Annotated in this window: 34 protein-coding genes and 3 pseudogenes; 17 read left to right on the top strand and 20 right to left on the bottom strand. The window is 63.9% G+C overall.

Annotation, left to right across the window (positions count from 1 at the left end):
• Positions 1–174, top strand: a pseudogene (locus BLR85_RS28560) (IS630-like element ISSpo6 family transposase); the annotation flags it as partial.
• 75 nt (positions 175–249) lie between these two features.
• Positions 250–2,175: pseudogene (locus BLR85_RS29920) on the top strand (DUF3604 domain-containing protein).
• 104 nt (positions 2,176–2,279) lie between these two features.
• Here BLR85_RS29920 and BLR85_RS17705 read toward each other — a convergent pair.
• The 13 genes from BLR85_RS17705 to phnC all read right to left on the bottom strand — a co-directional run bounded on the left by BLR85_RS17705 (position 2,280) and on the right by phnC (position 20,605).
• Positions 2,280–2,582, bottom strand: a complete 303-nt coding sequence (locus BLR85_RS17705; RefSeq protein WP_093159561.1) for an FtsB family cell division protein — start codon at positions 2,580–2,582, stop codon at positions 2,280–2,282.
• A gap of 181 nt (positions 2,583–2,763) precedes the next feature.
• Complete coding sequence (locus BLR85_RS17700) at positions 2,764–4,395, bottom strand: alpha-D-glucose phosphate-specific phosphoglucomutase (RefSeq protein WP_093159556.1); 1,632 nt, start codon at positions 4,393–4,395, stop codon at positions 2,764–2,766.
• Between the two features lie 3 nt (positions 4,396–4,398).
• Positions 4,399–6,342, bottom strand: a complete 1,944-nt coding sequence (gene malQ / locus BLR85_RS17695; RefSeq protein WP_093159551.1) for a 4-alpha-glucanotransferase — start codon at positions 6,340–6,342, stop codon at positions 4,399–4,401.
• Positions 6,339–8,432, bottom strand: a complete 2,094-nt coding sequence (gene glgX, locus BLR85_RS17690; protein WP_093159546.1) for a glycogen debranching protein GlgX — start codon at positions 8,430–8,432, stop codon at positions 6,339–6,341. Before glgX ends, malQ begins: the two co-directional genes overlap by 4 nt.
• On the bottom strand, positions 8,429–9,865 hold the full coding sequence (gene glgA / locus BLR85_RS17685; RefSeq protein WP_093159542.1) for a glycogen synthase GlgA: 1,437 nt from the start codon (positions 9,863–9,865) through the stop codon (positions 8,429–8,431). The genes glgX and glgA overlap by 4 nt, the downstream gene beginning before the upstream one ends.
• On the bottom strand, positions 9,862–11,130 hold the full coding sequence (gene glgC / locus BLR85_RS17680) for a glucose-1-phosphate adenylyltransferase (RefSeq protein ID WP_093159538.1): 1,269 nt from the start codon (positions 11,128–11,130) through the stop codon (positions 9,862–9,864). The genes glgA and glgC overlap by 4 nt, the downstream gene beginning before the upstream one ends.
• 32 nt (positions 11,131–11,162) lie before the next feature.
• Entirely contained in the window at positions 11,163–13,379 is a 2,217-nt protein-coding gene (gene glgB, locus BLR85_RS17675; RefSeq protein ID WP_093159533.1) for a 1,4-alpha-glucan branching protein GlgB, read from the bottom strand.
• A 44-nt stretch (positions 13,380–13,423) separates the two neighbouring features.
• A complete protein-coding gene (locus tag BLR85_RS17670) occupies positions 13,424–15,817 on the bottom strand; it encodes a glycogen/starch/alpha-glucan phosphorylase (RefSeq protein ID WP_093159528.1) in 2,394 nt (797 codons plus the stop codon).
• Positions 15,818–16,070: 253 nt separating this feature from the next.
• Positions 16,071–16,643: an LbetaH domain-containing protein gene (locus tag BLR85_RS17665; protein WP_244520769.1), complete on the bottom strand. Its 573-nt coding sequence runs from the start codon at positions 16,641–16,643 to the stop codon at positions 16,071–16,073.
• A gap of 119 nt (positions 16,644–16,762) precedes the next feature.
• Positions 16,763–17,806 carry a phosphonate ABC transporter, permease protein PhnE gene (gene phnE, locus BLR85_RS17660; RefSeq protein ID WP_244520770.1) on the bottom strand — a complete coding sequence of 348 codons (1,044 nt, stop codon included), beginning with the start codon at positions 17,804–17,806 and terminating at the stop codon, positions 16,763–16,765.
• Positions 17,791–18,567 carry a PhnE/PtxC family ABC transporter permease gene (locus BLR85_RS29915; RefSeq protein ID WP_244520768.1) on the bottom strand — a complete coding sequence of 259 codons (777 nt, stop codon included), beginning with the start codon at positions 18,565–18,567 and terminating at the stop codon, positions 17,791–17,793. Before BLR85_RS29915 ends, phnE begins: the two co-directional genes overlap by 16 nt.
• 225 nt (positions 18,568–18,792) lie before the next feature.
• Positions 18,793–19,689, bottom strand: coding sequence for a phosphonate ABC transporter substrate-binding protein (gene phnD, locus BLR85_RS17655; RefSeq protein WP_342028794.1), 897 nt, complete (start codon positions 19,687–19,689; stop codon positions 18,793–18,795).
• A gap of 79 nt (positions 19,690–19,768) precedes the next feature.
• Complete coding sequence (gene phnC, locus BLR85_RS17650) at positions 19,769–20,605, bottom strand: phosphonate ABC transporter ATP-binding protein (protein WP_093159518.1); 837 nt, start codon at positions 20,603–20,605, stop codon at positions 19,769–19,771.
• Positions 20,606–20,915: 310 nt separating this feature from the next.
• On the opposite strand from phnC, the gene BLR85_RS17645 reads away from it, so the two are divergent.
• On the top strand, positions 20,916–21,809 hold the full coding sequence (locus BLR85_RS17645) for an aldo/keto reductase (protein WP_093159513.1): 894 nt from the start codon (positions 20,916–20,918) through the stop codon (positions 21,807–21,809).
• A 26-nt stretch (positions 21,810–21,835) separates the two neighbouring features.
• The gene (locus BLR85_RS17640; RefSeq protein ID WP_170844615.1) at positions 21,836–22,336 is read left to right on the top strand and encodes a flavin reductase family protein; all 501 of its coding nucleotides are present in this window, start codon (positions 21,836–21,838) and stop codon (positions 22,334–22,336) included.
• Between the two features lie 54 nt (positions 22,337–22,390).
• On the opposite strand, the gene BLR85_RS17635 is transcribed toward BLR85_RS17640, so the two are convergent.
• Positions 22,391–22,834 (bottom strand): YtoQ family protein, encoded by a 444-nt coding sequence (locus BLR85_RS17635; protein ID WP_093159503.1) that lies wholly within the window; start codon positions 22,832–22,834, stop codon positions 22,391–22,393.
• A 293-nt stretch (positions 22,835–23,127) separates the two neighbouring features.
• Here BLR85_RS17635 and BLR85_RS17630 point away from each other — a divergent pair, with 293 nt between their 5' ends.
• Positions 23,128–24,669 (top strand): acetolactate synthase large subunit, encoded by a 1,542-nt coding sequence (locus BLR85_RS17630; protein ID WP_093159499.1) that lies wholly within the window; start codon positions 23,128–23,130, stop codon positions 24,667–24,669.
• A gap of 92 nt (positions 24,670–24,761) precedes the next feature.
• Complete coding sequence (locus tag BLR85_RS17625; protein ID WP_093159494.1) at positions 24,762–25,880, top strand: GAF domain-containing protein; 1,119 nt, start codon at positions 24,762–24,764, stop codon at positions 25,878–25,880.
• 410 nt (positions 25,881–26,290) lie between these two features.
• On the opposite strand, the gene BLR85_RS29200 is transcribed toward BLR85_RS17625, so the two are convergent.
• The 3 genes from BLR85_RS29200 to phnF form a co-directional block, all read right to left on the bottom strand.
• A complete protein-coding gene (locus BLR85_RS29200; RefSeq protein WP_093159490.1) occupies positions 26,291–27,055 on the bottom strand; it encodes a hypothetical protein in 765 nt (254 codons plus the stop codon).
• 967 nt (positions 27,056–28,022) lie between these two features.
• Positions 28,023–29,204, bottom strand: coding sequence for an alpha-D-ribose 1-methylphosphonate 5-triphosphate diphosphatase (locus BLR85_RS17610; RefSeq protein ID WP_093159485.1), 1,182 nt, complete (start codon positions 29,202–29,204; stop codon positions 28,023–28,025).
• A gap of 135 nt (positions 29,205–29,339) precedes the next feature.
• Complete coding sequence (phnF, locus tag BLR85_RS17605; RefSeq protein WP_093159479.1) at positions 29,340–30,056, bottom strand: phosphonate metabolism transcriptional regulator PhnF; 717 nt, start codon at positions 30,054–30,056, stop codon at positions 29,340–29,342.
• Positions 30,057–30,159: 103 nt separating this feature from the next.
• Between phnF and phnG the strand changes: the two genes are divergently transcribed.
• Genes phnG through BLR85_RS17590 form a run of 3 tightly spaced genes read left to right on the top strand, consistent with a single transcriptional unit; the run spans position 30,160 to position 32,272 of the window.
• On the top strand, positions 30,160–30,609 hold the full coding sequence (gene phnG, locus BLR85_RS17600) for a phosphonate C-P lyase system protein PhnG (protein ID WP_093159475.1): 450 nt from the start codon (positions 30,160–30,162) through the stop codon (positions 30,607–30,609).
• Complete coding sequence (gene phnH, locus BLR85_RS17595; RefSeq protein ID WP_093159470.1) at positions 30,606–31,178, top strand: phosphonate C-P lyase system protein PhnH; 573 nt, start codon at positions 30,606–30,608, stop codon at positions 31,176–31,178. The genes phnG and phnH overlap by 4 nt, the downstream gene beginning before the upstream one ends.
• Positions 31,178–32,272 (top strand): carbon-phosphorus lyase complex subunit, encoded by a 1,095-nt coding sequence (locus BLR85_RS17590; protein ID WP_093159465.1) that lies wholly within the window; start codon positions 31,178–31,180, stop codon positions 32,270–32,272. The genes phnH and BLR85_RS17590 overlap by 1 nt, the downstream gene beginning before the upstream one ends.
• A gap of 38 nt (positions 32,273–32,310) precedes the next feature.
• On the opposite strand, the gene BLR85_RS29195 is transcribed toward BLR85_RS17590, so the two are convergent.
• Positions 32,311–32,451, bottom strand: coding sequence for a hypothetical protein (locus BLR85_RS29195; RefSeq protein ID WP_170844614.1), 141 nt, complete (start codon positions 32,449–32,451; stop codon positions 32,311–32,313).
• Positions 32,452–32,507: 56 nt separating this feature from the next.
• Between BLR85_RS29195 and BLR85_RS17585 the strand changes: the two are divergent.
• The 5 genes and pseudogenes from BLR85_RS17585 to BLR85_RS17565 all read left to right on the top strand — a co-directional run bounded on the left by BLR85_RS17585 (position 32,508) and on the right by BLR85_RS17565 (position 36,374).
• Positions 32,508–33,391 (top strand): annotated as a pseudogene (locus BLR85_RS17585) (alpha-D-ribose 1-methylphosphonate 5-phosphate C-P-lyase PhnJ).
• The gene (gene phnK, locus BLR85_RS17580) at positions 33,388–34,158 is read left to right on the top strand and encodes a phosphonate C-P lyase system protein PhnK (RefSeq protein ID WP_093159460.1); all 771 of its coding nucleotides are present in this window, start codon (positions 33,388–33,390) and stop codon (positions 34,156–34,158) included. The pseudogene BLR85_RS17585 and the gene phnK overlap by 4 nt, the downstream one beginning before the upstream one ends.
• A gap of 3 nt (positions 34,159–34,161) precedes the next feature.
• Positions 34,162–35,124, top strand: a complete 963-nt coding sequence (locus BLR85_RS17575; RefSeq protein WP_093159455.1) for a CorA family divalent cation transporter — start codon at positions 34,162–34,164, stop codon at positions 35,122–35,124.
• A 22-nt stretch (positions 35,125–35,146) separates the two neighbouring features.
• Positions 35,147–35,830, top strand: a complete 684-nt coding sequence (gene phnL / locus BLR85_RS17570) for a phosphonate C-P lyase system protein PhnL (protein ID WP_093159449.1) — start codon at positions 35,147–35,149, stop codon at positions 35,828–35,830.
• A gap of 58 nt (positions 35,831–35,888) precedes the next feature.
• The gene (locus BLR85_RS17565; protein ID WP_342028793.1) at positions 35,889–36,374 is read left to right on the top strand and encodes a phosphonate metabolism protein/1,5-bisphosphokinase (PRPP-forming) PhnN; all 486 of its coding nucleotides are present in this window, start codon (positions 35,889–35,891) and stop codon (positions 36,372–36,374) included.
• Here the strand turns inward: BLR85_RS17565 and BLR85_RS17560 are convergent.
• Positions 36,356–37,045, bottom strand: coding sequence for a DUF1045 domain-containing protein (locus BLR85_RS17560; RefSeq protein WP_093159439.1), 690 nt, complete (start codon positions 37,043–37,045; stop codon positions 36,356–36,358). The two genes, BLR85_RS17565 and BLR85_RS17560, sit on opposite strands and share 19 nt — an antisense overlap.
• A gap of 71 nt (positions 37,046–37,116) precedes the next feature.
• Between BLR85_RS17560 and BLR85_RS17555 the strand changes: the two genes are divergently transcribed.
• Complete coding sequence (locus BLR85_RS17555; RefSeq protein WP_093159435.1) at positions 37,117–38,256, top strand: alpha-D-ribose 1-methylphosphonate 5-triphosphate diphosphatase; 1,140 nt, start codon at positions 37,117–37,119, stop codon at positions 38,254–38,256.
• 21 nt (positions 38,257–38,277) lie between these two features.
• On the opposite strand, the gene BLR85_RS17550 is transcribed toward BLR85_RS17555, so the two are convergent.
• A complete protein-coding gene (locus tag BLR85_RS17550) occupies positions 38,278–38,703 on the bottom strand; it encodes a hypothetical protein (protein WP_244520767.1) in 426 nt (141 codons plus the stop codon).
• Positions 38,704–38,985: 282 nt separating this feature from the next.
• Here BLR85_RS17550 and BLR85_RS17545 point away from each other — a divergent pair, with 282 nt between their 5' ends.
• Both BLR85_RS17545 and BLR85_RS17540 read left to right on the top strand, forming a co-directional pair.
• Positions 38,986–40,374: a bifunctional enoyl-CoA hydratase/phosphate acetyltransferase gene (locus BLR85_RS17545; protein WP_212635101.1), complete on the top strand. Its 1,389-nt coding sequence runs from the start codon at positions 38,986–38,988 to the stop codon at positions 40,372–40,374.
• A gap of 252 nt (positions 40,375–40,626) precedes the next feature.
• On the top strand, positions 40,627–41,613 hold the full coding sequence (locus BLR85_RS17540) for an aldo/keto reductase (protein ID WP_093159425.1): 987 nt from the start codon (positions 40,627–40,629) through the stop codon (positions 41,611–41,613).
• Positions 41,614–42,036: the final 423 nt, after the last annotated feature.

Here is a 42,036-nt window from a genome sequence, read left to right as displayed (position 1 = left end):
AGCCCCGACCTCAACCCCATCGAAATGGCGTTCTCGAAGCTCAAGGCTCACCTCCGCAGGATCGGCGCTCGCACCTTCACCGAATTGTTCGGCGCCATCGCCCAGGTCTGCGATCTCTATTCTCCGCAAGAATGCTGGAGCTACTTCAAGGCTGCCGGATATGTCTCAGGTTAATGGCGGGGTGCTTTAAATTGGTCGAATTCGTCTCCCGTGTTATGGTTACGACGTGAACCTGGGAGGGAGTCTGATATGCGTTGCTTGTTCGTCACGACATCGGTGCTGTGTCTATTGGCAGGGGGGGCGATGGCTTTCGAGCCGTCGCCGGATGCTTCGAGCCTCAACAAGGCCTTTCCGGGAAAATCCTATTCGCCCTATGCCGACAGAGGGTTTCCCAGCATGCCGCTCTGGGGAGACACCCATCTGCATACCTCGACCTCCTTCGATGCCGGGGCTTTCGGCAACCGGCTTGACGCCCACGCGGCCTATCGGTTCGCCAAGGGCGAGCAGGTAACGGCCACGACGGGCATGAATGTGCGGCTGTCGCGGCCGCTCGACTGGCTGGTGGTGGCAGATCATTCCGACAATATGGGCCTGTTCGACCTGATCTATGCCCAGGACGGTTCGATCATGTCCGACAGCGAAGGTCGCCGGATCGCAACGATGGTTGCCAATGGCGGCGAAGAGGGTGTCGCCGCGGCGCTCGAGTTGATCGACGCCTATTCGCGTGGCGAGAAGATCTCGCCGGCCCTGGCGGTCGAGGCCGGCAGCAAGACCTTCCGCTCGGTTTGGCAACGCCAGATCGCGGCGGCCGAGGCTGCCAATGACCCGGGGCGGTTCACGGCCTTCATCGGCTATGAATGGACCTCCCTGATCCAAGGCGGAAACATGCACCGCGTGGTGATGTACCGCGATGGAGGCGAGAAGGCTGCCATGGTTGACCCCTTCACCACCGAAGCACCGATAGGTTCGATCAATCCACGCGACTTGTGGAAGTGGATGGCCAATTACGAGGATCTGACCCGCGGCGACGTGCTGGCGCTGGCCCATAACGGCAATCTCTCGAATGGCATCATGTTCCCTATCGACGCGCAGTTCGACGGGGCCGAGCTTGATGCCGAATATGTCGAGACCCGCGCCAAATGGGAGCCGGCCTACGAGGCGACCCAGATCAAGGGCGATGGCGAGGCCCATCCCTTCCTTTCGCCGAACGACGAGTTCGCCGATTACGAGACTTGAGACAAGGGGAACCTGAACCTCTCCGAGCTTAAGGAAGACAGCATGCTCGCCGGTGAGTATGCCCGCGAGGCGCTCAAGCGTGGCCTTCAACTGGAGGCGCGCCTCGGCACCAACCCCTATAAGTTCGGCATGATCGGCTCGACGGACAGCCACACCAGCCTGGCCACTGCGCAAGAGGACAATTTCTTCGGTAAGCATTCGGGCACCGAGCCCGGCCCGGAGCGTCCGGGCCATATCGTCGGCCAGTTCGGCGACGTGGCGATCCTTGGGTGGGAACAGGCGGCATCGGGGCTGGCGGCCGTCTGGGCGGCGGAGAACACGCGCGAGGCGATCTTCGACGCGTTCGAGCGCAAGGAGGTTTATGCCACGACCGGCTCGCGCATCGGCGTGCGCTTCTTCGGCGGCTGGGACTACACGGTCGAGGACCTGACCTCCCGCATGCCTGCCTTTGCAGGCTACGAAAGGGGGGTGCCGATGGGGGGCAACCTGCCCACCGCGCCCGAAGGAGCAAATGCGCCAACCTTCATGGTCTTTGCGCTCAAGGATCCGATCGGAGGGAATTTCGACCGCATCCAGATCGTCAAGGGCTGGATGAACGCCGATGGCGAGACCGAGGAAAAGGTGTTCGACGTGGTCTGGGCAGGCGACCGGGCCCCGGATGCGGAGGGCAAGCTGCCGCCCATCGGCTCGACCGTCGAAGTGGAGCGGGCCACCTGGACCAACACGATCGGCGCGGCGGAACTGGGTACGGTCTGGACCGATCCGGAATTTGATCCGACGCAACCGTCCTTCTACTACGCGCGGGTGATCGAGATCCCGACGCCGCGCTGGACCGCCTATGACGCCTTCCGCTTTGGCGCAGAGGTGCCCGATGAGAGCCCAATGACCACCCAGGAGCGGGCCTACACTTCGCCGATCTGGTACACGCCGCAAATGTAACGCGGCCTGGTGCTGCGCCGATTGCAGCTCCGCAAAAGGATATGGCCGTCGGCGTGCCGGCGGCCATTTGCGTTTTGCTCGGGGGGCGGCAAGGGCTGGGCGCTCTAGCGGATGACGATTTCGTCGACGCGGATCAGGCCCAGCACGTTGCGCGCACGCTCATCGAGAAGGTCCAGGTCGAGGTAATCTTCCGAGAGACGATGGGTCTTGTTCTGCATTTCGGCCACAACCATTTCGAGCTGGGCCTTTTCGGCCTCCAGCGCCCGCGTTTCCGCCTCGATTTCGATGCGGCGAAACAGGCCGAAATCCCCCTGGACGGCGGCGAAGGTGAAATACATCGCCAGCGACAGGCTGATCGTCAGGAATAGCGCAGATTTCACCGCGGGGCGCGATGTGGTGTTGCTCATAGGCCTGCCTCTTGGTCGCCTCTTGGCGGGCGACGTCGAGGCTGATTCTGTCACAGGCCAATGGATTTGTGAATCCACGAAATGCGCTCCGGGGGGCTCGGCGAATCGGAAGTGAGTCGCCTCGGCAACACCCTGCTCATGAGGCGGGCCGCCTGCCAAGGTGATCGGACCGTTGCCGATTTCAGGTGCGCACATCCGGCCCGTCGCGCCCCGTGCGCTCGGCAATCCCGGCAATTGCGTCCGCCGCGGCGATGATCTCGGCCAGCGCTTCCTGCGGATCCCGGTGCATCGCCGCCAGGTCCTCGCAGACATCCTCGAGATAGACCCTCAGCGTCGCACCCACGGTGCCGGTGCCGGAGAGGCGGAAGACCGCGCGCCCGCCGCCCTCGAAGCCGATGCGGATACCCTGATTTGCCGAATGCGAGCCATCGACCGGGTCGTCATAGGCGAACTCGTCGGCACTCGCGACCACCTTGCCGGCGAATTCCTTGCCCGGAAGTGTGTCGAACTGTGCCCGCATCGCGTCCATAAGCCCCTCTGCGGCGGCCACGTCCACGCCCTCGTAGTCGTGGCGAGAATAGTAGTTGCGGCCGAACTCGGCCCAGTGATCGTCCAGCATCTGCTGTACCGACTTGCCGTTGACGGCGAGGATGTTGAGCCAGAGCAGCACCGCCCAGAGCCCGTCCTTCTCGCGCACGTGGTCCGACCCGGTACCGGCGCTCTCTTCACCACAGAGCGTGGCGCGGCCCGCGTCCAGCAAGTTGCCGAAGAACTTCCAGCCCGTCGGCGTCTCGTAGCAATCCAGGCCCCGCTTCGCGGCAACCCGGTCCACCGCGCCAGAGGTCGGCATCGAACGTGCAACGCCCGCCAGCCCATTGGAATAGCCCGGCGCCAGATGGGCATTCGCGGCGAGAACCGCGAGCGAGTCCGAGGGTGTCACGTAAGCGCCGCGCCCGACAATCATGTTGCGGTCGCCGTCGCCGTCGGAAGCGGCGCCGAAATCGGGTGCGTCCTCGGCGAACATCGCGTCCATCAGCTCCTTGGCCCAGATCGGGTTCGGATCGGGGTGCCCGCCGCCGAAATCGGGGGAAGGGGTGCCGTTTACCACCGTGCCGCGCGGCGCGCCGAGACGGCCTTCGAGGATCTCGGTCGCATAGGGCCCGGTCACGGCATGCATCGCGTCGAAGCGGATGCGGAAGCCGTTATCTATGAGCCGCGCAATCGCATCGAAATCGAACAGCTCTTCCATCAGTTCGGCGTAATCGGCCACCGGGTCCACCACCTCGATCGCCATGTCCCCGAGCGCGGTTTCGCCAATAGTCGCGAGGTCCACGTCCCCAGCCACCATGATGTCATAGGAGGTGATCTCCTTCGTGGCGGCATAGATCCTGTCCGTCACTTCCTCCGGGGCGGGGCCGCCATTGGGAGTGTTGAACTTGACGCCGAAATCCTCCTTCGGCCCGCCCGGGTTATGAGAGGCCGACATGATGATGCCGCCATCGGTCTCGCGAATACGGATCATGTGGGAGGCCGCCGGCGTCGACAGGATGGCATCCTGCCCGACGATCACCTTGGCGCACCCTTGCGCAGCCGCCATGCGCAGGATCACCTGCGCGGCGCGGTCGTTGAAATAGCGGCCATCCCCGCCCAGAACCAGCGTCTTGCCCTCGACCCCGCCGATCCCGTTGAAGATCGACTGGATGAAGTTCTCGAGGAAATGCGGCTCCATGTAGACATTGGTTTTCTTGCGCAGGCCCGAAGTTCCGGGCTTTTGTCCCTCGATCGGCTGTGTCTGAACGGTAATGCGTTCCATGGCTCACTCCTGTCGGCCGGACTCTTTCATGATCTTCGCGGCGGCCAGAACGGCGGGGTGGCCGTCCAGCGCCTTCACGCCAACCGGCAGCCGGCGCCGCCAATTGGGATGCGTATCGACGGTACCGGGCAGGTTGGCCTGCTCCAGCACCCCCAGAATATCTTCGAGCTGAAGCGCCACCAACCGACTCTTCACCGAGCCAAGGAACCGGTGCAACGCATCCGGCCCGTCGCCATTGGTGCCGGCAAGCTTGTCGAATCCCGCGACCTCGCTGCGGCGCCATTCCAGCCCGTTCGAATACCCTTCTTCGTCAAGATAGCCGAGATCGTGGCGCACTTCGATATCCAACCCCGCGCGCCAGCCCGCCCAGGTCGGCACGTCGTGGCTGCCGAAACTGGCCAGCGCGGCCTCGGTATAATCCTCGGGCTTGCGGAACTCGGCATGCTCGGGCTGCTCGAACATGCACAGCCGGCAGCCGAGCAGGCCGGAGCGGCTCATCGCCTCCTGCAACCCGTCGGGCACATTGCCGAGATCCTCGCCGATCACCGTGGCGCCCGCGCGCGCGGCCTCGATGCGGACCACGGCCAGCATCGCCTCGCGCGGCATCACGACGTAGGTGCCCGGCGCGTCCGCGTCCGTCGGCACCCAATAGGCGCGCTCGAAGCCCAGAACATGGTCGATCCGCAAGAGCTTGGCAAAGCGCATCTGCCGGCGCAGCGTCTCGGCCAGCGGACGGAAATGCATTGCGGCCAGCGCATGCGGATTGAAGGGTGCCAGCGCCCAGCACTGCCCGTCGGGCGAGAACGCATCGGGCGGTGCCCCGAGCGAGACACCGGGCGCAAAGAGCGACCCGTCGGACCACGTCTCGGCCCCGTGCGGGTGGGTGCCGACGGCCAGGTCCAGATAGAGGCCGAAATGCATTCCCTCTGCGTCTGCCGCGTCTGAAACGGCCTGCAATTGCTGCTCCGCCGTCCATTGCAGCCAGCAGTGGAACCGGATCTCGCGCGGATGGGCCTCGCGAAAGGCGCGTGCGGCAGGCGAATGGGCGTCCTGCAGGGGCTCGTCCCAATGGCACCAATAGGGGCCGTGCAGGTCCGAGAGCGCCTGGTGGGTGGCGAAACGTTCCAGCGAGCCGCCTTCCGCCGCGATCCAGCGATCGAAACGGGCATCGCCGCCAGCCGTCTCGAACCGCGCGAAAGCGGCCTCCAGCGCCGCGCGATGCGCCGGCAGGATCTTCGCGTAGTCGATCAGCGTGCCACCTTGGGTCGGGCGGTCGTCGCCAAGCGCGATATGCATGGTCGAGAGCCGGCGCCGGTGGGCGGGCGAATAGGGGCTGAAGGCGTTCTCGTCACTGGGAAAACTCGCGTGAACCGGGTTCAGCCCGACGAAGCTTGCGCCGGCGCGGCCAAGTGCGGTGACAGCCTCGGCCAGATCCGAGTAATCGCCGAGCCCGCCCTCTTGCTCGCTGCGCAAGCCATAGAGCGGCAGGGTCACGCCCCAGTCGCGTTCCGGCAGCGGGATCGCGGCTGGGGCGACCAGCAGTGTCGTCTCCTCGCCATCCACAGAGAGCACATGGATGCCGACGGGAAGCGGCGGCACGACGATCTCGCTTCCTGCCGGCAGGACCGGGTCCGGCCCGGTGGGCAGGGCCTTCGCACTGCCATCCTCGTGCAGCAGGCGGATCGCCTCCGCCGGCTGCGCCAGCGTGTGGCGCGTCTCGCAATCGGGCTCGACGATCAGCCAGCGGGGCAGGGCGCGACGCGCGGCCTCTGCCTTCAGATCGGCCAGTGTCGCCTCGATGGCCTCGTCCGATGACACGTCGAACCCCATCGCCGAGAGCAGGGCAATATCCGTCGCGGCGCCTGTGGCGCGGCGATTGCCCTTCTGGTCCCAGTAGTCGTCATAGATCCCGGCCATATGCGCCAGTTCGCGCAGGGGTCCAATCATGCGACTTGTTCCAGTACGAAAATGGCGACGGATTGAGCTTTCACGGTGACCTCTGTCTTTCGAACCGTAATCTGGGCGCGGCCCGGCTCGGCGGTGTCAATGGACCATGCCCATCGCGACCCCTTGGGCGGATCGGGCAGGTGTACCTTGGCATCGCCGCCGGCATTGAAGACGGCAAAGATGGCATTTTCAGTGGCGGCGTAGATCGGCGTGCCGGAGGCCGTGCGCATCTCGACGCAGACCATCTTCAGCCCCGGATCGACCCAGTCAGGCGTCAGCATCGGCGTGCCATCGGCGCGCCACCAGAACAGGTCCTCGCGCCCGTCGATGCGGCGCTCGCGCGAGTGCAGGAACACCTTCTGCCGCAGGATCGGGTGCTCGCGGCGGAACCGGATCATCTCGGCCGTGAACGCCATCATGTCCATGTCGGCGTTTTCCCAGTCGATCCAGCTGGTCTCGTTATCCTGCGCATAGGCGTTGTTGTTGCCGTTCTGCGAGTTGCCCAACTCGTCGCCGGCCAGCAGCATCGGCGTACCTTGCGAGAGCATGAGGGTGGCAATCATCGCACGCTTGCGGCGGTTGCGGGCCTCGACGATCTTGGGGTCGTCCGTCGGGCCTTCCCAGCCGAAATTGTCGGAGTAATTCTCCGAATGGCCGTCGCGGTTGTCCTCGCCATTGGCAAGGTTGTGCTTGCCGTTATAGCTGACCACGTCCTGCAGCGTGAAGCCGTCATGCGCGGTAACCAGGTTCACGCTTGCCGTGGCGGGGCGGCCGGAATGGTCGAACTCGGCCGCCGAGCCGGTCAGGCGGCCGGCAATATCCGGGGCCCGGCCGGCATCGCCGCGCCAGAAGCGGCGCACGCCGTCCCGGAACCGGTCGTTCCACTCATGAAAGGGCGCGGGAAAGCCGCCGAGCCGGTAGCCGCCTGGACCGACATCCCAGGGCTCCGCGATGAGCTTGACCTGCGTCAGCACCGGGTCCTGCCGGATCGCATCGAAGAAGCTCGCGCCCGGATCGAAGCCGTAATCGGTGCGTCCCAGCGTCGAGCACAAATCGAACCGGAAGCCGTCCACATGCATCACCTGCACCCAGTAGCGCAAGCTGTCCATCACCATGCGCAGCACCATCGGGTGGTCGAGGTTCAGCGTGTTCCCGGTGCCGGTATCGTTGATGTAATAGCGCTTGTCCTGGATCAGGCGGTAATAGGAGCGGTTGTCTAGGCCGCGGAAGCTGAGCGTCGGCCCGAGCTCGTTGCCCTCGCAGGTGTGGTTGTAGACCACGTCGAGAATGACCTCGATCCCGGCATGGTGCAGCCGCGCAACCATCTGCTGAAACTCGGAAATCTTGCCTTCCGACAGGTAGCGCGGTTGGGGTGCGAAAAAGCCGAGCGTCTGGTAGCCCCAGTAATTCTCGAGGTTCTTTTCATGCAGGAACCGGTCGGTGAGGAAGGATTGCACCGGCAGAAGCTCGATCGCGGTGATGCCGAGCTTGTTGAAATAGTCCAGCATCGCATCGGTTGCCAGCCCGAGAAAACATCCCTCCGGCGCGACCTTGGGGTGCAACTGGGTGAGGCCCTTCACATGCGCCTCGTAGATGATCGTGTCCTGGATCGGTGTGCGCGGGTGGTTGTCATAGCCCCACGAAAAGGCCGTATCCTCGACCACGCAGCGCGGCATGTAGGAGGCGCTGTCGCGGGTATCGAAGCTGAGATCGCGCGCGTTGGAACCGACCTGGTAGCCCATCAGGGCGTCATGCCAGACCGGCTTGCCCGTCAGCCGCTTGGCGTAAGGGTCCAGCAGCAGCTTGTTGGGGTTGAAACGGTGGCCTTCGTCGGGACGGTAGGGGCCATGCGCGCGCAGCCCGTAATACTGACCCGGGCGCAGGCCCGAGACATAGCCGTACCAAACGTCGCCATCGCGTTCGAGCAGCCGGAGGCGTTGGGTCTCCGTCTTGCCATCCGCGGAGAAGAGGCAGACCTCCATCGCGGTCGCATGTTGAGAGAAGACGGCGAAATTCACGCCGTCACCATCGAAGGTCGCGCCGAGCGGTGCCGGGCGGCCGGCCGAAATCACGAATTCCGGGTGTCTCACGGGTTCCTCGACGCTTCCTTGAACAGCGCCGCATATTCGGCTGCCGATACATCCCAGCCGACCGGGTGCTTCATCCCGTTACGCTGAATTTGCTGGAACAGCTTTGGCTGCGCCCACAGATCGCAAAGCTCGTCGAGAGCCGCGGCCAGCGCATCGGCATTGCCCGGGGCGTGCTGAAGGCCCGTAGCGACCTTGGCCATGCGCGTCGCCACGGTCAGGGGAATGACCGTATCGGCCAGCCCGCCCGTCTGGGCGACAACGGGAACCGTGCCATAACGCAGCCCGTAGAGCTGGGTCAGTCCGCAGGGCTCGAACCGCGAGGGCACAAGGATCGCGTCGCCACCGGCAATGATGCGGTGGCTGAGCGGTTCGTCATAGCCGATGCGCACCGCGACCTGGCCGGGATATGCCGCGGCGGCTTCAAGGAATTTCCCTTCGAACCACGGGTTTCCGGAGCCGAGCAGGCAGAGGTGTCCGCCGCGCTCGATCAGGCGGGGCAGGGCATGCAGCAGCACGTCCATCCCCTTCTGGTCGGTGAGCCGCGAGACCACGACGCAGATCGGGCCACCCTCGGGATTGAGCCCCATTTCCTCGCAGAGCACCGCGCGCGCCTTGGCCTTGCCGCGCAGCACCTTGTAGGTCTCGATATGCGGATCCGTCGCCGGGTCCCAGTAATCGGTGTCGATGCCGTTGAGAATGCCGGTGAAATCCGCGCCCTTGTATTTCAGGGTGCCGTCGAACCCCATGCCGAACTCGGGTGTCTTCAACTCCTCGGCATAGGTGGGCGAGACGGTGTTGACCTTGTCGGCATAGGCAATCCCGGCCTTCAGCGCAGAGATGCGACCGTAGAACTCGAAACCGCCGGCATTGTAGCCTTCCATCGGCAGGCGCAGGCTGTGGATCATGTCCGCACCGGCCGAGCCGGTGAAGGCGATATTGTGGATCGTCATGACCGAGCCGACGGCATGGGATGCGCCGGTCCGCTGCATGTAGACGGGCGTGAAGCCGCCTTGCCAGTCATGCGCATGCACGACATCGGGCTGCCAGCCATGCAGATGGCCTTCGCTGGCCAGCCTTGCCCCGATCCAGCACAGCGCCGCGAAACGCTCCGAATTGTCCCACCAGTCATAGCCGTCGGGCGCGGCATAGGGGCCGCCGCCGCGATAGAACAGATGGGCGGCATCGAGCACGTAAAGCTCCAGATCGCCCACCGTGCCGAAGAGAACCTGCGCGGGACCCCCGAAGAGGTTCCCATCCGTCATTACCTGCCGTCCCTCGCCAAGCGCCTCCAGGATCTTCGGGTAGCCCGGAACGAGCGTGCGCATGTCCACCCCTTCAGCCTTGATGGCCAGGGGCAGGGCGCCGGCCACGTCGGCCAGGCCTCCCGTCTTGATCAGGGGAGCGATTTCCGAGGTAACGGAGAGGACTTTCATGAGAGCGCGGCTTCCCTTCTGTCGAGCATGTCCTGCGTGATCAGCGTGACCCCCTTCTCGGAGACGCGGAACCACTTGGCGTCTTCCTCCGGATCCTCGCCGACGACGAGCCCTTCGGGAATGGTCACACCACGGTCGATCACTGTCTTGATCAAACGGGCGTGCCGATTCACGGTCACATATGGCAAGACAACGGAATGGTCGAGCACCGCAAATGAGTTCGTCTTCACCATCGTGCCCAGCAGCGAATTGCGGATCTCGGTACCCGAAATGATGCAGCCGCCGGAAACCATCGAGGAGATGGCCATACCGCGACGCTTTTCTTCGTCATGGATGAATTTCGCGGGCGGCACGGATTCCGAATAGGTCCAGATCGGCCAGTCATGGTCCCACAGGTCCAGCTCGGGGGTGAAATCCGTCAGGTCGATATTGGCCTTCCAGAAGGCGTCCACCGTCCCCACGTCGCGCCAGTAGGCCTGCGCGGAGGGATCGGACTTGACGCAGCTATCGGAGAACCGGTGGGCGACGGCCTTGCCGTTCTTCACGATATGCGGGATCAGGTCATTGCCGAAATCATGGCTGGAATCGACATTCGCAGCGTCTTCCAGCAGCAATTCGCGCAGGAATTTCCAGTTGAAGACATAGATCCCCATCGAGGCGAGCGCCATGTTCGGATCGTCCGGAGTGCCCGGCGGATTGGCGGGCTTTTCCATGAATTCGATGATCCGGGAAGAGGCGTCGACATCCATTACTCCAAAAGCGGAGGCTTCTTCGCGCGGCACGGTCAGGCAGCCGATGGTCACATCTGCGCCCGTATCGACATGCTGCTGGAGCATCATCTCGTAATCCATCTTGTAGATGTGATCACCCGCCAGAACGACAATATATTCAATGTTGTAGCTATCGACGATGTCGATGTTCTGATGCACGGCGTCGGCCGTGCCGACATACCAGTTCTCGCCGCCCATCCGTTGCGAGGCAGGCAGGACGTCGAGATATTCGTTCCGTTCGGCGCGGAAGAAGCCCCAGCCGCGCTGGCAGTGGCGAATGAGCGAATGCGCCTTGTACTGGGTGGCGATTGCCATCTTCCGGATACCGGAATTCAGCGCGTTGGACAGTGCGAAGTCGATGATCCTTACCTTGCCGCCGAAATAGACCGCCGGCTTGGCCCGGCTATCGGTCAATTCCTTCAGGCGGCTTCCTCGGCCGCCGGCAAGAACGAAGGCCATCGCCCTCGAAGACAGTCTTGTGTGAGAGTTCGGCATGGGGGTGGTCCTCCTCCTTCTTGGTCCTGTCGTCAGTCCAGTTCGCGCACAAGGATGACGGTAGAGAGTGGCGGCAGGGTTACGGGCGCGGAATGGTCCTGCCCGTGCCAGGGTGTGTCCTCCGCCGTGACGCCGTTCATGTCGCCACGACCCTCCCCGCCATATTCCTTGGCATCGGTGTTGAGTGCCATGCGCCACTTGCCCTTTGCCGGCAGGCCGATGCGGTAGCCCATCCGTTCGATGGGGGTGAAGTTGCAGGCAACGACAACCTCCGGATCGTCCGGCCCGCCGCGACGGATCCAGGCAAAGACGGAGGCGTCCATGTCATTGGCTTCCAGCCACTCGAACCCGCCGGGCTCGCAATCCTTGACGTAGAGCGAGGGCGTTTCGCGGTAGAGGAAGTTGAGATCGCGCACCAGCGTCTGCACGCCCGCATGAGTGTAATACTCGGTCGCGGCCCAATCGAGCTGGTCGTTGTTGTTCCACTCTGCCCATTGGGCGATCTCGTTGCCCATGAACAGCAGCTTCTTGCCGGGATGGCCCCACATGAAGCCGTAATAGGCGCGCAGGTTGGCGAATTTCTCGCCCTCCAGCCCCGGCATCTTGTTGATCATGCTGCCCTTGCCATGAACGACCTCGTCATGGCTGATCGGCAGGATGAAATTCTCGCTGAAGGCATAGTGGATGCCAAAGGTCATCTGGTGGTGATGGTGGCGGCGATGGATCGGGTCACGCGCGATGTAGTCGAGCGTGTCGTTCATCCAGCCCATGTTCCACTTGAAGCCGAAGCCAAGCCCGCCGGCATCGACCGGTTTGGATACGCCGGGGAAGGAGGTGCTCTCCTCCGCCGCCGTCATGATGCCCGGCACTTCTCCATAGCAGATGGAGTTGGTGCGTTGCAGCAGCGAGATCGCTTCTAGGTTCTCGCGCCCGCCATCCTTGTTCGGGATCCACTGGCCGTCTTCGCGGCTGTAGTCGCGATAGAGCATCGAGGCCACGGCATCCACGCGCAGCCCGTCGACATGGTATTCCTCCAGCCAGTAGAGCGCGTTGGAGATCAGGAAATTGGCGACCTCTATGCGGCCGTAATTGTAGATCAGCGTGTTCCAGTCCTGGTGGAAGCCTTCCTTCGGATCGGCATGCTCATAGAGCGCCGTGCCGTCGAACTGGCCGAGGCCATGGACATCGGTCGGGAAGTGCCCCGGCACCCAGTCGAGCAGAATGCCAAGCCCCGCCTGGTGGGCGGCGTCGATCAGGTCGCGGAACTCATGCGGCGGCCCGAAGCGGACGGTCGGCGCGAACAGCCCGATCGGCTGGTAGCCCCAGGAGCCGTCAAAGGGGAACTCGCTCAAGGGCAGGAATTCGAGATGGGTGAAGCCCATCTCCTTGGCATAATCGACCAGTTCCACCGCCGCTTCCTTGTAGGAGAGCGGGCGGTTGCCCTCATCGGCCTTGCGCTTCCAGCTGCCCAGGTGCACCTCGTAGATCGAGATCGGCGCGTTATGCGCGTTCTTCTCGCTCCGGTGATGCATCCAGCCATCGTCGTCCCAGCCATAGCCGGTGATGTCGCGCACCACGCTCGCCGTTGCCGGCGGGTGCTCGGAGCCGAAACCGACCGGGTCCGCCTTGGCCGCCATCAACTGGCCCTGGGCGCCGATGATCTCGTATTTGTAGGGCGTGCCTTCACCGATCCCCGGCAGGAAGATCTCCCAGACACCGGTTGCCCCGCGCAACCGCATCGGGTTGCGTCGCCCGTCCCAGGAGTTGAAATCGCAGATTACCGACACGCGCTGTGCATTGGGTGCCCAGACCGCGAAATGCGTGCCCTTCACACCCTCATGTTCCTTCACATGGGCGCCGAGCACTTCCCAGATCCGCTGATGCGTTCCCTCGCCAAGCAGGTACTCGTCCATCTCGCCGATGACGGGGCCGAAGCGATAGGGATCCTCGTTCTCCCACATGTCGCCATCCGCGTTGGTCCCGCGCAGCCGGTAGGGCGCACGCGCGGGTACCATGCCGCAGAAGACGCCGGGAACCCCGTCGAAATGCCCAAGCGGGAATTCCTTGCCTTCCATCAGGACGGTCATGGAGACCGCCCCTGGGTCGAAGACCGCGACCCAGTGGGTCTCGTCCTCGGCTTCATGCAGGCCGAGGACGCCAAACGGGTCTCGGAGCGTGCCGGCTGCGATCTGCTGGGCCGTTTCCGGCGACAGCGGCATTTGCGGGTATTTGGCAGGGGTGTCGGTCATAATTGCAAGCTACTCCTATTCCCCTGTTCCGCAAGCGTGGACACTCACTCTGCGGCGAGATCGACCAGCGGCGCCGCTTCCACGTCCCAGACATCTCTCATGTAACCGCGAATGGTCCGGTCCGAGCTGAACCAGCCGGTGCGCGCGGTGTTGAGCGCGGCGACGCGAGCCCATTCCGCCTTGTCGGCGAAAGCGGCGTCCACGTCGCGTTGGGCGCGCCAGTAATCAGTGAAATCCGAGCAGACCATGAAATAGTCGTGATGCGTCAGGTTGTCGGTGATCATGTGGTAGCGGCCCGGCTCCTCGGGGCTGAAGCCACCGGAGCGGATCGTTTCGAGCGCGCGGGCGAGGCGCGGATCCGCGGCGATCGCCCTGGCGGCATGGCCGGCCTCGGCGCGGTGCGTCATCACTTCCTCGGCGGTCATGCCGAAGAGGAAGAAATTCTCGGCCCCGACCAGTTCGCGGATCTCCACGTTGGCGCCGTCCAGCGTGCCGATGGTCAGCGCGCCGTTGAGCGAGAACTTCATGTTGCCGGTGCCGGAGGCTTCCTTGCCGGCCGTCGAGATCTGCTCGGAAAGGTCCGCCGCCGGGATCAGCCGCTCGGCGAGGCTGACATTGTAGTTCGGCGGGAACACCACCTTCAGGAAGCGGCTGGTCAGCGGGTCGCTGTTCATCACCTTGGCCATGTCATTGGCAAGGTGAACCATCTCCTTGGCATAGATGTAGTTCGGGAAGGCCTTGCCGCCGAAGATCTTCACCCGCGGCGTCCAGCCCGCGTTCGGATTGTCGCGGATTTCCAGCCAGTAGGCGATGGTCTCCAGCAGGTTCATGTGCTGGCGCTTGTATTCGTGGATCCGCTTGACCTGGATGTCGAAGATCGAGTCCGGATCGACGCTGATTTCGAGCGTCTCGGCGATCCAGTTGGACAGGTCCACCTTGTTGGCGTGCTTGGCGGCGGTGAATTTCTCGATCCAGCCGGCATCCTCGGTGAAGGGCTCCAGCTTCTTGAGATCCTCGGCATGATCGACCCAGTTGTCACCGATGGAGTCGGTGATCAGCGAGGACAGGCGCGGGTTGCACGACAGCAACCAGCGGCGCGGCGTTACGCCATTGGTCTCGTTGACGATCTTCTCGGGGTGCAGCTCGTGCAGATCCTTGAAGACGGTGCTCTTCATCAGCTCGGTATGCAGCGCCGCCACGCCGTTGACCTTGTGCGCCATGATGAAACCGAGCGTGCCCATGTGAACCTTGCCATCGTGGTGGGCATTGAGGTCATGGGTGCCGGTCTCGCGACGGTGCAGGTCGTCGATGCGGTCGATCAGCTGCATGTGGCGCGGCAGCAGCCGGCCCATGCGCGCCTCGCCCCAGGTCTCCAGCGCCTCGGGCAGAAGCGTGTGGTTGGTATAGGAGATCGTGTTGCGGGCAATGCCCACGGCTTCCTCGAAGTCGATGCCACGCTCGTCGTGCAGGATGCGCACGAGCTCGGGGCCGGCAATGGCCGGGTGCGTATCGTTGATCTGGATCGCGGCTTTCTTGGGCAGCAGCCTCAGATCGTCATATTCGCTCTCGAAACGGCGCAAGATGTCGCGGATCGAGGCGGCTGTGTGGAAGAATTCCTGCTTGAGGCGCAGTTCCTTGCCCTGCTCGGTGTGGTCATCGGGATAGAGCACGCGGGAAAGCGTGCGCGCCATCGCCTCCGGCTCGGCCGCGGCAGTGTGATCGCCCCGGTTGAAGCGGGCGAGGTCGAAGCCGTGCATCGGGCGGGCTTCCCACAGACGCAGCGTGTTGCCCCAGCGGCCCTTCCAGCCGATGACCGGCGTGTCATGCGCCCTGGCGATGAGCACTTCGGAGGGGTACCAGTTGGCCCGGCTGCCGATTTCCTGCACATGGCCGCCAAAGCCGATATCGATGGAAACCTCGGGGCGGGCGAATTCCCAGGCATGCGCCTGGTTGAGCCAGTCCTCCGGCTCCTCGACCTGGCGGCCATCCTCGAAGCGCTGCCGGAAGAGGCCGTTCTCATAGCGGATGCCATAGCCCATCGCCGGCAGGCCCAGCGTCGCCTGGCTCTCCATGAAACAGGCGGCCAGACGGCCAAGGCCACCATTGCCGAGCGCCGCATCGGGCTCGTCCTCGATGATCTCTTCCCATTCGATGCCCAGATCCTTCAGCGCGTCGAGCACCGACTCCTCCAGGCGCATGTTGATGATCGCGTCCTTGAGCAGTCGACCGATGAGGAATTCCAGCGACAGGTAATAGACCCGCTTGCGCTTCTCGGCATAGGCCCGGCGGGTGGCTTCGAACCAGCGGTCCACGATCTTGTCCCGCACCGCATAGGACAGAGCCATGCGCCAATCATAGGTCTTGGCGGTCACGGCGTCCTTGCCCTGAGTGTAAACTAGGTGGTGAAGGATCGCTGCCTTCATTTCTGCGGAAGTCATTGTGGCTTACCTCGTCTCATCGCCGCGGGGAGGAGCGGCACCGAATTCGTTAAAAGAGGTTATTGACGCTCCGCAGCACTCACGCAAGCCCTGTCCGCGCATTCCATATTGCGACTGCATAGTTTTTGTGGCGGTCGCAAAAGCCATGAAAAAAAGGTCCTTCCCATCCAACATGCACCGCAGATCAACGGATTGGGATGCTGCATTGCAGAAATAGAATGGATTTAATTCTTGTTTCCGCAGGGAAGGCGGCTCAGTTGCCGGGCTCGTACCTGTCCAAGAAGGCTTCCGCCGGCATTTTCCGGAAATCCTGCAGGGCGGCCCGCAGGCGCGCGTGCTCCCAGTCCCACCAGCCAAGCGCGACCAGGCGTTCGGCAAAACCCTCGGGCTGGCGGCGCCGGATGGGGGCAGCGGGGATCCCGCCCACGATCGTGTAGGGCGCCACGTCCTTGGCGACCACCGCGCCCGAGGCTACGACGGCACCATGGCCGACAGTAATCTCCGGCTTGATCTGGGCATTATGTCCGATCCAGGTGTCATGCCCGATCGTCGCCCTGCGGGCGCGTCGCCTCTCGAACCATTCCGCGTCGGGTGGCGTGTCGTCCCAGTAATCGGCCGAGCGGTACAGAAAATGATGCAGGCTCGCCGTGCCCAACGGGTGATCCGTCGCGCCGATGCGCACGAAACTGGCGATATTGGCGAATTTGCCGACCGACGCGTTGGCGACATCGCAATAGCGGTCGCAATAGGAGTAATCCCCGATCCGGGCATGGACGAGCCGGCTGCCCCGGCCGATCTCGACGAAGAGACCGAATCCAGCATCCACGATCTCGCAATCGGGATGGATGAATGGCGCTTTTTTTGTCCAGTCGCGGCATCCGGTGCTCTCACCTTCCTCTTTCCACAAATATCCCCGCCGGAGGCATCTGCCGGCGTGCCGGCAGATTACAGCACCGGGTCTTCGCCACCCTTGATCACACGGGCACGGATCCAGCCCGAGAGCGTATCCATCGCGATCACCATCAGCAAAATCAGCACGATATACCAGGTGACCTGCTCCCAGTCCTGCTGGGTGTTGATCGCTTGGGTCAGAATCAAGCCGATACCGCCGCCAGTGATGGCGCCGATCACCGTGGCCGAGCGTGCGTTGGATTCAAAGAAATAGAGGACCTGGCTCAGCAGGACGGGCGCAACCTGCGGGATCACCCCGAAACGGTAGCGTTGCAGCGGCCGTGCGCCGGTGGAATGAATGCCCTCGATCTGTTTCTCGTCCACGTTTTCCAGCGTCTCGGAGAAGATCTTGCCGAAGCTGCCGCTATCGGTAACGAGAATGGCGAGCGCGCCGGTCATCGGACCGAGTCCGAAGGCGCGGGCGAGCACGATTGCCCATATCAGCGCATCGACGCCGCGCACGAAATCGAAGATCTGACGGAAGAAGAAGCGCAGGCTCATCAACGGGGTGAAGTTGCGCGCGGCAAGGAAGGCCACCGGCAGGGCCACCATTGCGGCGCCGAACGTGCCGAAGAAAGCCATGAGAATGGTCTCGAACATAGCCCAGGCCACGTCCTTGTGCCGCCAGAGCGTGTTGTTCCAGAAATCCTGCGCCGCGCCGGCAATATTGCCGCGGGTATCGTCGTTCTGCGGGCCAAAAAAGATCTCGAAGGCCGAGCGGCTGTAATAGGGGCTGTCCAGCGTGAAGAAGAACAACTCCCAGTCCTTGGCATAGCCGAACGTCTCGGCCTTATTGCGGGTTACGGCGAGGCGGCCAGCAGCGGTTGTGATGGAAACGCGGTTGCGGGAGGCATTCACCACATCCTCGGGGAGACCATCTGGTAACTCGGCCACGAAGGCGCCATCGACGCGGTTCACCCGGATCTCGCCATGGGCGGGGTGATCATAGATCACGACATCGGGCAGATAGGTCACGCTGTGGCCGTGGGGTAGGTCGATCTCGGTACGTTCGGGGCCAAGCGTCACCCAGTCCGGCATCGTCTCCGGTCCGTGGACATGGTTGCGCTTGCCTTCGATCGAGACAGCGATGTCGCCATTGCGATTGTCCCGGGTGACATGCGTCTTGTAGCGATAGGCATCGGAGACGAGCACGCGCGCGTTCTCAATGCTCGCCCGCTGCACGAGGCCCGGAACGTCGAAGGCATGGAAAACATAACCGAAGTGAGGCCCTCCACGGGCTTCAGGTCGGCATTCTCGTTGATCTCCGAGTAGAGCTTTCCGATGGCGCCGGCAGTGTGGATGGCGATGGCGATCATCGCGGGCACGGGGCCGAAGCCGAGGGTAAAGATGAGCACCAGCGCGACGACGATCTGGGGAAAGGCTCGCATCAGATCCATCAACCGGCGGAAGACGGGGATAAGACGTGGAAACCGTGCCAGGCCACGGGTGGAAAGCAGGGACAGGACGGTGCCGACGATCACGCCGAGAATGGTGGCGACGGCGGCGATGTTGAGGGTTTCCAGAAGCGCCGGGAAATAGGTCACCAGGTGGCCGGGAAGGTTGACGGATTTCTCGACTGCCTCGGCCACGACTTCGGAAGGAAAGTCGAAAATATCGCCGATGCCGTTCATGAAACCGCTGGCGTTGCGGTCTTCCGCGATCTTGAAGCCGGAAACGAAAAGCACAGCGAAGAGCGCCAGAATAAGCCCGGAATAGAGCCGCTTGCGGCGGGCCAACGCCATGTAGGCGCTGTGGATCTGGGCGATACGGTCCGGCGTGTTTGTGGCGGCGTCGGCCATGAATGCTGCTTTCGTTCAGTTCGTGCCGGGGAGGGGGCTCTGCCCCCGCGCTCTGCCGAGCGCTCCCCCGGAGTATTTTGACCAGGAAGAAATCCTGGGTGGCACAGGCTTTTCTTCCTGGTCGAAATACTCCCGCCCGAGGCACGATCGTCCCTTGGAAGATCGTTCTGCTAGGTGGGTGATGTCGAGCCCCGCGACATGCGGGGCCCGCGGTACCTGTTCGTCTCAGTTGGACTTCTGCTGACGGGTCGCGATGATCGAGAGATGGGCGCCATGGGTGATCGGTGCGAAGCCGGCGGTCTCGCCCGAGGCGATGTCGTAGGCACAGTCCTTGTCGGTCTCGATCATGTTCTGATAGATCGCGGTGACCTTTTCCTTCACGTCGGCAGGCAGGGCCTTGCGCAGCACAACCGGGCCTTCCGGGATCGGCTTGGAACGCCAGATCTCGACCAGGTCGTTCATGTCGACGAGGCCGGCATCCACCGCCTTGCGCAGCGCGCCGGAATTGTAGCCGTCTTCCCAGTCGCCCAGACCGTCGGCCCAGGTCACGCCGCCGTCGATGTCGCCGCTGGCAACCGCAACGATGGTCTGCTCGTGGCCGCCGGTGAACTTGACCTCGCCGAAATAGTCGCCCGATTCCATGGAGGCGCCGGTGAGTGCGGGGATCTCGACCGAGGGGATCAGGTAGCCCGAGGTGGAGTTGGGGTCGCCAAAGCCGAAGACCTTGCCCTTCATGTCATCGAGCGAGGTAATGGTGCCGTCCGCGCGGGCAAACCCGATCGAAAAATAGGAGAAGGAGCCGTCCATGTTGGTCTTGACCAACACGGGCTCGACGGCCTCGGGATCGGTCAAGTAGGTCTTGGCATAGCCGGAGGCGCCCAGCCAGGAGACGTCGATGGTGCCGCCGAGCAGACCCTGGATGGCGCCGTCATAGTCGGCGGGGGTGAAAGTCTTGGTCGGCACGCCAAGGGCATCCTCGATATAGGCGCGCAGGCACTCGTTATTGGCAACGCGGTCCTGGGCGTTCTCGCCGCCGAGGATGGCGATGCGGAATTCGTCGATCGTATCCGCGGCCAGGGCCGGGGCGGCCATGGCGGTGGTGGCCACGAGGGCAGCAGCCAGTTTTTTTCATCTTTGTTTCTCCCGTTGAGTGGACCCGTTCCCGATCACCGGCAACGGGCAGATGAAAGCTTTGGGTGGATCAGCCTGCCTCCGCTTCCGCTTCGCGGATGAGCTGTTCGGCGGCCTTGTAACGCGCGATGGCGCCGATCTCGGTCGAGGTGGCTTCCTCGGAGAAATCGGCCTTCGCGCCGTAGATGTCGCGGGCGACGCCCGTCGTGAGCTGCTCGGGCGTGCCGTCAAAGACGATGCGCCCGTCGCGCATACCGATCACCCGGTCGCAATAGCGGCGCGCGGTGTCGAGCGTATGCAGGTTGGCGATGACCATGCGCCCGTCCTTCTCGTGGATGCGGCGCGGCGCATCCATCACGATCTGGGCGTTCATAGGGTCCAGCGAGGCGATGGGCTCGTCGGCGAGGATGATCTCGGCGTCCTGCATCAGTGCCCGCGCGATGGCCACGCGCTGCTGCTGGCCGCCCGAGAGCGCCTCGGTGCGCTTGGCAGCCTGGTCGGCAATGCCGAGCCGGTCGAGAATGTCGACGGCGCGGTGAATGTCCTCGGTGGGATAGGTGTTGAACAGCGTCGAGAGCGTGGAGCGCTTGTTTAGCAACCCGTGCAGCACGTTGGAGCAGACATCCATGCGCGGCACCAGGTTGAATTGCTGGAAGATCATCGTGCAATCGGATTGCCAGGCGCGCCTGGCGCTGCCGTCGAGTTGCAGGATATCGCGTCCCTTGAACAGGATGCGGCCGGAACTGGCGTCTGTCAGCCGGTTCATCATCCGCAGGAAGGTCGACTTTCCCGCGCCGGAGCGGCCGATGATCCCGATCATCGCCGGTTTGGCGACCGTAAAGCTTGCGTTGTCGACTGCTGCTTTCCGGCCGAATTTCTTTGTTACCTGCCCGACGACGAGTGCCACGTATACCCCAAAGGTGTTCGTGTCCTCGCCTTGGGCAGCCTGAGCGATATATGCGTTAAGGATTTGCGAAGCTTGTGCGTCGCGGGTGAAACCGATTTGTGACGTGTGGCGTTTTGGTGGTGGAATTTTCAATTATGTTTAATTGGTTGCCTTCGCTTAAGGGGGCTCGTCCACAACTATTGGTGTCGCGCCTTCCCTTCCGGAATGCGGATGTGGAGCGTAGGGGGCAATGCCTCCATGCCGGGTCAAGCCGGTTGTGATCGGGGCCGGGCAAGGGTATCGGGCTATCAGTTGTGTGAAAGGACGTCTGATGGAACGGGTGGAACTCAGTGTCGGGCTGGAACTCAGCCGGATCGTCTATGGCCTGTGGCGGCTGGGAGATGACGAGGACACCTCGCCCGCCCGTGTTCAGAAAAAGATCGAGGCCTGTCTGGAGCAGGGGATCACCAGTTTCGACATCGCCGACATCTATGGCGGCTATACGACAGAAGCGATCCTAGGCAAGGCGCTGAAGGATGCGCCGGAGCTGCGGGCGCGGATGGAGATCGTGACCAAATGCGATATCATCGCGCCGATCGGCAAGTATTCCGGCCGCGCGGTGAAATATTACGACACCTCGCCGGCGCATATCTCCGCCTCGCTGGAGCGCTCGCTGCGCAAGTTGAAGACGGATCGGATCGACCTGTTCCTGCTGCACCGGCCAGATCCGCTGATGGACCCGGTCGAGACCGGGCGGGCGCTGGACGAGGCCGTGGCCTCGGGCAAGGTACGCGCGGTGGGTGTGTCCAATTTCAAGCCGCATGACTGGGAATTGCTGCAATCGGCGATGGAGAACCGGCTGGTCACCAACCAGATCGAGATCTCGCTGCTCACCCACCAGCCGATGACCAATGGCGAACTGGCCTTTCTGCAGCGCGAAGGCGTTGCGCCCATGGCATGGTCGCCGCTGGGCGGCGGCGCGTTGCTCTCCTCCGGGCATAACCGCATGAACGAGGCGCTGAAGCATTTTGCCGAACGCGACGGGGTGGAGGCCGGCGTGATCGCGGTGGCGTGGCTGCTGGCGCATCCGGCCTGTATCCTGCCGGTGATCGGCACCAACAAGCTGGAGCGCATCCGCGCGTTCGCGGACGCTTTCAAGGTCAACATGGACCGTGAGACATGGTACGCCCTCTACACGGCGGCGCTCGGACACGAGGTGCCCTGATGGAGAGCGCGCCGGAGAGGAAGAGAATGGAAAGCGAAAGCTTCACGCCCGGCCCGGGCCGCGAAAGGGCGCTGCGTACGGCGCTCGGCGCCTATGCCACCGGGGTGACGGTGGTAACTTGCGGTTCGGAGGAGGGGCCGCTGGGCTTTACCGTCAACAGCTTCACCTCCGTCTCGCTCGACCCGCCGCTGGTGCTGTGGTGCCCGGCGCTGCTCTCGCCGCGCCACGACGCCTTCGTGGCCGCGCGTGACTTCTCCATCCATGTGCTGGAGGCCGGCCAGCTCGAGATTTCCCAGCGTTTCGCCGATCGGGCCGATGATTTCTCCGGGATCGACTGGGCCGAGAGCGAGGCCGGCGTGCCGCATCTGGCCGGCTGCCTGACCCGGCTCGACTGCCGCCATTTCGCCTCTCACGGGGCAGGGGACCACACGATCGTTATCGGCCAGGTGGAGCGTGTCACACACAGGCCCGGAACGCCGCTGCTCTTTGCGCTGGGCGCCTACGGGCGGCTGGCGGGGACACGCTGAGACACCGCCGGGGCGAAACCGGGGAAACGGGCTGAGCGTGACCGGGGGCGACTATCAGGGTAGCGAGCCGTCCAGAACATATCGAAGAATTTGAACCACTTGCTCCGGTTCCTCGGCCACGGCCAGCGCCGCTGCGTCGACTTCCTTCAATGCGTGTTGATGGCTTTTCCCGTGAAGTATGATCAGAGACTTTCCCAGTGCCGCGGCATACCCCGCATCGAAGGCGGCGTTCCACTGTTTGTACTGGTCTCCGAAGCGCACCACGACGATATCCGCGTCCTCGATGCCCTTGCGGGTGCGAATGGCGTTCAGCTTCGCGCCCTTGTGGTCGTGCCAGAACTTGTCCGGCTCGGCGCCAAGTATCGCAACGCCGCAGTCATCGCTTGCCGCGTGATCGGTAACCGGGCTGTTGAACGCGACATCCAGCCCTTTCGAACCGTCGACAATTCGTTCTCTCCAGTCAGTATGAATCTCGCCTGACAGGTAAACCTTCAGCATCACGTCATTTCCCTTTGTTCGTTGCCTTCAGCGTCCCGAAAGACGTTACCAATGTCCAGCGATCATCGCAGAACAGGATTTTTCGCGGTGCCATTTGGCAATTTCCCGGCATGGTCTCATGTGCCGCCATGGTTTGAGCGCTCTCCGACAGGTTGCGGAACTCAAGACGAGCGCCCGTGAAAATGGAATGTCGTGAGCCGGCGCGGCGGATTTTCCAAGTGCACGCATCTTTTCGCTGTGCTTGACTGCGCGGCGGAAACGGCTGGCCCCAAGGCCGAAGATGAGGTGCAGGTATGAACGGCGCAGAATCCCTTGTGAAAACCTTTCTCGCGGGCGGGCTGGACGTCTGTTTTGCCAATCCCGGCACGTCCGAGATGCATTTCGTCGCCGCGCTCGATTCGCATCCCGAAATGCGCTGCATTCTCAGCCTGTTCGAGGGCGGAGTGACAGGCGCGGCCGATGGCTATTTCCGCATGAGCGGCAAGCCGGCGGCGACGCTGCTGCATCTCGCGCCCGGTTTCGGCAATGGCTATGCCAATGTGCACAACGCCCGAAAGGGGCATTCGGCCATGATCAATGTCGTGGGCGAACATGCAGATTACCACCTGAAATTCGACGCGCCGCTCAAGGGTGATATCGAGGGCGTTACCCGCTCCGTTTCCGACTGGGTCAAGCTGTCGATGGATGCGCTGGCCGTGGCGCAGGACGGGGCGGAGGCGATCCGCGCCGCGACTGCGCGCAACGGCCAGATCGCCACGCTGGTGCTGCCCGCGAATACCGCCTGGAGCGAGGCCGAGGGGCCGGTGGACCCGCTGCCGCCCGTCGCACTGCACCGTCCGCGCCCCGACCAGATCGCCGCCGCCGCCGCCGCGCTGACCGAGCCTGGGGCTGCGTTGTTTATCGGTGGCGCAGCGGCGTTCGGCCCGCTGGCAAGGCTGGCTGGCAAGATCGCCCGCAAGACCGGTTGCCGCCTGATGGCGGATTATTTCCTGCCGCGGATCGAGCGCGGCGAGGGCGCGGTCGATATCGAGTGCCTGCACTACCCGGTGCTGGAAAATGTCGAGATCCTGAAGGACGTCAAGCACCTGGTGCTGCTGGGCGCGGGCCAGCCAGTGGCCTTTTTTGCCTATCCCGACCGGCCCTCGACGCCGGAGCCCGCCGATTGCCGGATGGTCGACCTTTGCGGGCCGACGATGGACATTGCCTGGACGCTGCAGACATTGATCGTGGCAACAGGCGCGGAGCAGGCGGAACCCGCCTTGCTGTCGCTGGACGTGCCGGAGCTTCCCACGGGAGAGCTAACGTTGGCGAAGGTCGGGCAGGCGCTTGCTGCGTTGCTGCCCGAGGGGGCAATCATCGCCAACGAGGCGGTAACGGCGGGCGCCGATGTCATCCCGCCCACGCGCACTGCTCGCAACCACGACCTGCTCTACAATCCTGGCGGCGCGATCGGGGCGGCCCTGCCGCTGGCGGTCGGCGCGGCGGTGGCCTGTCCGGACCGCAAGGTCATCGCGCCCACGGGCGACGGCTCGGCGATGTACACGCTGCAGTCGCTCTGGACGATGGCACGCGAACAACTCGACATGACGGTGCTGATCTTCGCCAATCGCGGCTACCAGATCCTGCGCGCGGAGTTGGCCAATGTTGGCGTAAGCCATGTCGGGCGCAATGCCGAGCGCATGTTCAATGTCGAAGGGCCCGAGTTGGACTGGGTGGCGCTGTCGCAGGGGCATGGCGTGCCAGCGCGCCGGGTGCAGGACATGGAGAGCTTTGCCGACGCCTTCCGCGCGGCCATGGAGACGCCCGGTCCGAAGCTGATCGAGATCGTCTGCTGAGGACAGCGCCGCGACCGTTGCAAAAGTTAACCTCAATTTAATGAATTAGCCGGCAAGCTGTGTCCATTCTTGTCAGATCAATCGAGGTCGATATGACCGCGTTGCAGCTCCAGCCCGCGCCGGTTGTCCGGCAAAAGGCCTTTTCAATCGACGAGCTCGGTTTATGCAACCCCGACGAGCAGGGGGCGCTGAAATATATCACCCGGGTCGTGCGGCGTATCTTTTCGGCGAAAATGGCGCTGATCGGCGTGTTCGAACAGCAGGTGGAACGGCAGATCCTGGTCAGCGGGCTGGGCATGCCGACAGAGTGGGAACAGGCGGGTTGGATCCCGCTCACGAAATCCTTCAGCCAGTTTGTCCACCGCGATGCGGTCCCGCTTGCCGTCAATGACAAGGACACCCATCCCTTGGGGGGCGAGCTGGCCGAGCTGGATCAACTTCCCTTTCGTTCCTATCTCGGGGCGCCGATTTTCGGGCCGACTGGGGCTGCTCTCGGGGCGCTTTGCGTGGTTGATCCCAAGGTGCGCCACTGGAGCGAGGAAGACATCGCGGTCATGCAGGATCTTGCCCATTGCGCGACGGATGCGATCCTGCTGCGGGCGGCCCTGATCACCAGCCGGCAGCTTCAGAACGATCTGGAACGCGCGTTGAACCGTTCCCGGCGCAACGCCGCCATCCGAGACACCATCATTGCCGCCTTCACCGAACCGGACAAGAGCGCCGAGCAACGGTTGCAGGCAATGTTGGCGGCAGGGTGCCGGGCGCTGAAAATGCGCGCGGCCGGGGTGACGCGGGTGGACGGGTCGCGCACGCTGGTGATCGCGCGATTTTGCAGCACCGACCAGGACATGCCGCCGGGCAACCCGGACAATTCCGCCAGCCTGACCGCGCATTTGATGTCTGGACAGGAAATCGTCTGGTTCGCAAATCCGCAAACGGCCGGGTTGGCGGGAAAATGCGCCTTCGACGGGTCCACGCCACGCAAATTCGTCGGCACACCGCTGATCCTTGACGGAATCGCCTACGGGACGCTGGAATTCGTCGGTGACGGGCCGAATTGCATCGACGATATGGAGAGCGACACACTGCTTGTCAGCGTTATCGCCATGTTCACGATCACGCAGCTCGAGATCTTTTCCCAGATCGACCGGTTGAAGCGCTCCGAAGCAGCGCTGCTGCAATATATTCTCGACCTGCGCGCGGCCCAGTGATCCGCGATACAGCACGCCGGGTTTCGTTCCCCGGCGGGAATTTCACCGAGTACCTGGCGCCACCAGGCATCCGTTTCACAGTGCCCTTGTCCTGATGTTGCCAAATGCAGTGGCGCAATCTCCGGAGGCTCACCGATTGTGGAAGTCAAAGCGCGCATTTCTCCCGGAACCTGTGCACTTTCAACGGTGGCCCGTTCCTTCCTCTTTCCGGAAATATCCCGGGGGTCTGGGGGCAGCGCCCCCGGATGGCCGTCTTCTCGGCACGCGTGATCCTTGAGGCGCTCGCCGGCGGATGCTGTCGAAACCGCCCGAGATCCCGGGCCCAAAGTGCCTCTCCTGGCGGTGGCGCGGCTGCAGGAAAAAGCGCTTCATTTTCCGCCCGACGCGCCGATCCCTTTCGCGACACGAACTCAGTAGTAGCTGATGGTCCAGCCCCACCCCCAGTATCCGCCGTAATCCCATCCATAGCCCCACGACCATCCATAGCCCCAGTGCCAGCCATACTGCCATACGTCGCCGTAGCCCCAACCCCAGCCGAGATGCCAGCCGTAATCCCAGCTATAGCCGTGGAGCCATCCATAACCGGTGTACCAACCATAGTTCCAACCGGGGGACCAACCATAGCCGGCATACCAGCCCTGATGCCAGCCATGGATCCAGCTGTGGCCTACATACCAGCCATAGTTCCAGCCATGCGACCACCAGTAGCCAAGGTTCCAGCCGAAATGCCAGCCATGGTTGACGTACCAGCCGTAATCCCAGCCGACATACCATCCATATCCGCTATGCCATCCGACATTCCAGCTGCCCGACGACCAGCCATAATTCCAGAACCAGCCATAGCCATAGGTCCAGCCATAGTGCCAGCCGTTGTTCCAGCCCCAGCCATAGCTCCAGCCCAGGTACCAGCTATAATGCCAGCCATGGGATTGGACCCACCCATAATTCCAGCCATAGAACCAGCTGTCGCCCAGAAACCATCCGTAATAGCCGCCATATTGCCAGCCATACCCATAGGCCCAGCCGTAATTCCAGCCATAGAGCCAGCCGAAGTCATGGATCCAGCCGTAGCTGTAATGCCACCCGAATTGCCAGCTATAGGCGTAGACCCAGCCCGGATCGTAATGCCAGCCATATTGCCAGTCGTAAGTGTACTCGTAACGCAGCTCGGCCATTTTGCTGCCCTTCAGCCAAGTAGACAGGAAACCTCGCGGTCACGCTAGCGAGAAGCGCAAGTGCCATCCAGCTGGATGAATTTTCGATTTGGATCAAATGCCTGTCTAATTGCGGGTTGCCTTGGAAGCGGCCCGGCCGATGCCGGGTGGCCGTCAGCGTTTTTCCAGATTTGCCAATGGGCTGCAATTTCGGGCTGAAAAAAACTCTGCCGAGATCCTGAGGATGAAGCGCTCGGGCTCGCTAAAATGTGTCGTACTTTGTGATGGGCTCCGTAGGAGGATGCACAGAAATCCGCGCATGACCCAGCCACGGGGGCTCGCGGAGGACCCCTGTTTCCTTGCCCTTTGAAATGAAAGACGCCACCCGAAGGTGGCGCCTTTGTTGTCTGCGTCCATGGGGCGGGATATTCCGCCGCCTGTCGAGGGATCAATACCAGCCGTAATCCCAGCCCCAGCCAAGATACCAGCCGTAATCCCAGCCATAGCTCCAGGTCCAGCCATAGGTCCAACCCCAGCCGGCATACCAGCCATAGAGCCAGCCATACCCGTAGGTCCAGCCGTAGTCATAGTAGTATCCGTAGAGCCAGCCATAGTCGTAGAGCCAACCATAATCGTAGGTCCAGCCATAGAGCCAACCGTAGTCATAAACCCAGCCATAGGCCCAACCTGGTTCATAATGTCAGCCATATTGCCAATCGTATTCGTAGTGCCACCCGTCTGCTACGTCTCACTCCTCCCGCAGGTTTCGCGCGCCCATGCCTTGTTATTATACCAGATGCGAAGATTTTTAGCTATCTTCCGCATGGTTGCGTGGCGGCAAACCTGGAATGGATTAGGGCTGCAAAAGGTCGCAATCGCGTTGCCGCGCGGGGCCGCAAGGGCGGCGGGAGACCTTTGGGGCGTTGGCGAGCAAAGAAAGGGGTTTCGGGAAAGCGCGAAGAACGACTCACCGAAGGCGCTTGCGGACCTATTCTGCGGCCATGTCGAGATGCTGCGGACCGGCGGCAACGCGACGTGCAGCGCCGTGGCTGAGATGGGTCAGGACGCCCCCCGAAATCGTCATCTCGATGGCCCGTGTCTGCTCGTTTACGGCGACAAGATCGGCGCGCCGGCCAAAGTCCAGGCTGCCCCGGTCAAACAGGCGCAGGATCTCGGCGGGCCGGGAGGAAATCATCGCCCAGGCGCCGGGCAGATCGCAGATGCCCCGATCGACCAGGGTCCAGGCCGCCCCGGCGAGGGCCGGGTAGTAATAGTCCGAGACCAGCGCGTCGCAGAGCTTCTGCGAGATCAGGTCCGTCGCGCGCACATTGCCGGACTGGCTGCCGCCGCGCAGGACATTGGGCGCGCCCATGATCACCGGGTCGTTCATCGCCTTGGCGGCGGCGGCGGCGCGGCGCGTGGTGGGGAACTCGGCGATGGAAGCGCCGATCATCGAATAGGTCTCGCGGGTTTCCCCATCGGGGTCGTCATGGCTTCCATAGCGCACGCCAAGTACGTCGAAGGCTTCGGCCAGCCGGCACAGGTGGCGCGGCACCTCCTTGCTGCTTGACAGCATCTCCCGAACCAGCGCCATGTGCTGCTCCAGCGTGCGTCCCTCTCGGCTGGCCCAGTGGGCGACCTCCTCCGGCTTGCTCCGGGCAAGCTCCAACGCCTCGTGCAGGTGGTTGTTGAACACCACGTAATCCACGCCATGGCGCCGGATTGCGGCGAGCATTCGGTCCGCGCTGTCGATCATGTGGGTTTCGCAGCGCAATTGCACATGCAGGTCCGTGCCCATATGCGGGCGATAGGCGGTCAGCGCATCCTGGATGCGCTCGGCGGAATCCGGCCCGCGGAAGCCTCCCTCCCAGGACCAGGATACGGCCAGCCAGGCGGTGGTCACCCCGTTGACGGCGGCGTCGCGATCGACCGAGCAAAGGCCGATGGACGGATCGAAGGGCGCGTTCGGCCGAGGGACGATATGGCGCTCGAAGGCATCGCCATGCAGGTCGATGATCCCCGGCAGCAGCAGGTAGCCGCGCATGTCCACCTCGGGCAGGGGACCCTTGGTGATCCGGCCGTTGGCAACGGCCAGTGAGCGGCGCTGAAGTTCGCCGTCGCGTAGGATTTGCGCGCCCGTGAAGCGCACAGGGGGGAGAGCGGCTTGCATGGATGTACTCAGAATATCTGCCGTTATCTGTCCGGTCGGGATACAAACTCACTGTATCGCGTGTGTGACATCCTGAGCGTTTTTTGCCGGTCTATTCTCGATTGATGGAAATTTCTGCCGCCCCTGCCGCGCAGATCACGCGTCGTCCCCGTGCAGCGTCAACGTCAGGCGGTCGCCGGCAAACCAGGCATGGCCATATTCGACCGGGGTTCCGTCCGGCGCGACATTGATCGCGATGGAGCGCAGGATCGGGTCGCCCTCGCGGATGGCCAGCAGCAGCGCCTGCGTGGCCGTGGCGAGCTTGGCGGTGATCCGGGTGGAGGCGCGGGTGTAGTCGCTCACCCCTTCGCCCGCGAGCGCATGGGTAATCGAGGGCTGTTCGGCCAGCCGGTCCAGCAGGCCGGGCAGGCGCCCGGCGGGAAAGACCGAGCGGCTGATGGCGGTGGGGACATCGTCAATGAACGAGAGCGCCTCATAGATGTGGACCGGCGCGCCGGTCGGGATCTGTAGCGCCTCCGCCTCGCGCGCATCCGCCGCGCGGCTTTCCAGCGATAGAACCCGGCGCGATGGCGCGCGCCCGGCATCGGTGATGGAGCGATGAAAGCGGGGACGGCGGCTCAGCGGGTAATCGGTCGAGCGGGCGGTGACGAATGCGCCGGAGCCGCGGCGGGTATGCACCATGCCTCGCTCGACCAGATCGGCCAGCGCCCGGCGCACCGTGTGGCGATTGACGTCAAACCGCGCGGAGAGCGCTGCCTCGGTGGGCAGGCGGTCGCCGGGCCGATAATGGCCGGCGGCAATCTCGGCGTCGAGCGCGCTGGCGATGGTCTTCCAGACGGGAGTGCGGGCCATGCTGTCACCAAAGCTTCATGCTTGCCGGTCTTGTGCGACTCGGGACGGATGTCTATTGATTTGTCTAGTTGTATAGTTATCTCGACAAATCGGCAAGTTGTCCATGAATGACGCGACAGAAGACAGAAAGATCTGGATGGGCCTGCTTGCCAGGGCGTCGGCGGCGGATCTGGCAGATCGGCTGGGTGCGCTGGACCGACTTCCTCAGGCGCATGATCTGCGCGCGCCGGAGATCGGCGGCGTGATGGTGCGCGGGCGGATTGGCGGCACCGGCCAGCCTTTCAACCTTGGCGAAATGACGGTGACGCGCTGCTCGCTGCGGCTGGAGAGCGGTGAGGTCGGACATGGCTACGTGCAGGGCCGCGACAAGACCAAGGCGCGCAACGCCGCGCTGGTGGACGCGATGATGCAGACGGTCCGCGCCGGGGAGATCCGGGCCTCGGTTCTGGCGCCGCTCGCGGAAGCACAGGCCGCGCGCGACACTGCCCGCGCGGCCAAGGCGGCGGCGACGAAGGCGGAGTTCTTCACCATGGTGCGGGGAGAGGATCAATGAGACCCGAAGCTCTCGAAGGCGACTTTACCGATGCGCCCGTTCAGGCCGCGCGCGCGTTTCGCGCCGCGCTGGAGGCGATGGCCCGGCCCGGCACGCTGCATCAGGTCACGGGCGCGCGTCCGCCTGCGCCGCTCTCACCCGCTGCCGGCGCGTTGCTGCTGACGCTGTGCGATGGCGAAACGCCGCTGCACCTTGCGGGCGCGACCGATTGCGACGCGGTGCGGGACTGGGTGACCTTTCATGCCGGTGCGCCGCTGGTGCCAGCCGAGGAGGCGCGTTTCGCGCTTGGCCGCTGGGAAGCGCTGCAACCGCTGGCGCGTTTCGCGCTTGGCGAGCCCTCCTATCCGGATCGGTCTGCCACGCTGATCGTCGAGATGGACGTATTGTCGGCCAGCGGCGCGCGGCTCACCGGTCCGGGCATTCGCAGCGAAGCCTTCCTGCCGCTGCCCGAGCGGGAAGCTTTCAAGCGCAATTCCCGGCTCTTCCCGCTGGGCCTGGACTTCTTCTTCTGTGCGGGATCGACCCTTGCCGCGCTCCCGCGCAGTACGAAAATCGGGGAGGTTGCCTGATGTATGTTGCCGTCAAGGGAGGCGAGCGCGCCATCGAGAACGCCCATGCCTGGCTTGCCGAAGAGCGGCGGGGCGACAAGGGGGTGGCTGAGCTTTCCGTCGCGCAGATCCGCGAGCAGCTCAGCCTTGCCGTGAACCGGGTGATGGCCGAGGGCTCGCTCTATGATCCCGACCTTGCCGCGCTGGCGATCAAGCAGGCGCGCGGCGACCTGATCGAGGCAATCTTCCTGGTCCGCGCCTATCGCACCACGCTGCCGCGCCTCGGGGCGAGCAAGCCGGTGGAAACAGGCGAGATGGCCTGTGACCGACGGATTTCCGCGACTTTCAAGGATGTGCCGGGCGGGCAGCTCCTCGGGCCGACCTTCGACTATACTCACCGCCTGCTCGATTTCGCGCTGGATGCCGAAGGAGAAATCCCGGAAGCGCAGAGCGGGGAACCGCAGGCGGCCCCCGTGCCGCATATCACCGGGTTCCTGAACCGCGACGGCATGATCGAGCAGGAGCCGCAGGGCGACGCGACGCCGCCGGACCTGACCCGCGAGCCGATGGAGTTCCCGGCCAACCGCGCGCTGCGCCTGCAGAACCTGACGCGGGGCGACGAGGGGTTCGTGCTGGGCCTCGCCTATTCCACCCAGCGGGGCTACGCGCGCAACCACGCCTTCGTGGGCGAGCTGCGCGTCGGCACGGTGCCGGTGGAAATGGAGATCCCCGAGCTGGGCTTTGCCATCGAGATCGGCGAGCTGCGGCTGACCGAATGCGAGACGGTGAACCAGTTCAAGGGGTCGAAAACCGAACCTCCGCAATTCACCCGTGGCTATGGGCTGACCTTCGGCATGACCGAGCGCAAGGCGATCTCGATGGCGCTGGTGGACCGGGCGCTGCGCTGGCGCGAGCTGGGCGAGGACGATCTCGGGGCGGCGGCGCAGGACGAGGAATTCGTGCTGGCGCATTCGGACAATATCCAGGCGACGGGGTTTCTGGAACATATCAAGCTGCCCCATTACGTCGATTTCCAATCCGAGCTGGAACTGGTGCGGCGGCTGCGCCGGGAGGCACAGGCTACCCGGCAGGACCAACAGGAGGCGGCGGAATGACGCCTTCGTCTACAGGTGCCTGGAAAGAGGTTTGCGGTTCAGTCGCGCGTGTCGATCAGCCAGCCGCCGGGGCCGGCAATCTCGTCTGGCAGAACGATCACGAGGGCTTCGTGGATCAGACAGCAGGTGAGAAAGGACAGGATCACCTCGCCGACCGTGATCTGGGAAAACCATTCCATTGGAACCTCCTTGACCGCTTACGCCCGCAAAATTCGCATCGAATTGGGGCAGACTCATGACGAGTGAACGTCAAAAAGATTACAATTATGCGTATCTGGACGAGCAGACGAAGCGGATGATCCGCAGGGCTTTGCTCAAGGGGCTGGCCATTCCCGGCTACCAGGTGCCCTTTGCCAGCCGCGAAATGCCCATGCCCTATGGCTGGGGCACGGGCGCGTGCAGGTCTCCGCCGCGGTGCTCGTTCCGGAGGATCGCTTCAAGGTGATCGATCAGGGCGCGGATGATACGACCAACGCCGTGTCGATCCGCAAGTTCTTCGAAAAGACGGCCACGGTGAAGACGACGGAGCGCGCTTCGGAGGCGACGGTGATCCAGACCCGCCACCGCATTCCCGAGACCGAGCTGGGCGAGGGGCAGATCCTCGTCTACCAGGTGCCTATTCCGGAGCCGCTGCGCTTCCTGGAGCCGCGCGAGACGGAGACGCGCAAGATGCATGAGCTGGAGGAATACGGGCTGATGCATGTGAAGCTCTACGAGGATATCGCGCGCCATGGCGAGATCGCGACCTCCTATGCCTATCCGGTGAAAGTGGAGGGCCGCTACGTTATGGACCCGTCGCCGATCCCGAAATTCGACAACCCGAAAATGGAGATGGGCGCGATCCAGCTTTTCGGCGCCGGGCGGGAGCAGCGCATCTATGCCGTTCCGCCGTACACGAAGGTGGTCAGCCTCGATTTCGAGGACCATCCCTTTGTGCCGTCGAAAGCGGACCATGACTGCGCTCTGTGCGGGGCAGGAAATTCCTATCTCGACGAGGTGATCGTCGATGACGAGGGCGGACGGATGTTCGTCTGCTCGGACACCGATTTCTGCCGGTCGCGCCGCGAGGAGGGCCATTCTGGCGCGCTGGCAGCACCATTCGAGGAGGAAACCGCATAACGCCGCTCCTGTCTGTTCGAAACATCCAGAAACGCTATGGCGCGCGGATCGGCTGCACGGATGTGAGTTTCGATCTCTATCCCGGCGAGGTGATGGGAATCGTGGGCGAAAGCGGTTCTGGAAAGTCGAAGCTTCTCAAACTCTTGGCGGGCCATCTTGAACCGGATCTCGGCGAGGTTCTGTTCGACACCCGCGCCGAGGGGCTGCGCGACACGGTGACCATGTCGGAGCCGGAGCGGCGGATGCTGGCGCGGACCGATTGGGCCTTCGTGCATCAGAACCCGCGCGACGGGCTGCGGATGTCGGTGACGGCGGGCGGCAATGTCGGCGAGCGGCTGATGGCCGTGGGCGCGCGGCATTACGGCCGCATACGCGAGGAGGCAGTGGACTGGCTCGGCCGGGTGGAAATCGACGAAAGCCGTATCGACGACCGGCCGAGCGCCTTTTCCGGCGGCATGCAGCAGCGGCTACAGATCGCGCGCAACCTCGTGACGGCGCCGCGGCTGGTCTTCATGGACGAGCCGACGGGCGGGCTCGATGTGTCGGTGCAGGCTCGGCTTCTCGACCTTTTGCGCGGGCTGGTGCGCGACATGGGGCTGAGCGCGATCGTGGTGACGCATGACCTCGCGGTGGTCCGACTTCTGGCACATCGGCTGATGGTCATGAAGGATGGGCGCGTCGTTGAGGCCGGTTTGACCGATCAAGTGCTTGACGACCCGCAGCATGGCTATACGCAGCTATTGGTATCTTCCGTTCTACAGGTCTGACTCATGCTGCGCGCCTTCCGCCTCACCCGAAACGACATCGTTGCCCTGGACTCTCCGTCGGAGGGGCTCGACGAAGCCATCTGGATCGATCTCTTCGTTCCGACGCCGGAACAGGCGGCGAGCGTGGAAGCGTTGGGCATTTCGGTGCCGGCTCAGGAGGACATGGAGGAGTTGCAGCTCTCCAGCCGGCTCTACCGGATCGACGCAACCAAATACATGACCGTGGTCCTGCCCGGATTGACGACCGACGGGCGGCGCCTGTCGCGGCCGCTTTGCCTCGTGCTGGCGCCGAAACGGCTGGTCACGGTGCGCTACCATGAACCGGAGGCGCTGTCGGTTTTCCCGGAGCGTGCCGCGCGCAGCGGGGCCGGCTGCGCCTCGCCGCTGCGGCTCTGCCTGGGGCTGATCGAGGAGATGGTTGACGAGTTGTCCGACACGATGGAGGAGATCGGCCGCTCGCTCGATAGCGTCTCGGGGGAGGTTTTCGATGGCGGGCGGCAAAACCGCAGCGCGACATTGCAGCGCGCGCTGGAAGTTGCCGGCCGTTTCGGAGTGCGCATCGCCGCGGTGCGCCAGTCGCTCCTGACCCTCGCCCGGGCGCTGAACTATCTCGAACAATTCCCCGTCGAGTCTGAGAATGCCAAGGAAATCAGCCGGCTGATGGCCGGCCACGTACGCGATGTCGCCGCGCTAGAGGAACACGCCGATTACCTTTCGGCGCGGGCCTCGGTGGTGACAGACGCAACCTTGGGAATGATCGACCTGGAGCAGAACAAGTCGGTCTCCATGCTCTCGGCGCTGGTCGCTCTGTTTGCGCCGGCGATGCTGATTGCCTCGATATACGGGATGAATTTCGAATGGATGCCGGAACTCGACAGCAAATGGGGCTTCGCCGTCGCGCTTGGGAGCATGGTGGTCTCGGGCCTCGCGACATATCTCTTTTTCAGGAAACGCGGCTGGATGTGAGGCCGGGCGCGGGGAGCCGGGAATGATCGAACTGAAGGACGTGGCCAAGAGCTTCACGCTTCACAACCAGGGCGCGGCAGTGATCCCGGTGATGCAAAACGCGACCCTGAGCGTGCAGCCGGGGGAATGCGTGGCGCTGGTCGGCGCATCGGGGGCCGGCAAGTCGACGCTGATGCGGATGATCTATGGCAATTACCTCGCGCAGGCTGGGTGTATTGTCGTGGATGGCGTGGACGTAGCACGCGCCGAACCTCGGGAAATACTTGAGCTTCGCCGGGTAACGATTGGATATGTAAGCCAGTTCTTACGGGTCGTGCCGCGGGTTCCGACGCTGGACGTGGTGGCGGAACCGTTGTTGGCGGTCGGGGTCGAACTGGAGGCCGCCCGGGCGCGGGCGGCGGCGCTGCTGGAGCGGCTGAACATTCCGCGCACGCTCTGGGGCCTGTCTCCGACGACCTTTTCCGGCGGCGAGCAGCAGCGGGTGAATGTCGCGCGCGGCTTTGCGCATGGCTATCCGGCGCTGCTTCTGGACGAGCCGACGGCGAGCCTCGACGCGGTCAATCGCGCCACGGTGCTGGCCCTGATCGAGGAGGCCAAGGCGCGCGGGGCGGCGATCGTCGGGATCTTCCACGATGCCGCCGCGCGGGAGCAGGTTTGCGACCGCGAGATCGACGTGACGGGGTTCACCCCTCAAAGGGCAGCCTGAGATGGGGGGGCGGCTCTTCGCGGTGGTCGGGCCATCGGGAGCGGGTAAGGATACGCTGATGGCCGAGGTCAAGCGGCACCGGCCCGATCTGCACCTTGTGCGGCGCGTGATCACCCGGCCGGAGACGGCCGGCGGCGAGCCGTTCGAGGGGGTGAGCGAGGCCGAGTTTGCGCGCCGCAAGGTGGCGGGAGATTTCGTGCTGGACTGGCAGGCGCATGGGCTCTGCTATGGCATTCCCCGCAGTGTCGACCGGGCGATCTCCGAGGGGCGCAACGTGCTTTTCAATGGTTCGCGCGGCATCCTGGGCCGGGCATGGGAGGTGTTTCCCGGCCTGACGGTGATCCTCGTGACGGCCTCTGTGCCCGTGCTGGCCGAGCGGCTGGCGGCGCGGGGGCGGGAGAGCAAGCAGGAGATCGCCCGGCGGCTGGCGCGGGCGGACTACCAGATCCCTTATGGCCCCCCGATCCGGGTGGTGGAGAATGACGGCAGCCTCGACCACGCGGTACGGGACTTTCTCGGCGTGCTTCAGCCGGAGAGCGTGTAGCGATGCAGGTGGTGGAAACGCCCGTCCTGCCCCTCGCCGAAGAGGCAGATTTCGCGGATCCTGAAGGGACGCGGCAGCAGCGGCTCGACCACGGGATGCAGGCGCGCAGCCACGGCGTCGGCCACGGCGTCGGGCAGATTTCCGGAGAGCGTCAGGTGAAAGCGGAACTCTTCCATGACGTAGGGGTAGCCCCATTGCTGCAGCAGCACCTCCTGCCGTGCCGACAGGCCGGGTTTACGGCGCCGCGCAAGTTCGTCTTCCTCGGGAGCGGCGCGGAAGCCGTCCAGAGCCTCGACCACGCGGGCGGCGAGGAGCGCGAGTTGCGTCGTGTCGCCTTTGGGCACGAGGGCAAGGAAGCTGCCGATGCGGGAGAGTTTAAGCCCGTCGAGCAGAACCGGCGGCAGCATCGCGGCGAGCGCCTCGGCGGCGTTGTGCAGCTCGGCCACGTCGAATCCGGGCTTGAGCTGGAAGGGCGGCTTGAGCGTGCCGTGGAAGCCGTATTTGCGCGGCGTTTCGGTGATCTCGGCAACCGGCAGCGGCAGGCCGGGCAGGGCGGGATGCGCCACGCGTTTCCCGTTGCGCGGATCCCATCCCAGCCAGGCGGCGCCGAAATCGGCCAGCGGCCCGGCCGGCGGTGCGTAAAAGAGCGCGTAACGCGTGAATCCATCCATGACATGCCTCCTCATGCGCGCCTAGCACAGAGCGGCCCGCACGGCGAGAGCAGACAGCCCGGAGACGGTAGATGAACGAGATAATCCTGGCCAATGCACAGCTGGTTCTACCCGAGGAGGTGGTGACCGGCAGCCTGCGCATCGCTGGCGGGCGGATTGCCGGGATCGGGCAGGGCGCGGCGGTACCGGCCGGTGCGCTGGATTGCGAGGGCGACATGGTGATGCCCGGCCTGATCGAGCTGCACACCGACAACCTGGAGCGCCACATCCAGCCGCGGCCCAAGGTCGACTGGCCGCATGCGGCGGCCATGATCGCGCATGATGGCGAGTTGGCCAGCGTCGGTGTTACCACCGTTTTCGACGCGATGCGGGTGGGGTCGGTGCAGAGCGCGCGGACGAATTACCGGGCCTATGCGCGCCAGTTGGCGACCGAGATGTTGCATCTGCGCGCTTCGGGGGCGCTCAGGATCAGCCATTTCCTGCATCTGCGCGCCGAGGTCTGTTCACAGACGCTGGTGCAGGAGATGGCGGAGTTCGGCCCGGAAGACCGGGTCGGGATCGTCAGCCTGATGGACCACACCCCGGGCCAGCGGCAGTTCCGGGACATCTCCAAACTGAAGGCCTACGTACAGGGCAAGCACGCGCTGTCGGACGACGGGTTCGAGGAGCATGTCGCGCATATGAAGGAACTGCGCGCGCGCTACGGTGAGCTACACGAACGCGCCGCGGTCGCGGAGGCGCGCCGCTACGGCGCGGTTCTGGCCAGCCATGACGACACGCTGGCGGACCATGTCGGAACCTCGGCCGCCCATGGCGTGCGGCTGGCGGAATTCCCCACCACTCACGAAGCGGCGGCCGCCTGCCACGAGCGGGGAATCGCGGTGATGATGGGAGCCCCGAACCTCATCAGGGGCGGCAGCCATTCCGGCAACGTGGCCGCGCAGGACCTGGCGGAAGCCGACCTGCTGGATATCCTGAGTTCCGATTACGTACCCTCGGCGCTGCTGACAGCGGCGCTGATGCTGGGGGACCTGTGGGGCGATGTCGCACGCGGGGTGCGCACCGTGACCCGCGCGCCGGCGGACGTGGTCGACCTGCACGATCGTGGGCGGATCGAGATCGGCGCGCGGGCCGATATCATCCGGGTGCACCGGGTGGCCGGAGCCGGCGCCGTGCGTGGCAACTGGGTCGCGGGCCGCCGGGTCGGATGATCCGGGCGGCCCGGGGCTGGATCACAGGCCGAACTGAACCTCGGTCCGGCTGCTCGGTGAAAGCGCCTGTATGCAGTCCGGGGCGTCGCCCTGGGCGGCGGAGCATTCGGCGATATCATTGATCAGCAGGCGGGAAATCTCGCCGCAGTCCTGTCCAGCGAGGTCGAATTGCACAACCTTCGTCTTGCCGTCGCGCAGCGCGCCGAATTCGAGGATCAGCAGGCGGCTGACCGAGCCAGCGCCATCGAACACGGCAACTTCGAACGAGGCCGCCTCAAGGTCTGTACCGGTCGCGTTCCGGGCCACATAGGTCAGCCTGCAGCCGGTCTCGACCGGTTTCAGGCTGTTGAGTTCGAGCTCGAACTGCGCTTGCTGGGCGCCGGCCGGCGTCGCGCCAATTCCCGTGGCCATCGCAAGCCCAAGCGCAATTGCAGATATCGATTTCATCGGACACGCCCCTTCCTTCAGCAAGTCGTTATGATAAATGGCTAACATGCGCATCGCCGGTCGCATAGCCTCCCTTTTGGAAGCCCGACGGGACGCCGCGGTGCGGCATTTCCGCCCGAGTGGGTAAAGCTCCCCGCTATCGCCATTGTCGTTGCGTCGCGCAGGCTTTCTTTCAATGGCTCGACATGCAAAATCCATAGCGGGGAGAAATGTCGTACGGGCGGTCAACCGGATGCCGCCCTCTCACTGTTTCGGCACCCGCGATCCGGTAGGGATGGGATGATGACCACACTGAGCAATACGCCGTGGGACAAGTTGGAAATCGGCATGGAGGCCGAGGTTCGACGGGTCTGTCGGGCCGACGATTTCTTCGTCTTTGCCAATATCACCGGCAATATGAACCCCAAGCACTTTCCCCGCATGAAGGATTTCGAGGGAACCGACGCGCTGCACGAGCCGGTGGCGCCGGCAATGTGGGTTTCGACGCTGATTTCCTCGGCGCTCGGCAACAAGTTGCCCGGCCCGGGGACACTCTACAAATCGCACAAGGTCGAGTTCTTCGAGCGCGCCCATGACGGGGACGAGTTGGTCGTAAAGGTGGTGCTGACCGAGAAGCTCGACAACAATGTCGCGAAATTTGCCTGCCGGGTGGACACGACAAGCGGCAAGAAGCTGCTCGAGGGGTTCGTCGAGGTCTTCGCGCCGCTTGAGCAGATGGACTACAATGTCGATGACATTCCCGGCATGATCGTCCAGCGCCATGTGCATTTCGACAAGCTGCTCAAGGAAGCCGAGCCGCTGCCGCCGATGAAGACGTCGGTGATCGCGCCGGAATCGGAGGACGCCCTGCTTGGTGCACTTCTGGGGGCCGATCACACGATCATCGACCCGATCCTGATCGGGGACGAGGTCAAGATCCGGGCCGCCGCCAAGGCCATTGGCCGCGATATTTCCGGCTTCGAGCTGATCCACGAGCCCAACCACAAGCTGGCCGCCGCGATCGGCGTACGTCTTGTTCACGAGGGCAGGGCCCAGGCGGTGATGAAGGGGCAGCTGCATACAGACGAACTGCTCGGCCAGGTGGTCAAGCGCGATGGTGGGCTGCGGACGGGGCGCCGGCTCTCCCATGTCTTCGTGATGGACGTGCCGGGGCTGACCCATCTGCTGCTGATCTCGGATGCGGCGATCAATATCGCGCCGGACCTGGAGACCAAGGTCGACATCACGCAGAACGCGATCGACCTGGCGCATACGCTGGGGATTGAAGTGCCCAAGGTGGGAATCCTGTCGGCGGTGGAGACGGTGACCCCCAAGATCCCCTCGACGCTCGATGCCGCCGCCATTTCCAAGATGGCCGAGCGCGGCCAGATCCGCGGCGCGCTGGTCGATGGTCCGCTGGCCATGGACAACGCCATCGATATCGAGGCGGCCCGCACCAAGGGGATCCAGTCCATGGTGGCCGGCCAGGCCGAGATCCTGATCGCGCCGAACCTGGAAAGCGCCAATATGCTGGCCAAGGAGCTGACCTTCATCGCCCATGCCGAGGCCGGCGGGGTCGTGATCGGCGCGAAATGCCCGATCATCCTGACCAGCCGGGCCGATGACGAGAAGGCGCGCCTTGTCTCCTGCGCCTGTGCCGCGCTCTATGCCTACAAGAAGCCTCCGGCCTAGGGCCGAAACGCCGATGGACAGATGGAAAGGAAGGGGCGCTTTGCGGGCGCCTCTTTCTTTTCCGGCATCCCGATTGCCGGGAGCCCTCCCGCCCGTCGTTGCCCCATCCAGGGGTGGGGCCCCTCCGGTTGGGCCGGGCCGCGCGCCTGAGACGCGCGGATGGGCCGATTGACCTCCGGGGTGCGCAGGCAGATAAAGCCCGCGAATTCCGGTTGCCGCCATCGCGGGCAACCTCATTGGAAAGGATATCCCATGAAGACGAGAATGCTCGGATCAAATGGTTTCGAGGTGAGCGAGATCGGACTTGGCTGCTGGCAGATCGGGGCCGATTGGGGACAGGGCGTGAACCGCGAGATCGCGCTGGAGATCCTGACCAAGGCTGCCGTACAAGGCGTGCGTTTCTTCGATACCGCCGATGTCTATGGATCGGGCCGCAGCGAGGACCTGATCGGGCAGTTCCTCAAGCATTACGATGGCCCCGAGATCCGGGTCGCAACCAAGTTCGGACGGGGTGCGGGTGTCTACCCCGACGGCTACAGCGAGGACGCGCTGCGCCGGGGCGTCGACGCCTCGCGCGAGCGGCTCGGGGTCGAGGCGCTGGACCTGGTCCAGCTGCACTGTATCCCGACGGAAGTGATGCGGCAGGGCGAGATCTTCGATTGGCTGCGCAAGTTGCAGCAGGAGGGGGCGATTCGTCATTTCGGCGCGTCTGTCGAGACGGTCGAGGAGGGGCTTCTTTGCCTGGAGCAGGAGGGATTGCTGTCGTTGCAGGTCATCTTCAACCTCTTCCGGCAGAAACTGGTTACCGAACTCTTGCCGCAAGCGGAGGCCAAGGGGGTCGGCATCATCGTGCGCCTGCCGCTGGCGAGCGGTCTGCTGAGCGGGCGCTACACGCTGGAGACGCAATTCGCCGAGGGCGATCACCGCAACTTCAACCGCGACGGCGCCGCCTTCAACGTGGGCGAGACCTTTGCCGGGCTGCCCTATGAAAAGGGGGTCGAGCTGGCCGACCGGCTCAAGGAAATGCTTCCCGAGGGCATGACGCTGGCCAAGATGGCGCAGCGCTGGATCCTCGATCACCCGGCCGTCTCCACGATCATCCCGGGTGCAAGTGCTCCGGATCAGATCCTGCGCAACGCGGGCGCGTCCGACGTGGCACCCCTGCCGAAAGCGCTGCATGACGAGCTGACGGCTTTCTACGAGGCGGAGGTTAAAGCGCACATTCGGGGAGCTTATTGAGGGGCGGCGGCCGCTTTTCTCGCTCAACCATATGGTTTCGACCGGTTGATCGGACCCACGGTTCTACCATGAGCCGTTACTGGATCTCGGTGGGGGCTTTGCCCCCCGCGCTCTGGCGAGCGCTCCCCCCCAGGATATTTCAGGTCAGAAGATGACTGCTCGGCAGTAACGACTTCTCCTGGTGGAAATACTCATGCCGAAGGCACGATCCGGAGGATCGTTTTCGCGCGTGAAGCGCGCGCCACCGAATGGCTGTATTGCCCGAGGTTGGAAAGCAGTCCTGATCGAGATGATCGCGTTCTTTTGCAACCAGCACGGGACCAGGTTTGAGACTAGAGCGTGTCGCGGCCTATCTGATTCAGGCTTCCCAGATTGGTTGTGATGTGATTCCCTTCTGTTGAGGCAGATATAGGGGTCTCAGAT

Source organism: Aliiruegeria lutimaris, from assembly GCF_900099935.1.
GTDB classification, from domain to species: domain Bacteria; phylum Pseudomonadota; class Alphaproteobacteria; order Rhodobacterales; family Rhodobacteraceae; genus Tropicimonas; species Tropicimonas lutimaris.
This window is presented reverse-complemented; position numbering and strand designations above follow the sequence as displayed.

Coding starts and splice junctions, on each gene's coding strand:
- BLR85_RS17635 (WP_093159503.1), bottom strand. CDS start 22,834: ATGCTGAAGGTTTACCTGTCAGGCGAGATTCATACTGACTGGAGAGAA.
- BLR85_RS17705 (WP_093159561.1), bottom strand. CDS start 2,582: ATGAGCAACACCACATCGCGCCCCGCGGTGAAATCTGCGCTATTCCTG.
- BLR85_RS17575 (WP_093159455.1), top strand. CDS start 34,162: ATGCTGCGCGCCTTCCGCCTCACCCGAAACGACATCGTTGCCCTGGAC.
- BLR85_RS17555 (WP_093159435.1), top strand. CDS start 37,117: ATGAACGAGATAATCCTGGCCAATGCACAGCTGGTTCTACCCGAGGAG.
- BLR85_RS17700 (WP_093159556.1), bottom strand. CDS start 4,395: ATGGAACGCATTACCGTTCAGACACAGCCGATCGAGGGACAAAAGCCC.
- BLR85_RS17610 (WP_093159485.1), bottom strand. CDS start 29,204: ATGCAAGCCGCTCTCCCCCCTGTGCGCTTCACGGGCGCGCAAATCCTA.
- malQ (WP_093159551.1), bottom strand. CDS start 6,342: ATGATTGGACCCCTGCGCGAACTGGCGCATATGGCCGGGATCTATGAC.
- BLR85_RS17645 (WP_093159513.1), top strand. CDS start 20,916: ATGGAACGGGTGGAACTCAGTGTCGGGCTGGAACTCAGCCGGATCGTC.
- phnF (WP_093159479.1), bottom strand. CDS start 30,056: ATGGCCCGCACTCCCGTCTGGAAGACCATCGCCAGCGCGCTCGACGCC.
- BLR85_RS17540 (WP_093159425.1), top strand. CDS start 40,627: ATGAAGACGAGAATGCTCGGATCAAATGGTTTCGAGGTGAGCGAGATC.
- BLR85_RS17625 (WP_093159494.1), top strand. CDS start 24,762: ATGACCGCGTTGCAGCTCCAGCCCGCGCCGGTTGTCCGGCAAAAGGCC.
- BLR85_RS29195 (WP_170844614.1), bottom strand. CDS start 32,451: ATGGAATGGTTTTCCCAGATCACGGTCGGCGAGGTGATCCTGTCCTTT.
- BLR85_RS17630 (WP_093159499.1), top strand. CDS start 23,128: ATGAACGGCGCAGAATCCCTTGTGAAAACCTTTCTCGCGGGCGGGCTG.
- phnE (WP_244520770.1), bottom strand. CDS start 17,806: ATGCCGGACTGGGTGACGCTTGGCCCCGAACGTACCGAGATCGACCTA.
- BLR85_RS29200 (WP_093159490.1), bottom strand. CDS start 27,055: ATGGCCGAGCTGCGTTACGAGTACACTTACGACTGGCAATATGGCTGG.
- glgB (WP_093159533.1), bottom strand. CDS start 13,379: ATGACCGACACCCCTGCCAAATACCCGCAAATGCCGCTGTCGCCGGAA.
- BLR85_RS17640 (WP_170844615.1), top strand. CDS start 21,836: ATGGAAAGCGAAAGCTTCACGCCCGGCCCGGGCCGCGAAAGGGCGCTG.
- glgC (WP_093159538.1), bottom strand. CDS start 11,130: ATGCCGAACTCTCACACAAGACTGTCTTCGAGGGCGATGGCCTTCGTT.
- BLR85_RS17550 (WP_244520767.1), bottom strand. CDS start 38,703: ATGAAATCGATATCTGCAATTGCGCTTGGGCTTGCGATGGCCACGGGA.
- BLR85_RS17670 (WP_093159528.1), bottom strand. CDS start 15,817: ATGACTTCCGCAGAAATGAAGGCAGCGATCCTTCACCACCTAGTTTAC.
- BLR85_RS17565 (WP_342028793.1), top strand. CDS start 35,889: ATGGCCGAGGTCAAGCGGCACCGGCCCGATCTGCACCTTGTGCGGCGC.
- BLR85_RS17545 (WP_212635101.1), top strand. CDS start 38,986: ATGACCACACTGAGCAATACGCCGTGGGACAAGTTGGAAATCGGCATG.
- phnL (WP_093159449.1), top strand. CDS start 35,147: ATGATCGAACTGAAGGACGTGGCCAAGAGCTTCACGCTTCACAACCAG.
- phnH (WP_093159470.1), top strand. CDS start 30,606: ATGAGACCCGAAGCTCTCGAAGGCGACTTTACCGATGCGCCCGTTCAG.
- BLR85_RS17590 (WP_093159465.1), top strand. CDS start 31,178: ATGTATGTTGCCGTCAAGGGAGGCGAGCGCGCCATCGAGAACGCCCAT.
- BLR85_RS17560 (WP_093159439.1), bottom strand. CDS start 37,045: ATGGATGGATTCACGCGTTACGCGCTCTTTTACGCACCGCCGGCCGGG.
- BLR85_RS29915 (WP_244520768.1), bottom strand. CDS start 18,567: ATGGCCGACGCCGCCACAAACACGCCGGACCGTATCGCCCAGATCCAC.
- phnG (WP_093159475.1), top strand. CDS start 30,160: ATGAATGACGCGACAGAAGACAGAAAGATCTGGATGGGCCTGCTTGCC.
- glgA (WP_093159542.1), bottom strand. CDS start 9,865: ATGAAAGTCCTCTCCGTTACCTCGGAAATCGCTCCCCTGATCAAGACG.